We start from the raw sequence: 56,467 nt of genomic DNA, 5'->3' as shown, positions 1-56,467 counted from the left end.
CTTGGAGATGCACTGGTGGCATGCCGCGCACTTTGCGCTTTGGAACCGTGTGGAGCTGCTCTTGCCATCGCTACGGTGGTACTCGAGTGTCCTGGAAGTATCCCGCCAAACTGCAAAGGCCCAGGGATTCGACGGCGTCCGCTGGCCCAAGCAGATCGGACCGGACGGCAGGGAAAGCCCAAGTCCGATCGGGACATTCCTGATCTGGCAGCAGCCACACCCCATTCACTTGGCCGAGCTTGTGTACCGGGCAAATCCCCGGCGTGAGGTGTTGGAAGAATTTTCGGAGATCGTGTTTGAGTCAGCGGCCTTCATGGCCGACTTTGCACATCCCACGTCGCGTGGGTTCGAGTTGGGGCCGCCCTTGATTCCGGCACAGGAAAGCTACGGCTCGATCCGGGCCAAGGTCACCAATCCCACATTTGAGTTGGCCTACTGGCAGTGGGGCCTGCGGACAGCAGTTGCCTGGCGCGATCGGCTGGGTCTGGACCCTGTGCAGGCATGGTCCGACGTGGCAGATGGCATGGTGTCGCCACGCGTGATCGACGGCGTCTACGCTGCGATCGACGTGGAGCCTTTCACCATCCGCACGGACCACCCTTCAATGCTGTGCGCGCTTGGTGTCCTGCCTCGGACGGACTTGATTGATCCGGACATCATGCGCGCCACCCTGTCGGATGTCCTGGCGGACTGGGATTGGGGCAGCACCTGGGGTTGGGACTATCCAGTAATGGCAATGACGGCTGCCCGGCTCGAGGATCCTGAGGCCGCCGTTGACGCCTTACTGCTCAGTGCGGGCAAGAACACGTTCCTTCCCAATGGGCACAACCGCCAAACCGATTCCCTGCCGCTCTATTTGCCCGGGAACGGTGGGCTCCTCGCCGCCGTCGCGCTCATGGCAGCGGGCTGGGACAACGGACCGGATCGACACGCACCAGGTTTCCCGGCTGACTGGACCGTTACGTGGGAGGGGCTGGTCCGGTCGCCGTAGCCGGACTGTAGCAACCCGGGGTCACTTATGGCCCATGTTTCCATCCGGAATGGGCCATAAGTGACCCCGCGTTGTCCTATTCGAAGGGAATGATTACGTCTGGGGTGTTGCGCGGCGTGAACCGAGGACCTTCTTGCGCGGGGTCTCCCCCGCTTGCAGGTCAGCCTCGCGGACAGCGGCCCACGAAGCGGAAACGAGGTACACCTGGCTCACGAGGTTGAACCAGATCAGAAGGCCGATGATGATGGCAAACGAGGCGAGGACAGGGTTTTGTCCTGCCCGGGCGAGGAGTTCGGTGCTGAATAGCTGAAGCACGGTGGTCCCGATACCAGCCAGCGCGACGCCTTCGATGAATGCCCGACGCCCCAGCTTGAGGCCCCCTGCAATGCGGAACAGCACGGCCGCCGTCGCGCAGTTTAGCAGGAGGGGGACGACGACCTTGACGACGGCGGCCACGGGCGCCGCGACTGCTTCGTCCAAACGGAGGAGGTCGAAGATCCAGGCGGCAGCCGTGCCAAAGATGAGGGATGCACCGGCACTGACCACGAGGATCACACCAAGGAGCAGGAGGGTACCGGCGTCCACCAGTTTCTGCAGAATGGGGCTGCGCTGGAGCGGATCAGCAGCCGTCACACCCCGCAGGCCTTCCCTGACACTGGCTATCCAACCAAGGGACGTGAAGATGGTTACCGCTGCTGCGATGACGGCGGTCCATCCAAGACCTGAGGGATTGAGCAGCGTTTGCGGATCAACCAGTCCCTCACCGCCATTGACTTGGAGGAGTCCGGGAGCTGCGGAGGCCACGCTGCGAATCACGGCGTTTTCGAGGACCGGATTGCCGCCCAAAACGATTCCCGCGATGGCGAAACCCGTAGTGAGGAGGCCCGTGACGGAGAAGAACATGTTGAAGCCGATGCCGGCACTCAGAAGCGGCCCATGCTGGCGGGTGTAGTTCTGGAAGGAGCGCATGGCCCGGTTGGTGTTCAGCCTTGCGAGCAGGAGCGCGAGAAGGGCGCTGGCCCTCTTGGGCAGGCCTTCTCCGGCACGCTTGGCGTGGCCCCAGTCCTGCCGCTTGTGAAGAAGTTGAAGTTTTAGCTTTGCCAGCTCAGTTGGCAGCGGAGGACTTCCCGCCGGTGGATGTTGATTCCGCCTGCTGCGTTTCGTCAGTGTCGCCGCCAAAGTCGAGCTCTTCCCGTAGCTGCCAAATTCCATTGGTGTCGTGCTCGTAAAGTCCCATGCTAACCACTGGGAAGGTTGCCCGGTAATCTCTCAGAACCGTTTCGGCCTCGTCCAGATTTTCCTCGGCGACATCATGGGCCACGGTGACATGCGGGTGGTATGGGAAGGGAAGCAAACGCTCAAGCGGACCCGTCTGGAGCTTTTCGTGCAGCTGCACGCACTCTTCGAAGCCCTCTTCGACGTTGACGAAAACCACGGGCGAAACGGGCCGGAAGGAACCAGTGCCGGAAATGGTGATGGTGAACGGTTCCTGCGAGCGGGCCACCTCGCGCACGTGGTCCCGGGTGGCTGCCCAGTCCTGAGTGGGCGTGGTGGTGATGAGTGTGATGTGGGCGGGGATGACTTCGGCCATGGGATCGCCAAAGGATGCGCGCCAAGCCTGCAATTCCTGGGCGATCTCCGGCGGGAAGCCGAGGATCACGCCAACGCACATGGTGTCACCGGCACCGCAATCGGTGCCGGTGACAGCAGGCCGGCGCGATTCGTCCGGACCGACGCCTTGAGGGGTATCGGTCTTGACGTTGAGCTGGCCAGCTGCGCACATGAACTTAGCGGACTCCTTGCTCGGTGCGGTAGGCATCCCCGCGGTAAGGCAGGAAGCCAACCTTGGAGTAGACGTCGGCGAGCGTCGCGGAGGCGATCTCGCGGGCTTTGTCTGCACCGTGAGCCAGGAGACGGTCCAGCTCTGCCGGGTCCGCCAGAAGTTCGTTGGCCCGCTCACGGATGGGAGCAAGACGTCCGGAGACGAGTTCGGCGAGATCTACCTTGAGGTGGCCGTACATCTTGCCCTGGTAATCAGCCACGATCTTCTCAACTGGGGTACCACTGATAGCCGAGTAGATGGTGAGCAAGTTAGAGACGCCCGGCTTGTTTTCGCGGTCGTAGCGGATCTCAGTCTCAGTGTCAGTGACGGCGGATTTGATGCGCTTGGCCACGGTCTTGGGGTCATCCAACAGGTTGATAAGGCCCGCGGGTGATTCGGCAGACTTGGACATCTTGGCCGTGGGGTTCTGGAGATCGTAAATCTTTGCCGATTCCTTCTGAATGAAGGGCTCGGGCACTTGGAACGTCTCGCCGAAACGGCTGTTGAAGCGGTTGGCGAGGTCGCGGCTGAGCTCAACGTGCTGGCGCTGGTCTTCGCCGACGGGTACGCCGTGCGGCTGATAAAGCAGGATGTCTGCAGCCTGCAGGATGGGATAAGTGAACAGGCCGACGCTGGCGTGGTCCGAGCCCTGCTTCTGTGCCTTGTCCTTGAACTGGGTCATGCGGCCGGCTTCACCCATGCCCGTGATGCAGTTCAGTACCCACGCAAGCTGGGCGTGCTCGGGGACCTGCGATTGCACGAACAGTGTGCACTTCTCCACGTCTACTCCGCCAGCGATGTACTGGGCCGCCGTGACCCTGGTGCGGCGGGCGAGCTCGGCGGGATCCTGCGGAACGGTGATGGCGTGCAGATCCGGAATGAAGAAGACGGCGTCGTACTCGTCCTGCATGCGAACCCAGTTGACCAAAGCACCAAGGTAGTTGCCAAGGTGCAGCGAGTCAGCCGAGGGCTGCATGCCTGAAAGGACGCGCTGCTTGGCGCCAACGGCAAGCTTGGTGGAGGTCACGGTACTCCCGCTGGGCAGTGTGGCGGCTGGGGTGCCGGTTTCAGTCGTGATGGAGCTAGTCATTGAGCAATACTTTCGTGAAGCTTAGAGCCGGTAGTCCACTACCAGCGGTGCGTGGTCAGAGAAGCGGGTGTCCCACGAAGGCGCCCGATCCACGACAGCCGAGAACGCGGCCGCTGCAAGTCCGGGAGTCGCCAGGTGGTAGTCGATGCGCCAGCCTGTGTCAGTGTCAAAGGCCTTTCCGCGCTGGGACCACCAGGTGTAGGGGCCGGCGACATTTCCTGCCAGGCCCCTGTGGACATCCCTCCATCCGATTTCTTCACCCAGGAAGCGGTCAAAATACGCGCGCTCCTCTGGCAGGAAACCGGCACGCTTAACGTTGCCCTTCCAGTTCTTGATGTCCAGTTCGGTGTGTCCGACATTGAGGTCGCCAACTACCAGCGCGTGATCGCTGTGCTTGGCGAGCTCGGGGAGGCGCGTGGTCATGGCGTCCAGGAAGCGGTACTTGTCATCCTGCTTGGGCGTGCCTGCCTCACCGGAGTGAACGTAGGCGCTGACCACGGACAACGTGGAGGATTCGCCTGCAGTGTTCTTGACGGAGAAATCCGCTTCAACCCAGCGGCCCGCGGTGGCGAAGTAGTCATCGCCGATCCCGATCCTGGTTCCGGTGGGTTCCTCGCGTGATGCAATGGCAACTCCTGCGCGACCCTTTGCCTCAGCCTCAGCGTGGAGGATGTACCAGCCTTCGCCGATCAGAGTGTTCACAATCGCATCAGGAGCGCGGACTTCCTGCAGGCAGAGGATGTCAACCTCGCGTGGCTCCAGCCATTCCGCCATGCCGTTCTTGTAGGCAGCCCGAAGGCCATTGACGTTGACCGATGCGATGCGAAGGAAGTCCTTCTTCAATGCCATACTCACCCGGTCTACTCTAGTCGATGATGGTGCCGGCCACGGGCTCGTCCGAGCCACCTGAGGACTTGATCATGTCCCGGGCATTGGTGGCCGTGATCGCGATGGTTTCCAACGCGCGGTTGATGGTGTCCTGGTTTGCTGCTGCGCCTTTGGCACGTTCTTCGTCCACAACGCGGACCTGCACCTGGACAATCTTGAAGGAATGGTCCAGCTTGAGGTCCCGGACCTCATCGGCCTGGCTGCGTTCGGCGACCACGCGGGTGCCGCCGCTGTCAGCCGAGGACGACGACGGCGCGCGGCCGGTTGCCGAGTTGAAAGCGGCCTGCGCTTCGCTGAATTTTGCCCCGGCGCGCCGCGCGGCCCTTCGAATGCTGAATACCACGAAGGTGGCGAGCGCGAGCCAGCCGAAGGCGACCACCGCAACTACCCAACCCACAAAATCGTTCTGGTTGGCCGCGAAAATAACGGCCACCACGAAAGCGATGATGACTACGGTCATCCCCAGGCCGCCGATACGGAAGCCCTTGAAAAGGCCTCTACCGGACGAGGACGTGGACGGGTGCGGGTCGCCGAGAGATTGCATGAGTCAATTGTCGCAAACCCCCGAAGGTGCCTGCGCCGCTTCCACGGACGGCGAACATGGAGTCACTTCAAGAACAACTGGCGCAGCCGTCCGGTGGTGAGCATGATCCCGAGCGCGATCATCACCAGGTAGTAAGCAACGTGGATGGCTGTCGCAGGACTGAACGAGCCCACGCTGATTTGCCGCAGCAGTTCAACCCCATGCCACAAGGGCATGGCTTGGATGAACCACTGGATGACCTGCGGGTAGACGCTGAGCGGATAGAACGTGGCGCTGAACAGGAACATGGGCAACAGGAAGAAGTTGATCCAGTCCATCTGCTGGAACGTCTTCATGAAGCTGGTGATGCCCATGCCGAAGCTCGCGAAACCGAAGGCAATCAGCACCGACGCAGGGATGACCAGGATGGCCCACCAGGTCGTCAGCAAGCCCACGACCCCCATCACCGCGGTGAACCCGGTGGCATAGAGAAGGCCCCGCAACAGCGCCAGGAAGATTTCGCCCATGGCAACGTCCAACGGCCCGAGGGATGTGTAAAGCATCCCCTGGTACAGCTTGGCGAAGTTCATCTTGAAGAAGACGTTCCAGGTGGAATCGTAGATGGCGCCGTTCATGGCCGAGACTGCCAGGAGTGCGGGCGCTATATAGGCCGCGTAGCTGATGTCCTCGCCGCCAGGCCCCTGGACTGTCCCCACGATCGAGCCCATCCCTACCCCCATGGCCAACAGGAAGAGAACCGGCTCGAAGAACCCGGACAACAACACCAGCCAGGTACTGGACTTGGCCGCCATGAGGCCACGGGCAACCACGGCCTTGGCATTTCGTGAGTAGAGGGGGCCGAACTTCCGTTCCCGGGCGATATCCGTGGCGCTGTGGCCGCCGGTCAGGATACTCATGAGCCCATCCTCTTCACGAACTGGCGCCGGACCAGCAGCCAGCCGATCGTGGCCGTTCCCAGGAGGTACACCACGTGCGTAATGGTCAATACAGGGTTCTCGTCCATGCCATAAGTGAAGACCCGCCCCAGCTCCGTTCCGTGCCACACAGGCGATATCCAGCCGATCCAACGAACAGCCCACGGCAGCGTGTCCAGGGGAAAGAACGTCCCGGAGAACAGAAACAGTGGCATGACGATGAACCGCTGCACCAAAGCGAACTGTCCTTTGTCCTGTGTGATGCTGGCGGCATAGGCCATGAGTGGCAGGCCGAAGGACAAGGCTGCGACCGTAGCAACCAGCGCGGACACCCATCCCCACGGACTTGGCGAAGCCCCGAACATGGCCACCACCGCCAAGTAGACCACCGACTGCAGCAGGAACCTGAGCGTGCTTGCCATGATGTGGCCGCTCGCTATTTGTTGCGGTACCAAAGGCGAAGCGTGCGGCCCGTAGAACACCCGCCGCCATTTGAAGCCATCCATGATGGGGTAGGAAAATTCTCCGGAAGCAGTCATGACCGCCGCCCACACCAGCAGCGCAGGTGCAACAAATTCCAGGTAACTCACGCCGCCGAAGACGGATTCGCTGTTCGCGTCCACCAAGCTGGCCAGCCCGATTCCCATGGCGAACAAGTAGGCCACGGGTTGCCCCACGCTGTAGAGAACCACGGACCAGCCGTAATTTCGCATGACGCGTAGCACTTGTTCCGCATAGAAAAAGGAACCCCAACGCCGCGCCCTGGCCGCCGAGACGGCAGGCGAATGTGCCCGCAACGGCTGCTCCGCCGTCGTGATTGGCTTGTTCACCGACTCAGTCAACGAGGCTCCTGCCCGTAAGCCGCAGGAACACGTCCTCCAGTGAGGAACGGCGCACCAGTGACGTCATAGGGCGCAGGCCGCGCGCGGAAACCTGCTCCAGGGCGGCCTCGCCGTCGTGCGCGTAGATGAGCACGCGGTCAGGCAGTGTCTCAAGCCGCTCGCCAATGCCCTGAAGTTCGACGCCGATACTAGAGTTCCGCTCGGACCCGAACCTGAGCTCAAGTACTTCGCGGGAGGAGTGCTCGCGGATCAAGCTGGCCGGGGATCCCTCGGCCATGATCTTGCCCTTGTCTACCACGATCAGACGGTCGCAAAGCTGCTCAGCCTCGTCCATATAGTGGGTGGTCAGGATCAGTGTGACGCCGTTTTCCTTGAGCCGGAACAGGCGGTCCCAGAGGATGTGCCGGGCTTGCGGGTCAAGGCCGGTGGTGGGCTCATCGAGCAGGAGGATGCGGGGTTCGTTGATGAGCGACCGGGCGATGGTGAGCCGCCGCTTCATTCCCCCGGAAAGCGCATCCACCTTGGAATTGGCCTTGTCCGTGAGCTGCGCGAATTCCAGGAGCTCGTCCGCTTTGGGTCGCAGGTAGCTCAGCGGCAGGCCGAAGTAGCGGCCGTAGACGATCAGGTTCTCGCGGACCTTCAGTTCTTCGTCGAGGTTGTCCTGCTGCGGGACGACCCCCAGGTGTGCCCTGACCTCGGGACCGTGGGATTCCGGATCCAGGCCCATGATGTTCAGGGTTCCTGAAGTGCGCTGCGAGACGCCGCCGATCATTTTCATGGTGGTGGATTTGCCCGCGCCGTTGGGGCCGAGCAGCCCAAAGGACTCCCCCGCCGGAACATCGAAGGAGATGTTGTCCACGGCTGTGAGCTCGCCATAGGTCTTGGTGAGGTTCCGCGCGCTGATGACGGTGGGTGGGTTCATGTCGAAGCTGGTTTGCCACGATTCGGAGTGTGTTGCAGAGCCGGTTGCTTCATTGTGCACCCTCAGCAGACTAGTAGCGCCAACGAATATGTGAAAGGGCTCTTGCAGATATTTTTGCAAGAGCCCTCTCGGTTTTTCCCTCGTCCCGGTCAGGACGGCGGCTGCGAGCGCAGTACCTCCAGCCGCTGCCGGAACTCGGTCTCATCAATCTCGCCCCGAGCATAGCGTTCGCGCAGCACACCCTCAGCGCCCTGGGTTGCCGCCCAGTGATGGTTGCGGCGCCACGCCCGCCGGCCTACGAAAATGAACAGGAAGATCACGAGGATCCAGAACAGCGGGAACAGGAGGAAGAACGGCCAGAACGTGCCGTCACCCCAGGGACCGTGCGCGACGACGGTGGCCGGCAGTTGTGCCAGCGCTCCCCCGAGCGTGGTGGTCTCCCCGACGATTGAAGTCAATGCGGTGAACATGTCAGTGATCCAAACTCTCTCCGCCGATTCCCGGCGCGAACCGTCTTTCGGCTCTGGTTTGAGTCTGCCCGTGGACGGCAGCCTGGGCGTCCGCCGTCGGGAGTCACCTGCAGGTACCGCCATACTCCCTTGGGAGTCGCCGGCAGCCTGTCAGCTGCTCCAGCCTGGCCTTACGAGCCCTGATTCGTACGCAAGGACCACCAGTTGGGAGCGGTCGCGGACCATCAGTTTGGTCATGATGCGCGACACATGGGTCTTCGCGGTCAGCGGCGTGATGAACAGGCGTTCGGCGATCTCGGCATTGTTCAGGCCCTCCCCCACCAACGCCAGGACTTCGCGTTCGCGTTCCGTCACCTGCTCCAGGGGAATTACCTTTCCTGCCGCCCGGCTCTGGGACGCCAGCTGTGCCATGATCCGCCGAGTGACTGAGGGCGAGAGCAGCGCGTCGCCGTCGTGGACTACCCGGACGGCGCGGATGAGCTCTGCAGGTTCGGTGTCCTTGACCAGGAAACCAGCTGCGCCCGCACGGACGGCCTCGGCAATGTACTCGTCGAGTTCGAAGGTTGTCAGGATGATGATGCGCGTGCTGGACAGGGCCGGGTCCGCAAGAATTCTGCGGGTGGCGGTGAGGCCGTCGTCGTCCGGCATCCGGATGTCCATGAGGATGACGTCCGGTTTGTCGCGCGCCGCCAGCCTCACTGCGTCCCTGCCAGTGCCGGCTTCGGCCACTACTTCCATGTCCGGTTCAGCATCCAGGAGCGCGCGGAACCCTGCCCGGATGAGGGTCTGGTCATCGGCGAGGAGGATGCGGATCACTGAAGGGCTCCTTCTGATGGTTGGCTGGGCAGGACCGCTTCGACCCGGAGCCCTGGCTGGAGTTCATGCAGCGTGAGCGTCCCGCCCAAGGCGACCGCCCTCTCGCGCATCCCCGTGAGGCCGTTGCCCGGGGCCGCCCCGCCCATGCCCGCGCCGTCGTCGTCTATGCGGACAGTAAGCGCGTCTTGAGTCTGGGCGAGATGCACGACGGCGGATTGGGCACCTGAGTGCCTGCCGACGTTGGTCAACGCTTCCTGGATGATCCGGTACGCCGCCTCCTGCTGGGCCGGGCCGACGAGTTCATGGTTCGAGTGGTCCTCGAAGCGCACCTGCAAGCCGCCCAGCTCTGCGTTCTTCACGAGTTCGGGAATCCTGGCCAGCGTAGGCCGGGCCGCCGGGGCGAGCGGGACGTCCTCCCGCAACACGCCCAGGAGTTGCCGGACTTCCGTGAGGGATTCCTTGCTGGCCGCTTTGATGGCTTCCAGTGCGGGCCTGAGCTTCTGGGGATCATCCGAGCCCACGTGTAACGCCACGGATGCCTGAACGTTGATCATGGACAAGGAGTGAGCCACGACATCGTGGATGTCGCGGGCCAGCGTGAGGCGGTACTCATCGCGCTCGGCCTTCTGGGCGGCCTCACGGCGACGCCGGTATTCCGCGAACCGCTCGCTTCGGCGTCGAAATCCCTGTCCGATCAGCACCAAAATGGCTGCCCATCCCACCCCTGCCGAAGCGCGAAGCGGCCAGTTGGGATCGCCGCTGAATGTGGCCGCGAACACCACGGCGGCAGCGGCGATACCAGCCCCCGCCCACGCCTGCCACCGCAAACCCGCGGACGATGTCAGCACAATCGCCAACGCCAGTGAGAGCGCAATGGGACCCCACGCATACCCAAGGCCAACATAGGCGCCCGTTGCCACGAGGGCGACGGGAAGCATGACCGCCGGCGCCCGCCTCCGGAATGCCAATCCCGCAGGCCCGGCCAGCAGCAACAGGATCGCAAGCCCGTCCAAGGGCCGTGAAGCGTCCTGATGGCCCGCAGAAAAAAGCGTCCCCGCCACCTGGATGAGGGCCACCGTGATGACGATGAAGCTCGTGGGTGGGCCCGCGAAACGGCGCGGACCTGCGTATCTCTGAGGTCCAGGGAAATGGCCTTGGCCTGCGAAACGGCCTGGACTTGGAAGTCCCCGGGGTCCAGGAGAGCTCTCGGGTCCAGGGAATCGGGGCTGCATACTCCGAGCCTAGCTTTGCTCCGGGTGTTCGTCGTCGGGTTAACGGAGCAGGGCGCCTACTCCGGGAGGAGTACGCGAGGCCATTTCGAGGGTTCCCTGCCGAAGATGCCGTGCGCACGGCATCTTCGGCAGCTTAGCCCCGTAATGGGCCTTGCTGTGGTTGCAGGAACCTAGGCGATGCCCGCTGCGCGCTCGGCGCTCTCCACGACGTTGGCGAGCAGCATGGCGCGGGTCATCGGACCCACGCCGCCCGGGTTCGGGGAGAGCCAGGCGGCGACGTCGGCAGCTGCGGGGTCCACGTCTCCGGTGACCACAGCCTTGCCGTTAGCGTCCTCCACGCGGCTGACGCCGACGTCGAGCACTATTGCGCCCGGCTTGAGGTCTTCAGCCTTGATCATGTGCGGCACGCCTGCAGCGGCAATCACGACGTCGGCCTGCTTGAGTTCCGCGGGCAGATCAACGGTTCCGGTGTGGGCCAGGATGACCGTTGCGTTGACTTCCCTGCGGGTGAGCAGGAGGCCGATGGGGCGGCCGATGGTGACGCCGCGGCCTACTACGAGGACGCGCTTGCCGTTGAGCTGGATGCCGTGGCGGCGCATCAATTCCACACAGCCCTTGGGTGTGCAGGGAAGCGGGGACTTCATTTCGCCACTGACGTTGGCCACCAGGCGGCCGAGGTTCATGGGGTGCAGGCCATCGGCGTCCTTGTTCGGATCCATGGCTTCGAGGATGACGTCCTGGTCAATGTGCTTAGGCAGCGGCAACTGAACGATGTAGCCCGTGCATTCCGGGTTCTCGTTGAGCTCCCGGACAACCTTCAGGAGGTCTTCCTGGGTGATGTCCTCGGGCAGGTCCCGGCGGATGGACTGGATGCCTACCTCGGCGCAGTCCTTGTGCTTGCCGCCGACGTACCAGGTGCTGCCGGGGTCCGAACCCACCAGGATGGTGCCCAGGCCGGGGACGATGCCCTTTGCTGCGAGGACGGAAACGCGTTCGGTCAGTTCTGCCTTGATGGCTGCGGCGGTGGCCTTGCCGTCAAGGATCTGTGCGGTGGACTGTGTCATTCCATCTGCTCTTTCTGGAGGGTGACCTGTTGGCTCATGCCAACGGGATCCGCCGCCGAAGGTGTGGCGGCGGATCCCGTTAGCTCCGGGCCAGCGCCCGGGTGATGCTTATGTGCGGCGGGTTACCACTGCTCGTGCTGCGGGTACAGCGGGAAGTCGGCGGCGAGCTTGTCCACGCGGGCCTGGAGGGCCTCTGCATCAACGCTGCCGGTAGCGCCCTTTACGAGCGCAGTGGCGATGATCTCGGCAACCTCGGTGAACTCGGTGGCACCGAATCCGCGGGTAGCCAGGGCAGGCGTACCGATGCGGAGGCCGGAGGTGACCATCGGCGGGCGGGGGTCGAACGGAACGGCGTTGCGGTTCACGGTGATGCCCACCGAGTGCAGGAGGTCTTCAGCCTGCTGGCCATCCAGCTGCGAGTTACGCAGGTCAACCAGGACCAAGTGGACGTCGGTGCCGCCGGTGAGGACCGAGACGCCGGCTTCGGCGACGTCGGACTGGTTCAGGCGGTCGGCGATGATCTTGGCACCCTCGAGGACGCGCTCCTGGCGCTCCTTGAATTCTTCGCTGCCGGCGATCTTGAAGGCAACAGCCTTGGCGGCGATGACGTGCATGAGCGGGCCACCCTGCTGGCCCGGGAAGACGTTGGAGTTCAGCTTCTTGGCCCACTCCTGCTTGGCCAGAATGACACCGGAACGCGGACCTGCGAGGGTCTTGTGCACGGTGGAGGTGACGACGTCGGAGTACGGGACCGGGCTCGGGTGCAGGCCTGCTGCAACCAGTCCGGCGAAGTGTGCCATGTCGGTCCAGAGGAGTGCCCCGACCTCGTCGGCGATGGAGCGGAAGGCAGCGAAGTCGAGGTGGCGCGGGTAAGCGGACCAGCCGGCGATGATGACCTGCGGCTTCTCGGCGATGGCCTGCTCGCGAAGCTTGTCCATGTCCACGCGGAAGGTGTCTTCTTCAACCTGGTAAGCAGCTACGTTGTAGAGCTTGCCGGAGAAGTTCAGCTTCATGCCGTGGGTCAGGTGGCCACCGTGTGCCAGGGAGAGGCCGAGGATCTTGTCGCCCGGGGTGATCATGGCAGACAGTGCTGCGGCGTTTGCCTGGGCACCGGAGTGCGGCTGGACGTTGGCGTACTCGGCGCCGAAAAGTTCCTTGACGCGGTCGATCGCAAGCTGCTCCGCGACGTCGACGTATTCACAACCGCCGTAGTAGCGGCGGCCCGGGTAACCCTCGGCGTACTTGTTGGTCAGGACGGAGCCCTGGGCTTCCATGACGGCGCGCGGGGCGAAGTTTTCGGAAGCGATCATTTCCAGGGTGCCGCGCTGGCGGCCGAGTTCCTGGTCGAGGACTGCTGCGATCTCGGGGTCGAGCTCAGCGAGCGACTGGTTGCTGACAGACGCGGAAGTGGTGGTGGTAGGCACGGAGATCTCCTGGCTAGGCAACGGGTGGTGCTACAGGTCAGGCTACCGGCAGCAGCATTCCCGCGTCCCCTTGATGACGGAGGGATCGGTCACGTGCGTGCAGCGGTAAGACATGACCCTCGGCCCAGGCGTACGATCCGTGGTCTTCGTGATTGCCGCTCCCTGGTGGTAGTCCACCCAACGCCAGTTGCGACCCGTTAACAGTACAACAAGGCAGCACAGGTAGGCTTGATCGTGTGACTGACTCCACCGCTTTCGTTGTAACACTCTCCTGCCCGGACCGCCCCGGCATCGTCCATGCGGTAGCCGGCGCCCTCCTTGAGGCCGGCTGCAATATCGCCGACTCCCAGCAGTACGGAAGCCCCAGCACCGGCAACTTCTTCATGCGCGTGGAGGCAACCACAGCGTCCTCGCAGGACGAACTGGCCACTGCCCTGCGGCCTGTAGCCGAATCCTTCGGCATGACCTGGCAGATCAACCCTGTCGGCGAAAAGGTCCGCACCATCATCCTGTGCTCCAAGGACGCGCACTGCCTCAACGACCTCCTGTTTCAGCAGCGGACCGGCACCTTGCCCATTGACGTTCCGGCCATCGTGTCCAACCACCGCGACCTTGAGTCGCTGGCGGAGTTCTACGGCATCCCGTTCCACCACATTCCCGTGACACCTGAGACCAAGCAGCAGGCCGAGGCCGAACTCCTGAAACTTATTGCCGAGCACGACGTCGAGCTCACGGTCCTGGCCCGTTACATGCAGGTCCTTTCCAACGAGCTCTGCACGGAGTTGAACGGCAAGGCCATCAACATCCACCACTCATTCCTCCCCTCTTTCAAGGGCGCCAAGCCGTACCACCAGGCCCACGCCCGTGGCGTGAAGATCATCGGCGCCACGGCGCACTATGTGACGGCCGACCTCGATGAGGGGCCGATCATCGAACAGGAAGTCATCCGCGTGGACCACGCCCGCACTGCCGCCCAGTTCGTCCAGATGGGCCGCGACGTGGAGGGGCGCACCCTGGCCCAGGCGGTGCAGTGGCATGCTGAACACCGCGTTCTTTTGGACGGCACCCGCACCGTGGTATTCAACTAGCGCCACTCCTAAGCTGGGGGTATGCAGGGCATCCCCGAAGCTGACCACGAAGCTGACCTCGCAGTTTTCTACGACCGCCAAGCACCCGTCCGGAACACGCGGGCCCTCACCCCGCACAGGGTCGAGTGCCGGGATTGGTTCATCCGCCTCCTGAAGGATGAGCACCGGCATTCCGTGTTCGAGCTGGGCAGCGGGACCGGCGTGGAAGGCTTGGAGTTTGTCCGTGCAGGCCTGCATTACACCGGTGTGGACCTGTCCTCGGAGAGTGTTCACGTGGCGCGCTCGGCCGGGTTGGACTGCTCGGTTGCGAGTGGTCGTGAGCTACCGTTTCCCGGTTCAGTCTTCTCCGCCGTGTGGACCATGAGCACCCTTCTACACGTCCCCAACAACAGGATTCACGACGTCGTCAGCGAACTTGTGCGGGTCAGCGCGGCTGGTGCGCCAATCGCCGTCGGGCTTTGGTCAGGTGAGGATGAAGAGGTCCTCAACCCGGAGGACGTGGAAGAACCCCGACGTTTCTTCAGTCGCCGCAGCGACGACACCCTTCGGCGGATCTTCGGCGAGCACGGCTCGATTGAGCATTTCCGGACCTGGCCGGAGGGTATCGGTGTCGAGTCCGGGCCGGGCGCGGGCAACTGGACGCAGCACTACCAGTTCCTGGTCCTGCGCACCCCCGCACCCAACTAGGCTGGGCTCATGGCTCCCTCTTACACTTTCGCCGGGGACACCCCGGCCATCCATGAATCTGCGTTCGTCGCGCCCACCGCTTCCATCATCGGCAAAGCGACTTTGGCCGAGGACTCCAGCGCCTTTTACGGGGTTTCGGTCCGTGCCGATACGGCTGCCATCAGCGTCGGCGCCGGCTCCAACCTGCAGGACAACGTGGTCCTGCACGCCGACCCCGGATTCCCCTGCACCGTTGGCGAGCGTGTCTCCATTGGACACAGTGCAGTGGTCCACGGCTGCACTGTGGAGGACGACTGCCTTATCGGTATGAGCGCCACCATCCTTAACGGGGCAGTGATTGGAACGGGCTCGCTCATTGCAGCTGGCGCCGTGGTCCTTGAAGGCACAGTCATTCCGCCGCGCTCACTCGTAGCGGGCGTCCCCGCAAAGGTGCGCCGCGAATTGACCGACGAGGAGTTCGAAGGCGTCAAACACAACGCCGCCCACTACAAGGAACTCGCCGCGGCACACAGGGAAATGCACGCGTCTTAAAAATGCGAGGCCTGCTCTGCATCCCCACCGCCTCCCTGACTTCGCAAGCTCAGCGAGGGAACCCGGGCGGTGTGGGCCCTGCGATTGGTTTAGGACGCAGAGCAGGCCCCGCAACGCAACTAGTCCAGGGAAATTGGCCCGAACTCGTCCAGCAGATCCCCCGGACCCGGATTGCCGGCAACGGAGGATCCGCCCAAGTGGTTCACTACGCCCCACACGGCGTTCAGGCCTGTGGTCACGGCGCCCTCGGCCCAGCCTGCGGTGAAGGACACGTCGTCACCGGCGAGGAAGATGCCGCGCTGGCTTTCCGGTAGCTGATCCTGCTTGAAGTGGGTGAAGAGCCGCTGCTGGTACCGGTAATGGCCCGGCAGGTTGGCTTTGAAAGCACCCATGAAGTTGGGGTCTGCTTCCCAGGACACAGTGATCGGCTGCCCGACGATGTGGCTGGCGATGTCCACGCCCGGGTAGATCTGTTCCAGCGAGTGCAGCATCAGCTTGACGCGTTCTTCGGCAGTCAGGGCAAGCCACTTCAGGGCGTCATCGTTCCATGTGTAGGACAAGAGGATGACAGCGGGCTTGTCAGGGCCGTCGTCGAGCAAGTATGTGGCCCGGTTGAGGCGGTCGGTGAGCGTCATGGACAAGACTTCGCGCCCGGTTTCCGGATCGATGTCCTTCCAGAAGGGCCGGTCCACCATCACGAATGTCTTGGACGACTGCATGTAGTGCGAGCGCTCGATCGCCGTCCACAGCTCGGCCGGGAACAGCGCCTCTTCGGTGTGGATGCGCGTGGACAGCAGCCATGACTGGCAGGTGGTCACCACCGCTGGGTACGTGGCTTCGCGTCCCCAGTTTTCGCGGACTACCAGGTCCCCGTTGTCCGCGCGGCGGATGTTGTCCACGGCTCCGCGCGGTGAGCCGGAGTGCAGCGACGACAGTGACGTGCCTTGGGGCCAGTATTTAAGGTTCGACGGCGCGTGGTTCCAGAGCGCCTCGGGGAGCCTTTGCGCTCCTCCCGAAATGAGCCGGTGCTGGTCGTCTGCATCGGTGTAGACCACCCGGAGGATCTCCAGGATGGAGTTGGGGAAATCGGTGTCCCAGCCTCCGGTGCCGAAGCCCACTTGGCCGAAAGCTTCGCGGTGCGCGAAGCCGGCTTCCTTGAAGGACTTGCTGGCTGCGATGAATCCGTAGAACGTTTGCTCGTCCAATTCGGGCAGGAGTACGTTCCAGAGTTCCTTGATCCGCTTGGTATCGCGGGCTTTGATAGCTTCCTGCATTTCAGCAAACGCAGCGCCATCGTTGACGGCAGCCTTCCAGGCATCGGCCACTTCACGGAAAAATTCCGGTAGCTCGTCGGCCGTGGTGGCGTAGTGCTTCTTGCCCGCGAGTTCGATCACGGTGCTGGACGTCGCCGGGGCCATCGGGTTGGGGAAGTCCTGCGTTTCCAAGCCAAGAAGGTCCACGTAGTGATAGAAAGCCTTGCCGGAGACTGGAAAGCGCATGCCGCCAAGATCTGCCACGACGCCGGGCGCCGAGGGGAAGCTCGCCGTGCGAAGACGACCACCGATCTGGTCGGCCTCGTACATCACGGGCTTGAGGCCGAGCTTCATGAGCTCATAGGCGGTGACCAGCCCTGACAGGCCAGCGCCGATGACGGCTACTTCCGTGCCGTACAGCTCTTCCGGAATGCTTCCGAGTCCGTCCGGGTGCGCCAGGTAATGGTCATAGCTGAAGGGAAAGTCCGGGTTCAGCATGGTGATGGGGGCTTCGCCTGCCTCCGCCGCGGAAGCGTCGACGTCGGCTGTGGGAAGTTCGGTAGCGATTGTCATCAGTTTGCGGCTTTCACAGTTTCCGGGCTCACGGCCCTGGTTGTCAGTTCACGGTAGTCCTCATCGCTAAGCGCGGCTACCTTGGAATTCCGGCGTCCATAGCCGAAGTAGATGGCGATGCCCACCAGCATCCAAACCCCGAAGGTGATCCAGGTGTCAGCGCCGAGGTTGAGCATCAGGAAGGCACACATCAGCGTGCCCAGGATCGGAGTGATCGGGTACAGCGGAACCCGGAAACTGCGGTCAAGGTCCGGGCGGTTGCGCCGGAGATAGATCACGGCGACGTTGACCAGCGCGAAGGCAAAGAGCGTACCGATACTCGTTGCATCGGCCAGGGCACCCAGCGGGACCAAGCCTGCGGTAAGCGCGACGGCGGTTCCTACTATCAGGGTTCCGGCGACTGGCGTGCCGGTGCGGCGGGAGACGCGGCCGAAGACCTTGGGCACCATGCCGTCGCGGGACATCGAGAGCAGAATGCGGGTCTGGCCGTAAAGGACAGTCAGCACGATGCTGGCGATGGCAAGCACTGCACCGGCCGAGAAGACCAGGGCGATCCACGGCTGCCCGGTGATCTCGTGCAGGATCTGGACCAGGGCAGCTTCCGTGCCGTCGAACCAGCCCCACGGACGGGCGCCGATCGCGGCAATGGATACGAGGACATAGATGCTGGTGACAATCACCATGGAGAGCAAGATGGCGCGTGGCAGGTCCCGCTTGGGGTTCCTGGCTTCCTCGCCGGCAGTGGAGGCGGCATCGAATCCAATGTAGGAGAAGAACACGCTTGACGCTGCGGCGGAGACACCGGCTGCACCCATCGGCATGAGGGGCTCGAAGTTACCGGCGTTGAAAGCGGTGAAAGCTACTGCGCAGAAGAAGATCAGGATGGCTACTTTGATGATGACGATCGCGGTGTTGATCCATGCGCTTTCACGGGCGCCCCGAACCAGGAGGGCCATGGCAAGGACCACGATCACCACGGCGGGAACATTTACTACCCCACCGTCGCCCGGCGGCTGGCTCATGGCATCGGGCAGGACCTGTCCAAACGCAGCCAGGGTCTCGTTCACGTACTGGCCCGCGCCCACTGCAACAGCTGCCACGGAGACCGCATACTCCAGCACCAGGCACCAACCGCAGATCCAGGCCATGCCCTCGCCCATGGTGGCGTAGGAGTACGAGTAGCTGGAGCCTGCCACCGGGACGAGCCCGGCCATCTCCGCGTAGGACACTGCCGAGAAGAGAGCAGCCAAACCAGCGATCACGAAGGAGATCCAGATGGCCGGGCCTGCCAGCGGCACAGACTCGCCAAGGATCACCAGGATCCCGGTACCCAGCGTTGCACCGACGCTGATCATGGTCAGCTGGAGTACCCCGAAGCTGCGCACCAGCGGGGTGCCGCCTTCGCCGGTTCCGGCCTCGTCAGCCATCTGCCCGATCGGCTTGCGGCGCAGGAGTTGGGCACCGAGGCTTGGCCTGGCCATGCTCGCTGCCGTTGATGTTTGAGTGTTCACAGGCACAGTCACCCTTGACGTCCCTTCAAAGTAGTTTCGATTTCCCCTCCACAAGACTGGCATGTGAGCCACCTCTCACCACGGTGCAAAATGACCTATAGTGTTCAACCATGAGACGTATTGCACAGTACCAAGAGGGCGGCTCGCTGGCCCTCTCCGGTCAGGTCAGAGTGGACCTGTCCGCTATTTCAGACAACATCAATGCCCTGAAGAACCGCACCGACGCACCGTTCTTCATGGCCGTGGTCAAGGGCAACGCCTACGGTCACGGGCTCGTGGAAGTAGCCCGCACGGCCGTTGAATCCGGCGCTGACTGGCTCGGAACCGCGCAGCTCACCGAGGCCATCGCCCTGCGTAAAGCCGGCATCACAGAACCGATCCTTTCGTGGCTGTATCTGGCATCCCAGACGAGCGCCACCATCCTGGAAGCACTGGAAAACAACATCGATGTCTCCCTCGGAAGCGTCCACCAACTCCAGGTGCTGGCAGGCATCGCCGAACGCCTTGGCCGTCCCGCCGTCGTACATCTTGAACTGGACAGCGGGCTAAGCCGCGGCGGGGCGCGCAAGGAGGATTGGGCCGAACTTGTAGCTCATGCCCGGCAAGCGGAAGTGGACGGCACGGTGCTGGTCCGCGGCATCTGGACGCATCTGGCGTGGGCCGATGTGCCCGCGCATCCTGGGAACGCCAGCGCTGTTGTGGAGTTCGAGGACGCCGTCCGCGAGGCACGCGCCGCCGGACTCAAACCCGAACTGAGGCACGTTTCCAGCTCAGCCAACATCCTGGACCGCCCGGAATTCCACTTCGACATGGTCCGGGCTGGACTCGCAATCTACGGCCTCGCTCCCGCAGACCACCTCAACCCGACCGACTTCGGATTGCGGCCGGCCCTCAGCGTCACCGCCCCCTTGGTGATGGTCAAAAAGGTCCCCGCAGGCACGGGCGTCAGCTACGAGCACCAGGCCATCACCTACGAACCCCGCTATCTGGGCCTCATTCCCCTTGGCTACGCGGACGGCATCCCGAAAGGCATCAGCGGCCGCTCAGTGGTGAACATCGGAGGCCGCAGCGTCCCGGTTATCGGCAAGGTCTGCATGGACCAGTTCATGGTGGACCTCGGACCTGACGCGACCGGGATCGACGTCGGCGATACTGCGGTGTTGTTTGGCGATCCGGCCACCGGTGCGGCGAGCGCCGACGATTGGGGCGCTGCAATCGGCAGCCACGGGGATGAAATCATCAACAGGATTGCGCCGCGATTGCCGCGCGTATACACCTCCGCGACAGAAGCAGACGCCGCCTACGACTGCCCCGACTACCAGGAGCCGGCAGCCGCCGGGCAGGACAATGTTGCCTGAGCCCGCCACCGCCCGCCTCAGCTTCGTCACGCTTGAGCAGTTCCTGGAGCAGCTGCCGCCCGATTTGAAAATGCTTCACGACGGCGGCAGCGGCGCCTCGCTGCTGCGATGGGTGGAACCCAGCGAGCTGGAGGACCCGACCCCATATCTTCCGGAGGGCGAGTTCCTGCTGACCGCCGGGCTGCCTTTCCTTGGGAAGGGCGGCTCGGCGGCCAGCGTGGACGCCTATGTGCGGCGGCTGGTGGGTGCGAAGGTAGCGGCGCTCGGATTCGGCATCAGGCCCTATTTCGACGCCGTCCCCGACGTCCTCCTCGACGCCTGTCGCAGGCACAACCTCACCCTGTTTGAGGTCCCGGAGTCCGTGCCGTTCGCCGCGATTGGCTTGGAGTTCTCCCAGCTCCTGGAATCGGACAACGCCCGCGTATTCCGGCAATTGGCCGAAACCAACCGCCAACTCATGCGGGCAGTCCTTTCCCCCAGGCCGGAGCACGAACTGCTGGCAGCCCTCGTCCAGCGGGTGCCCGTGTGGGCGCTGCTGGTTGGGGCCGACGGACGGGTGCGGGCGCGCGGCCACAATGCCGGCGGAAGCACCGGCGTCGAGCATTCCTTGTTGGCGCCACTGCTGGAACGGTTGCTGACCGGCAGCGGACCGCGCGTGGAGATGGACGGTTTCGAGCAGCCTGGATCTGCTCTAGTGTTCGGTCATCCGCTGCGCAGTACCAAGGACGCGAACCTCGGGGCGCTGATTCTTGGCTCGGACGCTCCCCTGACGCCCGCGCAGAACAATGTTGTGCAGTCGGCGGTGGGTTTGCTGGAGCTGCTGGTCCGTCAACGAACCAGCGGGTCCCTTGCTCCGAGCCAGCTTGCCACGGCCCTGCTCCTGCATCCGGACACCTTGGCCACAGGCGGCACCAAACACGTCAATGGTCTCAAGGACCTGCTGGCGCAAAGCCTCTCCTCCACCCGCTCGGGCCAAATGCGCGTGGTGCAGGGCATCAAGGCGGACTCGCCTGACTGGCCTGCCGGTGACGGCCCAGTCCGTGAGCTGTTGCAGTGGCGGAGGCTGTTCGATACGAAGCTCGTGGAAATTACCGACTACGGTTTCGCTGCCATCACCCGGCTGAAGGTGGATGACGCGCTGCTTGCCGACGTCGAGAAGCTTGGGTGGAGGCTGGCGATCGGCGAGCCGACCGAACTCACCGGGCTTGCCGCGGCTTATCAGCGGGTGGGTTCGCTGCGGAGCCGGGTGTTGTCCAGCGGGAAAAGTGTCCGCGTGGAGGAAGTGCAGTGGTCGGTCACTGGTCTTCTGGGACGTGAGGCAGGGACCATGCTGGCCGAGCGACTCCTTGCCCCGGTGTTGTCCTTGGAACCTGATCGCCGCGACCCACTGCTGTCAGTACTGCGCGGCTGGCTCAGCGAAAACGGCAGCTGGGACGGTTCCGCCAAGCTCCTGGGCCTGCACCGCAACAGCGTCCGACGGCAAATAGGCGTCCTCGGCGAGCTGCTCGACATGGACCTGAACCAGGCGCAGGTCCGGGCCGAACTGTGGATCGCCCTGCAGTATGCGGACGAGCTTGTTGCCGGGTTGTCCGGAGCCGACGGGGCCTAGGCGCTCTCTTCCCATTTCCGGTAGAGCTCAGGTCGCCGTTCGCGCAGATACGGGACTTCGTCTCGTGCCGCTTTCACCGTCTCCGTGCCCACCTCCGCGAAAAGGAGCGCCGCCGACTCCCCCGCCGCAGCGAGCAGCGAGCCATCGGGGCCGGCAACAACGCTGCCGCCGAGGAAGTTGTAGATGTCCTCGTGTCCACTGTGGTTGGCGTACGCCACATTGAGCTGGCTCTCCACCGCGCGGGCACGGATAAGGACCTGCGGCACGTTGTCGAACCCCACTGACAACGCCGTGGGGACCAGCAGGAGTTCGGCCCCGCGGGTCGCCGCTGCCCGGACTGCCTCCGGGAACTCAACGTCATAGCAAATCAGCATCGACGTGCGGATCCCGTTGAAATCCACGACGGCGGGAGGTTCTTGGGCGCCCACGAACGCTTTGCGCTCCTCCCCGCCAAAGAGGTGGACCTTGGCATAGTGGAGGAGTTCCTCGCCGTTGGCGTTCACGAGGGTGGCGGTGATGTGCCAGCCGTTGTCTTCGGGAGCTGGCGCCGGAAGGCTGTAGACGAGGCCGATGTTGTGCTGGCGGGCGATGCCGGAAAGGCGTTCGCGGATGCCCGGGAGCGTTGCCGGATCCAATTCGGCGTGAAGCCGCAGCGGGGCGTAGCCCACCGGAAAGAGCTCCGGGGTCAGGAGCAACCCGGCCCCCGCCTGTGAGGCGCGCCGGGCGGCGTCGTCGATCGTGCGCAGGTTGGCCTCAACGTCCAGGACGGAAGCGTTGGCCTGCAGGACGGATAGCAGCATCATTACCACCTTGGTTGCACCGGGTACCGGACCGCAGAGGGCCGGAAGTCTTCTTGTTTCCAGAGTAGGCCTGTGGTCTGACACGTGGAGCGGGGCATTTGGACCCGGAGCCCCGGAAAGTGGGACGCATTGCACGCACACCAGGCCCCACAACGGAGGAGCGGGTGCACATTGCGTTGGAGTATGTCGGGAAAGCTTGATTCCTTGTGTTCACTTCTTGACTACAAGGTTGCTTTTGGGGCAATCTTCTTGTCATGCCCGCTATGCAGCGCTCAACGAAGAGCCAACCACGAAAACCCGGCTCGCAATCCGCGCTCCGGCACCTGAACCAGCAACGCATTATCGAGTGCTTGTTGAGCGGGCCGTCGACGCAAGCCGAGCTGTCCAGGCAGACCGGGCTCTCCACCGCCACGGTGTCCAACATCGTGAAAATCATGCAGGACGCAGGCCTCGTTTCCACGGAGCCAACCACCAGCTCCGGACGCCGGGCAACCAACGTGAGGTTGAACAGCAACGGTGCGGTCGCCGTCGGAATTGATTTCGGCCGGCGCCATCTAAGGGTGGTCCTGGCATCGCTCGGATACCACGTCATCGCCGAGGATTTCATTGAACTTCCACTGGGCCATCATGCGGAGGAAGGCATCGCGGCCGCTGTCCGGTTGCTGGGGCGATTGCTCGCAGAAAATGGCATCGATCCGAGCGCGGTGGTGGGCGCAGGCGCCGGTATTCCCGGGCCGATTGACCGCCGAACAGGGACTGTTGCCCAAGGCGCCATCCTGCCCGAATGGGTGGGAATCGACATCCTTCACAGGCTCGAAGAAGCCCTGAATTGCCCCGTATTTGTTGACAACGACGCCAATCTTGGGGCCTTGTCAGAGGTGACGTGGGGACCCCACAGCGGCGTATCCAACCTGATGTTCCTGAAGATCGGATCCGGTATCGGTTCCGGCCTGATTCTCAACGGCGTGCCCTACTACGGGAATGTGGGTATCACGGGCGAAATCGGCCACGCGACCATCCATGAGCACGGGCTGGTGTGCCGATGTGGGAACCGCGGCTGCCTGGAAACCATCGCCTCCACCACCACCATGATTGAGTTGCTGGGCCGCGGCAAGGAGACATCACTAACGCCCCAGGACATCGTCCGGAATTGCCTCGCAGGTGACTCCGCAACCCAGCGCGTCGTGGATGACGCAGGCCTTGCCGTGGGGCGCGCACTGGGCAACGTCGCCAACTTGATCAACCCTGAAGTGATCGTCGTGGGTGGCCCCCTGGCGGGACTGGGCAGCCTCCTCTTGGACCCCATTCGACGGGGGCTCGTTCGTCACGCTGTGCCCGTTGTAGGCGAAACAACCCACCTCGCAATGTCGTCCTTGGGAGCGCGTGCGGAAGCACTTGGAGCGGCTGCTTTAGTGTTCCAACACGCTGGAATTACTGGTAGGTAACGAAATCGTTAGCTGGATCTTGTGTTCAAGTCTTGACGACAAGATAGGTGATCCAGTTTACTTTTTCATCAGACAGCTCCGCCGTTTGGGGAGCGACAACGAAGTCATGCATTGGAGGCGTAAGGGCTAATGACAACAACCCCTGACACGCAAGACGAACCCATCCTCTTGGAGATGCGCTCGATCACGAAGGAATTTCCCGGCGTGAAGGCTTTGTCGAATGTGAGCCTGCGCGTAAAGGCCGGCGAGATCCACGCTATCTGTGGAGAAAACGGCGCCGGAAAATCCACGCTGATGAAGGTTCTTTCCGGGGTCTACCCCTATGGCAGCTACACGGGAGACATCGTGTACATGGCCGAAAAGCAGCAATTCAAAGACATCCGCGCAAGCGAAGCTGCAGGCATCGTCATCATCCATCAGGAGCTGGCGTTGATCCCTGAACTGTCCATCATGGAAAACATCTTCCTGGGCAACGAGCCGACCAAGTGGGGTGTTATCGACTGGGCGGAGGCCCGGAAACGCTCCACGGAACTGCTGGCCAGAGTTGGTCTCCGTGAGGACCCGGACACTCCCATCAAGGAAATTGGCGTCGGCAAGCAGCAGTTGGTGGAAATCGCCAAGGCGCTGAACAAGTCCGTCCGCCTGCTGATCCTGGACGAGCCCACAGCAGCCCTGAACGAATCCGACTCCCAGCACCTGCTGGACCTGATCCTGGGCCTGAAGGGCAAGGGCATCACCTCGATCATCATTTCCCACAAGCTCAACGAGATCGAACAGATTGCCGACGAGATCACCATCATTCGCGATGGCAAGTCGATCGAAACGTTGAACGTCAAGCGGGACGGCGTTGACGAAGACCGCATCATCAAGGGCATGGTGGGCCGGACACTCGAGTCCCGATTCCCGGATCATGAGCCGAAAATCGGTGAGGTCTTCTTCGAGGTCAAAGACTGGACCGTGGCGCACCCGCAGATCCAGGATCGCCTGATCTGCAAGGGCTCCAACTTCTATGTACGACGCGGTGAAATCGTGGGATTCGCGGGACTGATGGGAGCCGGCCGCACGGAACTTGCCCGCTCGCTCTTCGGTCACTCCTATGGCCGCTTCATCAAAGGACAGGTTTACAAGGACGGCAAGCCGGTCAACCTTCGCAGCGTCCGTGCGGCCATCGACGCCGGACTGGGCTACGTCACTGAAGACCGGAAATCCCTCGGCCTGAACCTGCTGGATGACATCAAGGCCACCACGGTTGCAGCAAACCTCCGCGCGATCAGCAAGTACACGGTGGTGGACGAGCGCAAGGAGTTCTCGGTTGCCGAGGAGTACCGAAAATCCCTGCGCACCAAGACCCCGTCGGTGGAGGAAGGCGTGGCCAAGCTCTCCGGGGGAAACCAGCAGAAAGTGGTGCTGGCCAAATGGATGTTCACCGATCCGGATCTCCTTATTTTGGATGAGCCCACCCGAGGGATCGACGTGGGCGCCAAGTACGAGATCTACGGCATCATCCAGAGGCTGGCGAACCAGGGCAAGGGAGTGATTGTCATTTCCTCGGAGCTCCCCGAACTCCTGGGCCTGTCCGACCGCATCTACACCATCTTCGAGGGCGCCATCACAGGTGTCCTGGACAAAAACGAAGCAAGCCAGGAAAGCCTCATGAAACTCATGACGTCCTCCCGCAAGGCCGCCTGACCTGTTGGCCCAGACTCACCCCTTCCTGACACAAGGACCAAAACAATGAACGCGCTCAAGAAGCTATTTGGTGGCAATACCCGCCAGTTCGGCATGATCTTCGCCCTGGTGGCACTTATCGTCTTCTTCCAGATCTTCACCGAGGGCCGGACGCTGACCCCGGGCAACGTGATCAACCTGTTCAACGGCAACTCCTACATCCTGATCCTGGCCATCGGCATGGTCCTGGTCATCATTGCCGGCCACATCGACCTCTCTGTGGGCTCGGTAGCCGCATTTGTGGGTGTCTCCGTGGCCCTCGCAATCCGGGACTGGGGTATTCCCTGGTACATGGGCGTGCTGTTCGGGCTTGTACTCGGAGCGATCATCGGGGCTTGGCAAGGATTCTGGACAGCGTATGTGGGCATCCCTGCCTTCATCGTGACGCTGGCAGGCATGCTCCTGTTCCGCGGTTTCAACCAGTTCGTAGGCAAATCCAACACCATCCCCGTCCCCAGCGACTTCCAGTACCTGGGTTCTGGCTACCTGCCTGAAATTGGCCCGAACACGGGCTTCAACAATCTCACCTTGTTGCTGGGCATCCTGGCTGCGGCATTCGTTGTCCTCATGTCCCTGCGGGCTCGCGCCACCAACAAGGCCCTGGGCGCAGATGTCCCCGAGCTCTGGGTTGAGGTCACCAAGCTGGTCCTGATCTGCGGTGCCATCCTCTACGCCACGTACCTGTTCGCTACCGGCCGCCCCGGAACGTCCTTCCCCATCCCCGGTTTGATCCTGGCCGTGCTGGTCCTGATCTACGGTTTCATCGCTGACAAGACCGTCCTGGGCCGCCACGTCTACGCCGTGGGTGGTAACCGGCACGCAGCAGAACTGTCCGGCGTGCAGTCCAAGAAGGTCAACTTCATGGTCATGCTCAACATGTCCGTCCTTGCAGGCCTCGCCGGCATGATCTTCGTTGGCCGCTCCACCGCATCCGGTCCCTTTGACGGCGTCGGTTGGGAACTGGACGCAATCGCAGCCGTGTTCATCGGTGGCGCCGCAGTTACCGGCGGCGTTGGTACCGTGATCGGCTCGATCGTCGGTGGCCTGGTGATGGCTGTGCTGAACAACGGCCTCCAACTCCTGGGCGTAGGCGCCGACCTCACCCAGATCATCAAGGGCCTGGTACTGCTGATCGCTGTTGCCTTCGACGTCTACAACAAGACCCAGGGCAAGCGCTCCATCACTGGCCTGCTGCTGAAGAACTTCCAGCGCAACAACGAAATCAAGCCGGACGAAACCACGTCCACCAAAGAGGTCATCTCCAAGGAAGCCTGACCGGTTTCCGCCTGACTCGCTCCACCCCACCACACAGAAAGTGAACCAAGATATGCGAATGTTTGGTAAAGCAGGAAAGGCAGCAGCAGTAGCTGCCATCGCGGCACTGGCGCTGACAGCCTGCGGCCGCTCTGACAGCGGCTCAAGCAGCAGCACTGCTGGCGGGGAAGCGTTCCCCAAGGACTCGCTGATCGGCGTCGCCCTTCCGCAGAAGACCAGTGAGAACTGGGTCCTCGCGGAGAAGCTGTTCAACGACGGCCTCAAGGGTGCCGGCTTCAAGGCCGACGTCCAGTTCGCCAACGGCGGCGTGTCCGAGCAGCAGAACCAGATCAGCGCCATGGTCACCAAGGGTGCCAAGGTCATCATCGTTGGCGCAATCGACGGCGCGCAGCTGGGTACGCAGCTCAAGCAGGCCAAGGACTCCGGCGCGACGGTCATTGCTTACGACCGTCTGCTCCTGAACACGGAGAACGTGGACTACTACGTGGCGTACGACAACTTCAAGGTCGGCGTGCTGCAGGGCCAGGCCCTGCTGGACGGATTGAAGGCCAAGAAGCCCTCCGGTCCGTACAACATCGAGCTCTTCGCGGGTTCCCCGGATGATGCCAACGCCAAGGTGTTCTTCGACGGCGCCATGAGCGTGCTGAAGCCGAAGATCGACGACGGAACGCTCAAGGTCCTCTCCGGCCAGACTGCTTTCGAGCAGGCTGTTACCCAGGGCTGGAAGGCTGAAAACGCCCAGCGTCGTGCTGACACCCTGCTGACCGGCAGCTACGGCACCGCATCCCTGGATGGCGTTCTCTCCCCGAACGACACCCTGGCCCGTGCAGTGCTGACGTCCGTCAAGGCCGCCGGCAAGCCGCTCCCCGTGGTAACAGGCCAGGACTCCGAGGTTGAGTCCGTCAAGTCGATCATGGCTGGCGAGCAGTACTCCACCATCAACAAGGACACCCGCAAGCTGGTTGAGCACGCCATCACCATGGTGAAGGACCTGCAGGCTGGCAAGCAGCTGGAAATCAACGACAAGGATTCCTACAAGAACGGTGTCAAGACTGTTCCGGCTTACCTGCTCCCGCCGCAGATCGTGACGGCAGCCAACGTCAAGACGGCTTACGTGGACGATCCGGTACTCGGGCCGATCACCAAGTAACACCGCTTAGCACCAAGCAGTAGCAAGCAACAGCAAGCCCCGGTCCGCCAGCATTCAGCCGGCGGGCCGGGGCTTTCGCTTGCCCGAACCGTTTTCCGCGATGCTTCTGTGTCCGTCGATCCCGGAGTTTGCGGACGCGGCCACATACAACCAATTAACTTGTCAAGCCCTTGACCGGGGCGGATCGCACCCTTAGAGTTCTGATATATGAGTCATATGTCACATGTGGCCGACCCGAAATCATCTCGCAAGTCCTGCGCGGCCATATCGGCTGGCATCAAGCCAGTCGGCATCGTCCACCGGTCGCTAAGGGCTTCGGCTGTCCGTGCATCCATGAAACGGCGCTCTGGTGCCGTCAACGGTTTGCGCTGAAGCCAGAAGGGAACAAATCTCAATGATCCATCCGACCAGGACGACGGACTCCGTCGACACCTCCACATCAAAAGAGACCAGCTCCAAGTTCAAACGCCGCTTTATGGTGCGGCTCGTCGCTGTCTTCATCGGTGGGATGTTCCTCGACGGTTACATCCTCGGAATTATCGGCCCCGTCACCGGACTCATGCGGTCAGAGCTCCAGCTCGACGCACTATCTCTGGGCATGATCGCCGCGGGCCCGCTGGTCGGTATCTTCGTCGGCTCCCCGCTGGCCGGCTGGGCTACTGACAAGTTCGGACGCAAGCCCATGTTCCTCGTGGACATGGGACTGTTCCTGGTCGCTTCAGGGGCCCAGTTCTTCGTAACCTCCGGAGACGGGGCCGTGATCCAGCTGGCCGCCATCCGGTTCCTCATGGGCGTCGCGATCGGCGGCGAGTACTCAATCGGTGGGCCATTGCTATCAGAGTTCTCCCCTCCGAAGCTGCGCGGGCGATTGCTCGGGCTGACTCTGATCGCCTGGTACGTCGGTTTCATGATGGCATTCATCATCGGCACGCTCCTCCACGACGCCGGCACCCCCTGGCGCCTGGTCATCGGCACCAGCACGATACTCGCATTGGTCCTGTTCCTCGCCCGCATTGGCCTCCCCGAATCGCCGAGCTGGCTCATTACGAAGGGACGGCACAAGGAAGCACTCGCGATCGCACACAGATATGTCGAATCGCCCCAAATGCACGACAGCATCACCGGTGAGATCGATCTGAGGATGATCCAGGAGGCCCAAGCCGCGAAGAGCAGGACCAAAATCAAGGGCGCCTCCTTCGGAATGCTGTTCTCGAAGCAGAACTGGCGCGCCACCCTCTTCACCTCAGGCTTTTGGTTCTGCGCGGTCACTCCGTACTTCGCGATCGCGACCTTCGCCGACGACGTGCTCGACCAATTCGGCTTCGGCGGCTGGACCGGTGGAGTCGGCCTGTCCGCCCTTGCGGCCGCAGGTGTTGTCATCACCGTACTTCTGATTGATAAGCTCGGCCGCCGAATCCTCACTGTGCCCGGGCAGTGGCTCTGCGCAGGCATCCTGCTGATCATCGGAGTCTGGGCGGACGCACCAGCGATCATCGTGCTCGTACTGTTTCTCGCCTTCTCCTTCTTCAATGCCGGCTACACCACGATGACCCAGGTCTATCCGGCCGAGGTATTCCCCGGCCACCTGCGCGGCATCGGCATGGGCTTCGCCGCGGCCTTCAGCCGCATCGGAGCCGCACTCGGCACCTTCGCCCTGCCATGGGCGATCGCCAACATCGGCCTGGGCCCAAGCATGGTCGTAGCCGCCGCCGTCGCATTGCTTGGCGCAGTCCTCTCGCAATGGCTCGCGCCTGAGACCAAGGGACGCACCCTCGCCGAAATCTCAGCAAACTTCTCCCACTGACACCAGGACTGCACGGTGAACCCGTGCCGGGCTCAGGATTCTGAGCCCGGCACGGGTTTTTGGCTCCTTAACGAGCCCGCCACTTTTCACAGCCCACGCATAGCTTCGGCTGGCTTCCCGCACAGCAGCGCTCAGCAGTGTTGGACCTGTAGCCCGCGCGCCAGCGGTCTGCGGAACTCAGCAGGTCCAAAGGAGAAACGTGAGCGTCCTTGCCCGAAGCGTAGGCAATGCCTTCCGCAACAAAATCAGAACGGCCGCGGTAGTCGCCGTGCTTGCCGTAGCGATCGGCCTGGCATTGGCCATGCTTGTGGCCAACCAGGCCGTGGGTGCCAAGGTCCAGGAGCTGAACGCTTCCGTGGGCACCACCCTGACGGTGAATCCGGCTGGCGGGCAGGGCTTCGAAGGTGGTGGCGAACCGCTCACCGCTGCTCAAGCTCAGACGGCCGCCGCCGTCAGTAACGTTACGTCCGTGGTCGGCACTAAGGCTCTGCGTTTGCAGACAGCGACCGCAGAAACAAGCACCACCCAGGCCGCTCAAGGCGGTTTCGGTCCCGGTGGGCAGCAACCTTCGGTCACCACCAACCTCACGGCAGCCATCGACGCCGGCACCCTCGGCAACCGCAACGGCTCCGCGGGTAACACTGGGGGTACAGGCACCGCCCAACGAGTTCGCACCCTTCCCATTACGGCCACGGGTATCGGCGCCGAGGTTGACAGCGCTGGCAAGGCCCTGGACATCACCAGCGGCACCGGCCTGGGCGACTACACCACGGCGGCGGCCAAGGCTCTGGTGGGAACGACGCTGGCGCAAAAGAACAACCTCACCGCGGGTTCCACCTTCACCATCCAGGACAAGACGTTCACCGTCGCGGGCATCTTCGACGCCGGAACCGCCTTCGGAAACAACGCCGTCTACGTCACCCTTCCGGAAGCCCAAACCCTGGCGGGAACTCCCGACGAACTCTCCACCATGATCGTCACGGTCAACAGCATGGAGAACGTCGACAGCACCAAGACGGCAGTCCAGTCCGCCTTGGGAACCGGGAAGGCCGACGTCACCCAAGGCCAGCGCAACCTCGAAACCGCGGTCAGCTCGCTGGACAGCGTGAAGAACATCTCCCTGGTCGCGTTCATTGCAGCACTGGCTACAGCCGGACTGATCATCCTGCTGATCATGGTGATGTTGGTCCGCGAGCGCCGCCGCGAAATTGGCGTGTTGAAGGCCATCGGTGCCCGGAACCGCACTATCGGCCTGCAGTTTGTCCTTGAATCGCTGGTCCTCGTGGCCTTGGGCAGCGTGGTGGGTGCGGCTATTGCGTCGCTCGCCAGCGGCGGTATCGCGTCAGCGCTGATCAGTTCAAACACCACCACGACGGCGGCCCCAACCACCCAGCGCGGAGCCGGCTTTGGCGGGGGTGGCTTTGCCGGCGGCGGCTTCGCCGGTGGGCAGGGCGGTCCATTTGGCGGGGCCTCCCAACTGCTCACGTCCGTCACGGCGAGCGCCTCCCCCGGCGTCATTGCTGCAGGCATCGCCGCGGTCTTCACCGTGGCCATCATCGGCGCATTGGTCCCGGCCTTGCTGACCGCGCGCATCCGTCCCATCGAAGTACTCCGAGGAGAATAGCCGTGATTGAAGTCAAGGACCTGGTCCGTCAGTTCAAGTCCGGTGACAGGACCATCAAGCCTGTCAATGGTGTGAGTTTCCAGCTGGAGAAGGGATCTCTGGCGTCGATCGTGGGCAAGAGCGGAAGCGGCAAAAGCACACTGTTGTCCCTCCTGGGTGCGCTGGACAAACCAACCAGTGGCGACGTCGTCGTGGATGGCGTGAGCTTGGCGGGGCTGCCGGAGAGCAAGCTGACCGAGTACCGCCGCCGCGATATCGGTTTCGTGTTCCAACAGTTCAACCTGATCCCGAACCTCAGCGCCGTGGACAACGTCATGCTGCCTATGGAGTTCGCCGGTGTCCGCAAGGCTGCACGGCTGAAACGGGCCAAGGAACTGCTGGAGCAGGTGCAGTTGGATCCGGAGAAGCAGTCCCGCCGGATCAATCGCCTGTCCGGTGGCGAGCAGCAGCGCGTCGCGATCGCGAGGGCGCTGGCCAACGAGCCCAAGCTGATCCTTGCCGATGAGCCCACGGGAAACCTGGATGAGCAGACCGGCGAGCACATCATCGAACTGCTGAGCTCACTGAGCCGCGACCACAACACCACCATCCTGGTAGTCACCCACGACCGCAGCCTGGCGCAGAAAGCGGACCGCTGCTTCCGGCTTCAGCAGGGCCGGCTTACAGAGGAGGTCAAAAGCGGATTGCATCGATGACCTTGACGCGCACCGCCACGAGCGCAGGAATGGCTCCGGCGAGTGCGCCCACAAGGACAGCCGCGCCAAAGCCCAGGAGCGCGGCATCGACGGGGAAGGACGGGTATTCGGTCAATCCCGGCGCTACCTTTGATTCGATCCAGGGGTTCTTCACCACTGCTACCGCCAGCATGACGCCCACCAGGCCGGCGACCGCGGTGGCTACTACGGATTCCATCATGACGCCGAAGAAGATGCGGCCGGACGTCGCGCCGAAGCTTCGCCGGATACCGATTTCCCTTACCCTGTAGCGCACGGTGACCATGGAGATGTTGAGCATTCCCACGGCTCCGAGCAGGAGCACCAGTCCGGCTACGCCGCCCACGATCCATTGGGCCGGTCCGAGTGGGTCACCGTAGGCGGCGAAGTCCATTCGGCTGGCTTGCGCGTAGTACCCGGGAAATTGACCTTGAAGGTCCGCGGAGATAGCGGCGGCCAGGGAATCGGCCTGGTCCTCCCCCACCCACACCTTGAACTCGGACATTTGGGATTCCATTCCGCTCATCGCGGCACCGGCGGTGAGGATGAAAGCGGCTGGCGGTTGCTGCGGATAGGCATCAGGCACGACGCCGATAATCACCGCAGTGGCAGGGTGATCCCCCGGGATGGTCACCGTTGGGCTGGTGGTCAGGTTGGGCGTTCCCGCCTGGTTGTAGAACGCTTCGGAGACGACGACGGCGGGTGCGAGCCGTTGGTCGTCGTCGGCGGCGAACCAGGTTCCCTGGGTGAGCGGTACGCGGTGGATGATGCCGTATCCAATGTCCACGATGGTCACGTCCACGTTGGTCACCCCACGCGGAAACTGGAAGCCCGCCTGGGTCCTGCCCACATGGGTGGACGTGGTGATGCCAAAGCGCTGTTGAATGCCTTCATAGACCTTCTCCAGTTTCGCAGGATCAGGCGAAGATGGGCCGTTCACACTCAGTGCCAGGGTGGCCACGCGGCCACCGTTGCGTTCGGACTGCACCTTGATCCCTTCACGGACCAGGCTGCCGATTCCTACCACCGACGTCAACGCTGCCACGGAAAGTGCCACGCCGAGGAGGGCCAAGAGGATGCGGACCTTGTTGATCCTGAGTTCCTGCCATGCTTCCACCATCGTGGACATGAAGCCGGTCATGCGCTGACTCCTGCTGTTTCGGCAACTGTCAGCGGCGTGAGCACTCCGGCGTCCAATCGATAGCAGGCGCGTGCCAGGGCGGCCACATTGGTATCGTGCGTGATGGTCACAAGTGCGGCCGCGGTTTCCGTGGCCACGGTGTCCAACAATGCCATGACAGCCTGTCCGGTTTCCACGTCCAAGGCGCCTGTTGGTTCATCCGCCAGAATTAGCCGTGGCCTGCGGACCAACGCCCGGGCGATCGCCACACGCTGCTGCTCCCCACCGGAAAGCATGTTCGGCATGGTGTTGGCCCGCGCTGCCAGGCCCACGCGGTCCAGCATGTCCATGGCCAGTTCACGCCGGCGCCAGAACTCGCGGCCTTTGGCGTAAAAGAGCGGCGTGATGACATTGTCCAGGGCATTGCGGCCCGGCAACAGGTTGAATTGCTGGAACACGAAACCCACCGTTGATCCACGCAGGCGGGCACGGGCGTTGCTGCTCAGCCGCTCGGCAGGGTTGCCGAGGAATTCCAGCTCACCGGACGTGGGGACATCCAGGAGGCCCAAGAGGTTGAGCAGCGTCGATTTTCCGCATCCTGAACGGCCAACAATGGCGGTGTGATCACCGCTCTGGACCTCAAGATCGATGCCGCGGAGAATGTGCAGTTGCTGCTCATCCGGCAGCGTCACCGAACGGGTGACTGAACGGAGACTGACGAGGGTTTCCTTGTTGCTTTCTACTACCTCTGCTGTTCCTGTCATGCGCTTCAGCCTGCCGGTCCGTAGACGGCTTGTCCCGGCCCCATCATGGGACCTGGGACAGCTGGAGCCCCGGGCACGAACTCAAGCACTTGCTCGCCCTCGGCCAGCCCTGAAACCACTTCAACCAACGCACCATCATTCAGGCCCAGCTGGACCGTGCGCTGCTCGGGGGCTGCGCCGCTCCCGGCTGCGCCCGCTATCCAGACAATGCCGTCCTTCACGCTGCCCTTCACCGAGGTCAAAGGAACAGTCACCACATCAGCGGCGACTCCAGCACTCACGGTCATGGTCGCTCCAAGGCCTGCGAAGACCTCATGCCCAGCCGGGATTGCGCAACTAAGCGTTCCCGTGGGCGTGCCACCTTCCTGCGACTGGCCACCGCCTCCGCCGGGGATTGCCACTGCCCCGCCGACGCCCATCCCAGCACCTCCGCCTGTGGACGACAAACCACCCGAGCCGCCTCCGCCGTCGTCGGAAGCGTTGTTCTTCAGTGTCACTTCGGTGCACTGGAACGGCGCCGGTCCACCCACCAAAGCGATCTCCGCCGGGCCCGGCTTGCCGAGCAGGCGGTACTGCTGGGCGGCGGTTACTGAGCCGGCCACGGTGTAGGTGCCGGGGTCGATCTTGCCGACGCTTTCCCCGACGCTCACTTGTTGGTCGATCAGCGTGGTCAAGGACTGCAGGGTCCCGCCGCTGGGGGCAAGGATGTCGAAGTAGTCAAAGACGGGCTTCGGCGTCGAGGACATTCCATCCTTGGACGGCTGCGTAGCTGTCACTGCGCGCTCGGCCTTAACCTGGAACAGGGCATCGCCCTTGGCCACCGCAGCGCCTTGTTCGACAAAAACCTTGATGACCTTGCCCGCGGACGTGCTCCGGACCGGATCGCCTGCGTCGCTCTGGACGGTGCCCTTGATTTCCACAGTATTGGTGACCGTAGCTCGCGTGGCCGGGACCACCGGGATGTCCACTTGCGCCAAGGGCGCCGGCCCGGAATCAGACGGCTTAAGGCCATCTACGAAAGCGATCTTGACCAAAGCCACCGCAATAATTGCGAAAACCACCAGCCAGGTAACCGGCAAAATGACACGCCGAAAAATACCCATCCCTGCTCCATTTCGGTAACTCCCCACAGAACCTCTGCGAGGGATGATTACCTCAGCCTAGGCGAGGATCTTTAGTGCGCCTGCCATTCGTATGACTTGACACGTTCGGGAACTGAGTGCCAACGCGGGTTGACGCGCTTCTGGACGCGGAGCATTCTGTGAGCAGGCGTAGGAGGTGGTGTGCGTGCCCCAACACCGTGAACCGGGCAGAGTCACTCCCTGGTACCGAAGCGGCAAGGCACTCGTCATTACGGCGGGAGCATTGGCGGCGGCCCTCATCAGTATCTTCGCCCTGTGGGACCGGCTGTTCCCGCCCAACATCGAAGACGTGGCAAACATCGAGTCCGTCACCATCGTCAAGCAGACCTCTTTGGCTGCTTTTGCCCCGGCGGACCTCGGCAAGGACCTCAACCTGAGTCCTGCGGCCGCGGTTGGTCTGAACCTACCCGCCTACAGCGCGAATTTGGCTGGCTCTTCGGGAACTACCAAGCCCACTCCGACCACAGCCCATCCAACCACCAGTCCGCCCACAACCCCGACGGTTACCCCGACTACTTCCACCACGTCCGCCACGACCACCGCCACCTCAACCGGTTCCCCCACCATGGCGAACAAGAATATCCCCCGCCCTCCGTCGCAGGCGTATCGCACCGCTGTGAAGGAACAAAAAGTACTCGAGGGCTATGTCCCCGATGCCCTGATCATCCTCCCGGCCCTCCTTCCCCCAGTGACGGTCAACCAGAATGGCGAACTGCTTCCAGCCGACCAAGCGGCCGCGGAACTCGTGAAGGCAATGGAGGAAGTAATCATCATCGACAGCACCCAGGGTAAGGATCCCCGTGGTTGGACGATAGCCGTCAGGGTTGACTTGGTGGGGCTTGCCCGGGTCCCCATGCTGCTGACGTGGTCCTTGGACGGCGTTGACGTCTCCGATAGTTGGAAGGCGGATAACCTCGCCTACAGAATCCAGGCGACAACAGAGCATGACGCCGGGGTTGCTGAAATCTGGGTGCCCGACCTCAAGAAAGCCGGCGCCTATGTGGTCAACGTGAAGCTCACTTTTGAATCCAACGGAACCATCGCAGACTTGGAGCAGCTGCAACTCCCCAGCTAGCTGGGCCGCGAATGAGAGGATGGCAGTCATGACGCTTCCTATCGCCAAACCGTGGCTGTCCAGCCAGACCAACCAGGATCCCCGGGCTGCCACCGGCCGCCGTTTGCGCTGGGGAGTGGTGTCCACGGGCAACATCGCCAACAGCGTTTCCCAGGACCTCTCCCTGCTGGAGGATGCAGAACTCTACGCGGTGAGCTCCAGGACCCAGGCAGCCGCGGACGCTTTTGCGCACACCCTTGGTTTCGCCAAGGCCTACGGGAACGACGCCGGCGTCCCCGGCTACCAGCGGCTGTTCGACGATCCGGCCGTGGACGTGGTTTACGTGGCCACACCCCACGCCCAGCACTTCCAGATTGCGGCAGCCGCACTCCGGGCCGGCAAGCATGTCCTCTGCGAGAAAGCCCTCACCATCAACGCCCGCGAAGCCACCGAGCTGGTGAAGTTGGCCCGCGAGCACAAGGTGTTCTTCATGGAGGCCGTCTGGAGCCGGTTCCTGCCCAGCATGCAGCGCGCCTTTTCCATCGCCGCATCAGGGGAAATCGGGCACACCCAGTGGGTCAGCGCGGACCTCGGATTCCCTGCGCCCTACGATCCCTCCGCCCGCATCTGGGCACTCAATGACGGTGGCGGCGCGCTATTGGACATCACCGTCTACCCGCTGCTCTGGGCCCTGGGAACATTGGGCTTCCCACAGTCTGTTGCCGCGATCGGCACCCTGAACGAGGACGGCGTTGACACCCAGAATGCGTTGACACTCGGTTACGCCAGCGGCGCCCAGGCGCAGCTGACGTCGTCCCTGACCGCCCATGGACCCAGGACTGCAACGGTAGCCGGCGGGCTCGGATATCTGCAGACCGTAGGTTCCGTGAACAATCCACGCGAACTGCTGATACGTGTTGGTTGGGACGAGCCGCGGCACGAACGGTTCGATGTGGTGGGCGTGGGCTACACCTACGAACTCCGCGAAGTGACCCGCTGCATTCAGCAGGGCCTGACGGAGAGCCCCGTGATGCCGTTGGAGGACTCCATCAACGTCATGCGCTTGTTCGACGGCGTGCGGTCACAGTTGGGCATCCGGTACCCGAACGACGCGCGGTGAGATTGGCCGGTCGGTGAGGTTGGCCCGCCGGTGAGTGCCGCCGTCGGGAGTTAACCCGGCTGTATTAACGCCTCTGGCCCATCGGCTGCCTGGCCAGCTTCCGATCCAGTGACCACGCGCCGGGACCCAGGAACACAAACGCCACGGAAATGGCAACGTAGATGATCAAAAGCTCCGCCGTGACCCCGGACTTGTCCGTGAGCAGCGGTTTGCCTGCTTCCGTCACGAACCAAATGCCGGCGAACATGATTGCCGCAAGGAAGCCGGCCACCCTGGTCAAAGCGCCGAGGACCAGGAGCAGTCCCAATCCGATTTCGCCTGCGATAACCAGCCAGGCGACGATCTCGGGCTTCTGCACCCCCATGGCAGCAACCGAGGCAGCAAAGGCGGCGTGTCCGGCCATGAACTTTTGGATGCCGTGCACCATGATCAGTGCGCCAAACACCACGCGCAGGATCGTGACACCGCGGGCAGAGGACTTGGGAGACGGGTGAAGGAATTTCACCCGTCCCAATCTTCCATGCCTTCCCACCAAGTGCCAACCCAACCAGGGGGCAGAATGGAACCTGATAGTGGGCCAAGGTGGATGGAGCAGGCATGGTGGACGTCGTAGTTGTTGGCGGAGGAGCAATGGGATCGGCCGCCGCGTGGCAGTTGGCCCGGAGCGGTAAGTCCGTGGTCCTGTTGGAGCAGTTCGAGGCCGGTCACCACATCGGGGCTTCCCACGGCGCCACCCGCAACTTCAACACCGCCTACGCCGAGGCCGACTACCTGGACCTTCTCGCCGAAGCCAAGACCCTCTGGGATGAGCTTGCTGCGGAAACCGGGGCGCCGCTGCTGGACTTGGTGGGGCTGGCGAACCACGGCAACGTCGAGCGACTCCTGACCGTCCGGGCAGCCCACCAGGAGCGCGGAATAGAGAGCTACTTCATCTCAGCGGACGAGGCGATGGACCGGTGGCAAGGCATGAACTTCGCCACCGATGTGCTTTTCGTTCCGGGCTCTGGACGCATCCGTTCGGCCAACGCGCTGGTGGCACTTCGAAAGGCAGCCGAGTCCCATGGCGCCATCTTCAAATACTCGACGCCGGTCCACGACATCCGCATCGACGGCGCCGAAACCGTGGTGGTGGTGACGGAGGAGACCGAGTACACAGCCAACCGCGTGGTAGTCGCCGCCGGCGCGTGGACCAACAAGCTGCTCGGTGAACACGCGAAGCTACCTCCGTTGGTCGTCACGCAGGAGCAGCCCGCGCACTTCACCCCCGTGGACAACACGCTGGTGTGGCCAAGCTTCAACCACAGCCCGGACGTGGATGATCCGGCGTATGAGTACTGGTACAGCCCCGTTTACGGGATGCTCACACCAGGCGAAGGCGTGAAAGCTGGCTGGCATGGGGTCGGCCCCGTCATGGACCCGGACGAGCGCACCTTCCAGCCCATACCCGAGCAGCTCGATGCCTTGGTGCGATACGCGCAGGAGTGGCTTCCCGGCGTCGACCCTTCAACCGCGGTTCCCATCAGCTGCACCTACACCACCACGCCCACGGAGGACTTCGTGCTGGATCGCTTTGGACCGCTGGTGGTGGGCGCAGGCTTCTCCGGGCATGGATTCAAGTTCACACCCGCAATTGGCCGGGTGCTGAAAGACATCGTCGACGGCGGCGTGGCACCTCAGCGGTTCCTGGCCGACCGTTAAACAGCAACTGACCCGCAGTTGTGGTTGTTATGAGCTCTCAAAACAACCACAACTGCGAGTCAGTTGGGAACTAGCTCAGGGTCGCGACGACCTTGTTGAACGTAGCCGACGGGCGCATGATTTCAGCGGCCTTGGCAGCATCCGGACGGTAGTAGCCGCCCAGATCGACGCCGGGACCCTGGACTGCGTTCAGCTCGCCGACGATGACTTCCTCGTTGGAGGTCAGGGCGTCAGCGATGGCAGCGAAGTCCTTGGCAAGCTCTGCATCCTCAGTCTGCTTGGCCAGTTCCTGTGCCCAGTACATGGCCAGGTAGAAGTGGCTTCCACGGTTGTCCAGCTCGCCAACACTGCGGCGCGGGGACTTGTTTTCGAGCAGGAACGTACCCGTGGCGCGGTCCAGTGTGTCGGCAAGGACCTGGGCGCGGGCGTTGCCAGTGGTGGTGGCGAGGTGCTCGAAGCTAACTGCCAGGGCAAGGAATTCACCCAGGCTGTCCCAGCGGAGATGGTTTTCCTTGATCAGCTGCTGGACGTGCTTGGGAGCGGATCCGCCGGCGCCGGTCTCGAAGAGGCCACCACCGTTGATCAACGGAACGATCGAAAGCATCTTGGCGCTGGTGCCGAGCTCAAGAATCGGGAACAGGTCCGTGAGGTAGTCGCGGAGGACGTTACCGGTGACGGATATGGTGTCCTCGCCCTTGCGGATGCGATCCAGGGTGAAGGCTGTGGCCTCCTCCGGGGACATGATCTCGATCTGCAGGCCCTCGGTGTCGTGGTCCTTGAGGTACTCGTTGACCTTGGCGATGAGGTTGGCGTCATGCGCGCGGCCCTTGTCCAGCCAGAAAACGGTCGGGGTCTGGGAAGCGCGGGCGCGGTTGACGGCAAGCTTGACCCAGTCGCGGACGGGGACATCCTTGGTCTGGCATGCCCGCCAGATGTCGCCCGGGGAAACCTGGTGCTCAGTGAGGACGTTGCCCTTGCTGTCCACCAGTTGCATGGTGCCGGCTGCCTGGACTTCGAAGGTTTTGTCGTGGCTGCCGTATTCCTCGGCTGCCTGTGCCATGAGGCCCACGTTGGGAACGGTGCCCATGGTGGTGGGATCGAACGCGCCGTTCGCACGGCAGTCGTCCAGGACAACCTGGTAGACGCCGGCGTAGGAGCTGTCCGGGATGACAGCGAGGGTGTCTGCTTCCTTGCCGTCCGGGCCCCACATGTGGCCGGAGGAGCGGATCATGGCCGGCATGGAGGCGTCGACGATGATGTCCGACGGAACGTGCAGGCTCGTGATGCCCTTGTCCGAGTCAACCATTGCCAATGCAGGACCGTCTTCGAGGCCCTTGGTGATGGCTGCCTTAACGCCTTCGCGGACGTCTTCCGGCAGGTCTTCAAGGCCGCTGAGGATGGCTGCGAGGCCGTTGTTCGGGCTGATGCCTGCGGCTGCGAGCTGCTTGCCATAAGTATCGAACAGCTCGGAGAAGTAAGCCTTGACCACGTGGCCGAAGATGATGGGGTCCGAGACCTTCATCATGGTGGCCTTCAGGTGTGCGGAGAAGAGGATGCCCTCTTCCTTGGCACGGGCAACCTGGGCCTTGAGGAACTCGTCCAGGGCGTCTGCGCGCAGGACGGTAGCGTCCACAACTTCGCCGGCCAGGACGGGGAAATCCTTCTTGAGGACCTTGGTGGTGCCGTCTTCGCGGACCAGCTGGATGGTGAGGGAATCGTCACCCTTGAGCACAACGGACTTCTCATTGGAGCGGAAATCGTTCTGGCCCATGGTGGCAACGTTGGTCTTGGAATCGGCAGACCAGGCACCCATGGAGTGCGGGTTCTGACGGGCGTAATTCTTTACCGACAGGGGTGCGCGGCGGTCAGAGTTGCCTTCGCGCAGCACCGGGTTCACAGCGGAACCCTTGATCTTGTCGTAGCGCGAGCGGATATCCGTCTCGGTGTCCGAGGAGGGGTTGTCCGGGTAGTCCGGGAGCGCGAAGCCCTGGGACTGGAGCTCAGCGATGGCAGCCTTGAGCTGCGGCACGGAGGCGCTGATGTTGGGCAGCTTGATGATGTTGGCTTCCGGCTGCTTTGCCAGGTCGCCAAGTTCAGCCAGGGCGTTGCCCGTGCGCTGCTCTTCAGTCAGGAAATCGCCGAAAACGGCGATGATGCGGCCTGCCAGCGAAATATCGCGGGTCTCGACCTCCACACCTGCGGTCGAGGCATACGCTTCCACAATCGGCAGGAATGAGTAGGTAGCCAGCATCGGCGCTTCGTCTGTGTGGGTATAGATAATCTTGGCCATTGGCGGGGTTCTCCCTGAAAGTCTGCAGATTTCAACATCTCTAAACTTACCCGAGTAGGCTCGATTGGCCGCCCTTCGTGTCCGGGATCACGTGTTCGTTACCTGTTCAAGAAAGCGATTCACGCCCGACGGCGGCCTTGCCGCCGAAGCTGCCGACCGGCGTCGAGCATTGCTCCTTGGCGTGTGACAAGAAGTGAAAGCAAAATATCACAAAATGTGAAACAAGTCTTTACAAACTTGTCACACGTTGGGTAGCTTCGATTCCGTCAGTCGGCGGTCGCCATCACTGGCCGCCCCACTCCCTCGATAGGTTGGAACAACGTGACAAAAACCAAGACCCTGGCCACAAGCCTGCTGAGTCTGTCCGCTGCCGCAATCCTTGCCCTGGTTGGAACCACCAGCGCCAATGCGGCTCCGGTTAACACCACAGACCCCAGCGGCGTTGCGGTCAGCAGCCATGTAGCGTCGGACAACGGCGCCGCAGACTACTGGACCCCGGAACGCATGAAGAACGCCAAGTCCGGCGACATCCTCGCCACCAAGGCACTGGACCGCGGCCGGCTCCTCAACCTCGGAAAAGCCCCGGTCATCGAAGCCCCGGGCGTCCTTAAGAGCGTCGAAGGCCAGCAGGCGTCCACCGACTCCAAGGCCATCAACCTCAAGGTCAACCAGAGCGAAACGCCCGTCAAGCATATCGGCAAGATCTTCTTCACACTGGGCGGCTCAAATTACGTTTGCTCCGGCAACTCCGTCACGGCAGCCAACAAGAGCACCGTCTCCACTGCAGGCCACTGCGTCAACGAAGGACCAGGCGCCTACGCCACCAACTTCGTCTTCGTACCCGCCTACCTCAACGGGTCCGCACCCTACGGCAAGTGGACAGCAAGGGCGCTGTACTCCCCCACCCAATGGGCATCCAACGGCAACATGCAGTACGACACCGCCTTCGCCGTCATGAACACCCTCAATGGCCAGCGACTTGCGGATGTCGTAGGCTCCTCCGGTGTCCAGTTCAACGCCGCCCGAGGCCTAAGCTACAAGTCCTTCGGCTACCCGGCAGCCCCTCCGTTCAACGGCGAATCGCTCAAGAGCTGCTCCGGCACCGCCACCAACGATCCCTACAACCCGCAGTTCGCCACCCAGGGCATCCCCTGCAACATGACCGGTGGATCCTCAGGTGGTCCGTGGTTCATCGGTAACAGCTCCGCCGGCTACCAGAACTCGATCAACAGCTACGGCTACGGCAGCAACTCCAACACCATGTACGGCCCGTACTGGGGCTCCGTCATCCAGTCCACCTACACCACGGCGGCGGCTTCGTAACGGTCCTGATTTTTCTGGCACGTCCCTGTTAAGTGCGTGCTAACGACGACGGCGGCCGCTCCCTACCGGGGGCGGCCGCCGTTGTGTTCCTACTGCGGATGGGCCCACGCCGCCCGGGTTCCCTGGCCGAAGCGCAGCGAGGTTAGGGCGGCGGTGGGGACTAGTGGAAGAAGTGGCGTGCGCCCGTGAAGTACATTGTGATGCCGGCAGCGTTGGCTGCGGCAATGACTTCCTCGTCGCGGACAGAGCCGCCGGGCTGGACAACGGCCCGGACACCGGCGTCGATCAGGATCTGCAGGCCATCAGCGAACGGGAAGAAAGCGTCCGATGCTGCCACGGCGCCGCGTGCACGCTCAGGTGCGTCGCCGCCGCTGGCGTTGGAGGCACCGCCGGCACCTTCGACGTCGGACTCCACCTGCACGCCAAGCGTGTTGGCGCGCTCGACGGCAAGGCGGCAGGAGTCCAGGCGGTTGACCTGACCCATACCGATGCCGACTGCGGCGCCGTGATCTGCGATCAGGATGGCGTTGGACTTGGCGGCGCGGCAAGCGGTCCAGGCGAAGGCGAGGTCCGCGAGCGTCTTATCGTCGGCAGCTTTACCTGCGGCGAGGGTCCAGTTGGCGGGGTTGTCGCCGTCGGCGTCCACCTTGTCGCTCATCTGGACCAGGACGCCGCCGGAGACCTGGCGCATCTCGGAGGGGTAGCGGCCGTAGCCTTCCGGGAGCGCGAGGAGGCGGATGTTCTTCTTCTTGGAGAGGATCTCTACGGCTTCGGGCTCGAAGTCCGGAGCGATGACAACCTCGGTGAAGATGTCGGCAACCGTTCGGGCCATGCCGGCAGTCACCGTGCGGTTGGCGGCGATCACGCCACCGAATGCGGAAACGGGGTCGCAAGCATGGGCTTTGGCGTGAGCATCTGCGATCGGGTCAGCAGACTCGGCGGAACCGACAGCAACGCCACACGGGTTGGCGTGCTTGATGATGGCGACGGCAGGCTCGGAGAAGTCGAACGCGGCGCGGAGGGCGGCATCGGCGTCGACGAAGTTGTTGTAGCTCATGGCCTTGCCGTGCAGCTGGTCAGCCTGGGCGATGCCGGCCGGAGCAGCCTTGTCCACGTACAGCGCCGCCTGCTGGTGCGGGTTTTCGCCGTAGCGAAGGACCTCGGAACGCTCAAGCGACAGGCCGGCGTACGCAGGCCAGTCGATGATGCCGTCGCCGTCTTCATCCAGGAACTGGCTGGCGGTCCAGGTTGCCACGGCATTGTCGTAGCTGGCCGTGTGTGCGAAGGCCTTGGCGGCCAGGCGGCGACGGGTGTTGAGGTCGAAGCCGCCTTGTTGTGCGGCGGCAACTACTGCGCCGTAGAAGTTGGGGTCCGTGACGATGGCGACGGCGGCGTGGTTCTTCGCAGCCGAACGCACCATGGCGGGGCCTCCGATGTCGATCTGCTCAACCACATCGTCCTGTGCTGCGCCGGACTTCACCGTCTCGACGAACGGGTACAGGTTCACCACGACGAGGTCGAACGTCTCGATTTCCATACCGGCGAGGGTGTCCATGTGCGCCGGGACGCGACGGTCGGCCAGGATGCCGCCGTGCACGCGGGGGTGCAGGGTCTTGACGCGGCCGTCCAACATTTCCGGGGAGCCGGTGACTTCTTCGACTTCCTTGACCGGGATGCCTGCGGCGGCGATCTTCTTGGCGGTGGAGCCGGTGGAAACGATTGCGACGCCGGCTGCGTGCAGGCCCTTCGCGAGCTCCTCCAGTCCCGTCTTGTCGTAAACCGAGATCAGTGCACGGCGGATGGGAACACGGTCAAGCTGCGTCAAGCTCACAAAAGTCTCCGTCTTAGTTCGCGTAGATGTCGCGGGTGGTGTCGCGGGCGTGGGGATACGGAGAGTTTATCGTGTTTCGCTGGCGCGCTGGTTTCGGCCCCACAACATAGGGTTGATCCATGGAAGCCACCGATGTCGTTCTCGCCGCCGATCTAGGGAAGAGCCGTTGCCGAGTGGAACTGCGCAGGGGCACCGAACTATTGGGCTCAGCCGACCAGCACGGGTTTCCCGGAGTACACATGGACAACGGCCCCACCATCGCTTTCGACCTCCTGCTTGAGACGGTCTCGATGCTCCCCCAGGGCCTCCCTGTCAGCACGCTGACGGGGATCGGCGCAGCAGTTGCCGGCGTTGAGGCTTCTGCGGAGAAGTCCCGCGAGCTCGCCACCATGTTGGCCCAACGTTTCGGCGTCCCCGCAGCAGTGCTTTCGGACGCTACCGCAGCCCAACTCGGAGCCCTCCAGGGCGCGCCGGGCACCACGCTGATCGTGGGCACGGGTGCAGTTGCCTTCCGTTTCGACGAAGCCGGGATCCTTCATCGTGCCGACGGTTGGGGACCCTATCTTGGCGATCGTGGCAGCGGCCGATGGATCGGCCAGCGAGGGCTTCAGGCAGTTTTGGAAGCGCACGACGGCGGCCCGGCCACGTCGCTTTCGGCTGCGGCAGGGGCTCTGGTTGACTCCCCCGAAATGCTCCCGGGCTGGCTCGCATCCGTCGAAAACCCTTACCGGGCAATGGCCCGATTCGCGCCGCTGGTTCTGCACGTAGCGGAGGCGGGTGACGCCGTCGCGAATGTCATTGTGGACGAGGCCTGCCGCATCCTGACCAAGACGGTGCAGCTGGCTGCGGGTGACGATTCGTCCGGCTCACGCCGTGTTGCTTTGCTGGGTGGAGTGGTCAGCTCCGGGTTCTTCGCGGAGCTCTTGCGGAAGTCCCTTGCTTCGGCTGGGATTGAGGTGGTGGCCCCGTTGGGCGATGGCTTGGACGGTGCTGCCCTCGCTGCGACGCGCCGCGGGCTCATCCAGGAAAGGTACATCCACCGTGACGGAACAAACTGGCCCGACTAGCCCCACTGACGCGGACAGGCTCGCGGGCCTGCGCACGGAACTCGCCGGGCTGGAGACCGAAGCCGCGGCTGAGAACCTGAGCGAGCTGGACATCCTGGGCACGGAGGAACTCGTCGCGGCAATGCTTGCCCACAGTGCAGGAGTCCACGCTGCGGTTAAGGCGGCGTGCCCTGCGATTGTGCAAACGGTCGACGCCGTTGCGGAGCGACTCCAGCGCGGGGGTCGCCTTCTTTATGTGGGGGCTGGAACGGCCGGGCGTCTGGGTGTGCTCGACGCGAGCGAGTGCCCGCCGACGTTCGGCACCCCGCCGGGACTCGTCGTCGGACTTATCGCAGGGGGCGTCCAGGCGATCCAGAAGCCGGTGGAATATGCCGAGGATAACGCGACCGCGGGCGCGCGCGACCTGCACGATATTAACGTGACGGAAGCGGACGCCGTCGTGGGTATTACTGCGTCCGGCCGAACGCCTTACGTGATCGGCGCGCTGGAAGAGGCCCGGAAGAAAGGGGCGTTCACGGCGTCGCTGGCGTGTAATAAGGGCTCGGCCGTCAGCCATCTGGCGGACGTGGCGATTGAGGTGGTTGTGGGACCGGAGTTCATTGCGGGCTCCACCAGGCTGAACTCCGGGACTGCGCAGAAACTTGTCCTCAACATGATCAGCACCCTCGTGATGGTGAAGCTCGGCAAGACGTACGGGAACCTGATGGTTGACCTGCGCGCGACCAACGAGAAACTCCTGGCCCGCTCGCAACGAACAGTGCAGCACGCGACTGGCGTGGACGCGCATCAAGCCGTAGCCGCATTGGACTCGGTCAACGGCTCTGTAAAAGCGGCCATCCTGGTGCTGCTGACCGGCATCGAACCAGCTCAGGCCAAGAGTGCTTTGGAAGAAGCCGGCGGTTTCCTGCGGAGGGCGATCGAAAACCAGAAGTAATCCGAACGGCGGTGTTGGCCCGAGCGCATAAAGTTGCATGCAGGAGGGCAGATGAATACATACACAGCCGTGCCCAGCGGCGAGCAAGTTGTGCAGGAACTGCCGTGGCGGTGGAAGGTCCAAGGCAGGATCTTCGTGATCGGTGGCCTGGGGTTCATGTTCGATGCGTGGGACGTGACGCTCAACGGCATCCTCATTCCGCTGCTGTCCAAGCATTGGTCACTGCAGCCGGCTGACGCTGCGTGGATCGGCACGGCCAACCTGATCGGCATGGCCGTGGGCGCCTTCGCGTGGGGAACCATCGCCGACACCATCGGGCGCAAGAAGGCATTCACGGCCACCCTCCTGATCTTCAGCATCTTCACCGTGCTGGGCGCCTTCGCCCCTGACATCGTGTGGTTCTGCATCTTCCGCTTCATGGCAGGGTTCGGGCTGGGCGGTTGCATCCCGGTGGACTACGCGTTGGTGGGTGAATTCACGCCGCGCAAGCAGCGGGGCAGGGTCCTCACGGCGATGGATGGCTGGTGGCCCGTGGGCGCGGCGCTTTGTGGCTTCATCTCGGCTGGACTCGTTGCTGCCTTCGGCGACTGGCGGCTCACCATGCTGATTATGGTGTTGCCTGCGCTCCTCGTTTTCTGGGTGCGCCGCAGTGTTCCCGAGTCTCCGTTGTTCCTGATTCGGGCCGGCCGGCGGACTGAGGCAGCAGCCGTGATTGATTCTTTGGTGGAGGCCACCGGCGCTTCACCCCGGGCGTACAGCCTGCCCGAACCCCAAGCCGCACCCAGGCTCTCCCCCGGCAGCGCGTGGGAACAGCTGCGCAGGATCTGGACGTTCAACTGGAAAATCACGACCGCCGCCTGGGCCCTGTTCTTCAGCATCCTGTTGGTCTACTACGTGTCTCTCACCTGGATGCCCCGGATCCTCATTGGTGCCGGTTTCGAGGAATACAAGGCCTTCGTCACCACAGCCGGGATGGCCGCCGTCGGGCTTTTGGGCGTGGTGGCCGCCGCGCTGCTGGTGGAGCGGGTGGGCCGTAAGTGGATCCTCGCCGTCACCGGCCCGCTTTCCGCGCTGACGTTGGTGATCGTCGCGTTTGTAGTGGACGTGCCGCAAGCCGCCGTGTTCTGGCTGCTGGTCTTCGGCTTCGTGGTCCAGGTGGCGATCCCTGTCCTCTACGCCTACGTGTCCGAGCTGTATCCCACGGAACTCCGTGGCTCGGGCTTCGGCTGGGCATCGACATTCTCGCGGGTTGGTGCAGGCTTCGGGCCTTTGGTGTTCGCCTCGTTCTTCTGGCCGGAATTCGGCTTGGCGCAGTCGTTCGCGATGGCCGGCGGGCTGGTCCTGCTCTCGGTTTTGTGGATGGCGTTCTTCGCCCCCGAGACGAAGCAGCGCGTGTTGCAGTAGCGTGCCCCGCTCTCCCCAACTAGGGGACAGCACACGTTGCACTGGGCCCTCAGTGCGACAGGTGCTGTCCCCTACTTGGGCGACCAGCCGCAGGCTTCGAGCGCCCTCCGGACCTTGGCCACAGCGGACCTCGCGTCGTTGGTCATGTGACGCTTGGATATCCTGACCAGGATCCACCCTGCCCGAGTGAAGTCCTCCTCGCGGGCAATATCCCGCACGACCTGCTCCGGATCGGAATGGCCCACGCCCTCGTACTCGACGGCAACGCGCTGCTCGCGATAGGCCAAATCCGGTTGACGCACGACGCCGGCACTCAACTCAGTGGGCACGTTGACTTCAGCTGTGGGCAGGCCAGCCCACTTGAGCGCCAGCCTCAGCCTCGTTTCGGGGGCAGAGTCGGCACCCACGCAGGCTTGTTCCAAAGCGAGGCGGGCCTTGCGAATACCCGGTGTCCCCCAGTGCCGGTCCAGCATTTCTTCAAGCTCATCCATGGTGCAGTACGGCGAACTGCGTCCTTCGAATTTCGGCCTCGGTATACGCAGCAAATGATCCGCAACGACAGTGATCTCGTTGATGTCCATCTTGCGGGCGCAATCGAGCCATGTCCGGGCACGGCTGGTGATGTACATGCCGTCGAGGACTACGATTTCGTCCTCAAAGAACTGGCCCTTATGCCCAACTACACCTCTTCGTCGCGGTCTACCCATGGTGTCCGGTCTTGAAATGTGCACTGCTGGCTCGTGGCTACCCGGCAGGAATCCCGGGAACTCCCACAACAGGAAGGCCGTCGCGTGGGATGCGGCCGAAAATGGTGTTACGAGAGTCAGAGGCCGGACGCGATCCGTCAGACCGGGTCCTTCGATCGAATGGGGAACAAGGATTTGGCGGCTTGGTGAGTCCAAATCTCTGTAGCGTAAACGCCCAACGGTTACGCCGGCGTCGAGGGCTTCCTGCCGGGTGAACGGCTTCGAGGTCAAAGGCTCAGGCAACGGCCGCGGGATCTTCATGAACCCATGCTGGCAAATCTGACGAGGGCGTGTGGAGTTATCCACAACCCATCATGTGCGTCAGGAAACTGAGGGACAGCACTTGTTCCTATGAGTGCTCATTGCGACGTTTGCTGTCCCCTAGTTGGGTGCCGTCCCCTACTTGGGAGCAGCGGCGAGGTTCGCCAGCGTTTGGACCAGCAGGCGGCGCTCCACTACCTTGATGCGCTCGTGGAGGGTTTCCTCGGAATCGTCCGGCAGGACGGACACGGCTTCCTGGGCAATGATGGGTCCTGTGTCCACACCGGCGTCGGCCCAATGAACCGTGCAGCCGGTGACCTTCACGCCGTAAGCCATGGCGTCGCGGACACCGTGGGCGCCAGGGAAGGATGGCAACAGCGCCGGGTGTGTGTTGACGTACTTGCCGTTGAAGGCCTCGATGAACTCGGCGCTCACGATCCGCATGAAACCGGAGGACACCACCACGTCCGGGTTATAAGAAAGGACCTTGTCACGGAGGGCTGCGTCCCATTCGGCGCGGGTTTCGAACGAGTTGAAGTTCACCACGAAGGTCTCAATGCCGGCCTCGTCGGAGCGTTCCACACCGTAGGTATCGGGGCGGTCCGCACCCACAGCGGCGATCTCGACATCCAGTTCACCCGACTTCACGGCGTCGATGACAGCCTGAAGATTGGAACCAGTACCGGACACGAGGACAACAATGCGCATTGCACTAGCTTATGGGCGGCTCGCGTAGGCTGGAAAACATGAATCCCGACGTCCGTCCCAGGCCGAGCCAGCAACCCCGCACCGCCGCGGAAAAGTCCGCTTTCGGCGTGACACAGATCCTGTTCCGCGCTTTCCTTTTGTCGGCTTTGGGATCGTTTTTCGTGTTCTCCCTGAACGTGAACTACGTGTGGTTGAGTGCCATCCTGACGATCGCAGGTTTGGTGCTGGGGATTGTCGTCCTGGTGCGTTCGGTGAAGTACAAGCATCCCCGGCTGGTGTTGTTCGGCACCATCTCAGGACTCGTGGTTTCGGCGGTCATGTGCCTGCTGATTCTGACGTCTGTGCTCTTCTTCAAACAAGTCACCACGTATCAGGATTGCGCTCGCTCAGCCCTGACGGAATCGGCCAAAACGCAGTGCCTCACGCAGCTTGAGGACTCGATGCCGGGTCCGGTCCGCTAACCAACCCGCTCAGGCGTGTTCGTCGTCGAACGCTACTTCGTCAAGGTTCGCCTCGCGCAGCTTTTGGCGGCGTTCCAGCCAGGGCCCCACTGCGTAACCGATCACGACGCCGATGCCCACCTCGGCGGCCAGCCAGACTGCCGTCCACAGCGGGTGGGGTCCGATTTCCGTGAGCCGGCCGATACCGGCAGAACCCCGTGCAACCCATGCGAGTGCACCGCTCAAGACCCCGGCGACAGCGCCGATGAACGCGCCCAGGAACAAGGTGGACGCCGCGGCTGTGAACCAGCGGGCCTTGATTTTGATGGAGAGCCACTCATCGAAGTGGTTTTCGCCTTCGCGGAGGAACCACCAGCCGGCCATGATCCCCGCAACCACGGGGAGGGCGAGAGCCATGGGCCCGGCGTCGAGTTGTCCGGAGGGAAGCCCACCAAAAATGGGGACGGCAGGCAGGGGCCCGACGGCGGTGCCCAGCGGCCCGGCGTGCGAGCCGACGCCAAGCGAGAAGCCAGCCCCGGAAGACCATGCCAAAGCAAAGACCACGAGGTTGGGAAGGAATCCGAGCTGCGCGATCGTGAGGACGGCCCCGCCTAAAGCGCCGGCCTGGAGACCTTCGTAAACCGCGATGATGTCCGTCCAGTGCCAGACGATGTCCACGGCCAACAGCACTGCAGCGAGACAAACAGCGGCCATGGTCGCAACGAATCCGGCTTTCAGCGCTGAGCCGACGTAGGAGCCTGCCCACCGCGAGTGCTGGCTTGTCTTGGCGATCCAGGCGACGGCGTCCACGCCGATGAGCCTGCTCCAGGAGCCGGCCTCGCGTCGGGCGCCGACCACCAGGCCCAGTGCGAACGAGATCAACGGGATGGTCATGGCGAACCACAGGTTAATGACCACTTCGGGTGTGCGACATACGAATCCTGTGGCCGTCCCGAACGCGGCGTATACAACGCAGGCGCCCATGAAGGCCTGCCACAGCTGGTCCGTATAGGAAGCGCGTGCAAGTCGTCGCCCCGCCCGCCATGCAAGGAGGAACGGAATGAGCGTCAGGCCCAGGGGAATCAACGAAAGAAGACCCGTTCCGGGCTGGCCGGCTGTGCCTATGTTGACCTGTGCCAAGGTCAGCGGAACACCGTGGATCAGCAGCCACGCCTGCCCAGCCAGACGCGCCAGGAAGTCCACGTTCCGGTTCTGGAACCCGTCGGTGGCCCACACACCCACCAGCGGAAGCACAACAACGATGGCCGAAATGAAGGCTGCCTGTGCCGCTTCCAAACCACCCTGTAGCCAAAGGGGCATCGGGAGGCCACGGTTTCCGGTCTGATCAGCGCGCAGTTTCATCGTGTCCTATCGTGCCACGGTAGGCGGCGCTCCTTCGGCAGGCGCCCTGTAATACCGCCAATTCCAGCGCTTTTTGCGTGAACCGGTCGTAAAATGGGAGATGTTCGCAAAGGGGTGACTGGAGGAGCACATGAGTACGTCTGCTTCACATGCACGCGGTGTCCACTTTGGACGGCAAGACATCCAGGTTGTTGGCATAGGTGTGGGTGCCGTGCTCGCGCTGGTTGGCGTCCTGGGATTCATTCCGGGCATCACCATGCAGTATTCGGAGCTGCAATTCTTCGGCCCGAACTCTCACGCGATGCTCTTTGGCGTGTTCCAGGTATCCATGCTGCTCAACCTTGTGCAACTGGCCATAGGCGCTACGGGTTGGGCAATGTCCCGCACAGCACACGGTGCACGAAACTTCCTGATGGGCTTCGGCGCCCTGTACATCGTGCTGAGCATCTACGGACTGAGCGTCGGCGTGGACTCGGCAGCCAACTTCCTGTCCCTGAACTCCGTGGACAACTGGTCCCACATGGTGCTGGGCATCCTGATGATCGCCGCCGGTTGGATGTTCGCCCAGTACTTCACAGACGATAAAAAGGCCCGGAAACAATAGAAGCCGGGAACTAGGAGCGGCCAATGAACAGGTGTCACAACTAATAACAGAAAGTCGTACTAGCAGCTGGTGCAGCCACCTACGGATTCTCTCCAAAGGTTGCACCAGCCTTCTTTTGTTAATGCTCGACGGCGGGTGGCTGGGTGGGGTGGGACGGCTCCCGCGGCTTGGCTCGGCGTCGTGGCACAAATGACGCACAAATGTGCTGGACTTCCCTGCTGCAGCCCAACGAGACTGTGTACACGAACAGGCACATGGCCTATGGGGGTCAACGGATGAAGCCGGTTCACATCGTCTGAAGGGACAAGGTCAATGAACGACCTCTCGGCATTTTTCCCCTTGATCGCCGGCATTCTTGGCGTGATCGTTGTCATCGGCTTCGTATGGCTGGCAACAAAGGCGATGTGGAAAGTGGCGGAACCGAACGAGGCCCTGATCATCTCGGGGCTGACCCGCGGCACGCTCGAAAATACCGACGGCATGGATTTCAAGATCGTCACGGGCAAGGGCGCTCTAGTAGTTCCCGGGCTGCAAACAGTCCGGACCCTTGCGCTGACGCTGAATGAAACAGAACTCAAAGTTTCATGTGTGACGTCCCAGGGCATTCAGGTGATTGTGGACGGCGTGGTGATTTACAAGATCGGCGACGCTCCCCCGTTCATCGCGAACGCTGCGCGAAGGTTCCTGGGACAGCAGCCGAAGATGGAGAGCCAGGTCTACAACGTCTTTGAAGGGCATCTCCGTTCGATCATCGGCAGCATGACTGTTGAGGAGATCATCCGCGAGCGCGACAAGCTCGCCTCCCTGGTCCGCAGCGCCAGTGGCGTGGAGATGGAGAAGCTTGGCCTCGTGGTGGATTCCCTGCAGATCAAGGACCTGCAGGACCCGACGGGCTACATCCAGAACCTGGCCAAACCGCACATTGCCCAGGTCAAGATGGAGGCCCGCATCGCCGAGGCAACCCGCAACCGTGAGGCGGCTGAGAAGGAAGCGGAAGCTGCGGCGCTGATTGCTGATGCCCAAAGCCTGTCCGCCATTAAGCAATCTGCAGCGCAGGCGAATGCTGAGCAGGCCCGCGCCAACGCTGCCCAGGCTGGGCCGCTGGCCGATGCCACTGCCCGGCAGCAAGTGGTGGTCCAGGAGACCGAGGTAGCCAAGCTTGAGGCCGACCGCGAAGAGCAAAAGCTGCAAACCACCATCCGCAAGCCTGCCGACGCCAAGGCCTACGCACAGAGGACCGAAGCTGAAGCGAAGAAGGCCGCTGATATCAGTGCTGCTGAGGCCCTCGCGAAGCGGATCGAACTCGACGCTCAGGCAAACGCCCGGCGCGTTGAACTCGAGGCCCAAGCCAATGCGGGAGCTGCGGCGGCAATGGCCGGCGCAACGCGTGTGACCGGTGAGGCCGAGGCAGCTGCAACGACTGCCCGCGGTAATGCGGCAGCATCTGCAGTGAAGGCCAAGGCGTTGGCTGAGGCCGAAGGTATCAAAGCCCGTGGTGAAGCACTGGAGACAAACCAGGAAGCTGTCATCAACCAGCAGATCGCGGAAAACATGCCCGCCATCGTTTCGGCCGCCGCAGAACCTTTCTCGCGCATCGGGCAGCTGACAGTCCTCAATGGCGGCGACGGACTAAACAGCATGGTGGGTGGGATCCTGTCCCAGGTTGGCAGCTTCCTGCCCTCCCTGGCTTCCGCATTGAAGGGGAACGGAGTTAGCCGACCGCCTGCACAGCCAACCCGGCCCACTGCCGTGAAGTCGCCGCCGGCTAAGTCGTCAGATGCGGCCTCAGATGCATAGAGAGGTCAATCGGAGCCTCACGGGAAAGATCGGAAGGGTCACCGGGACCATCGCGCCAGGCACCATTGGCGAGGTCATGCTCCCCTTCCATGGCGGTACCAGCGCGTTTTTTGCCTACCCGTTCGACAAGACGAGCATCTTTCCTGTGGGTGAAAGGGTGCTGGTGATCTATTTCGAACCGCCGCAGACCGTCTACGTGGACGAACTCCCGGATGTGCTGCGGGAATTCTGACCTCGGGCTGGCCCGCAGCGGGTAAGGACCCCTAAGGCTGCGGCCCGTAGATGAATTCCTTCGCGTGATGGACTGCCTTCTTGAAGGCGTCGTTCCGCAGGGAGACCTGCTCTTTGCTCCCGCCCTTGCCAGGTTCGACAAACATCGTGGGCCCTGGACGGAGGATCCAAATATCCCCGGCCGGGGGAAGGTAGAAGACGCCAAAGGACCGGTGTTCGGGATCGTCCGTCCAAATAGGGACCACTGCCACAGCCGCACCAGTGTCGACATTGATCCATTGAGCGCGCGGCATGGGCTGCTCGTGAACTTCCGGATCCAGGAACGGCGCCGTGCCCTTTCCCCAGCGACTCTCGAATCGCTCGTAGAACGCGGGCATCAGATGGCTGTCGTACGAGCGCCAGGCACTCATAGGTATCTCCTTCGGACTTTGGGCGAGGTGAATCCGGGGGTTGTCCTGGGCAGCGGTTCCCAGTGGACCGGGCCGAAGACGAGAGGCTGCTGCTCCTTTTGACTGTCAGCAGCTGGGGACTGCGTTTTATGGATGCGGACCTTTACCGGCTTACCTGTGGAACCAGTCGACCCTGACGAAGCTCTCGACGACGTACCCATACGCCGGCTTCGGTTGTACGCACTGCGCTTCGCCGGATCCGAGAGCACAACATACGCCTGCATGATGGCGTGCAGTTTCTGGAGGTCGGCCGCTTTGGTGGTGTCGCCGTCGTCGGACTTTTTGCGGGTATCCGGGTGGTGGGTACGGAGCAGCGAGCGGTAGGCGTGGGTGATTTCACGGGCTGTCGCGCTGGGAGCCACGTTCAGGATCGCGTAGTGGTCGGGTTGGTTGTTGCTCACTGCTGGTTCCGGATAAGTGCAACGGATTTGGCGATGGCCCCCGGCACGGGCCGGGAGCCATCAATCGGGAGACAACGTCAGGGGCCGCGTTTTCCTCTGCGCAACAAGCGCTGTGGCGTGGCACGAAGCCTGCGCCCTCTTTTCCGATGCTGCGGCCGATCCGAAGCTCCCGGTCTGACGCTCCGCTGGGTTGGCCACCCCCGGGTGGAGCTCCAGCGGAGCAGCTGTGGTTAGGCGTTGATCTCCTGCCGTTGGCTGTTGGACGAGATCTCGATGCGCCGTGGCTTTGCCTTTTCGGCGACGGGGATGCGGAGTGTCAGCACACCTGCGTCGTAGCTTGCCTGGACGCCATCGGTATCCAGGGTGTCACCCAAGATCAACTGCCGGCTAAAGACGCCCTGGGGGCGCTCAGCAGCAATCATCTCGGTATCCTCACCTGCAGGCGACTTCCGTTCTGCCTTGACCGTCAAGACGTTACGCTCGACATCCAGCTCCACCGAGTCAGGGCTTACACCGGGGAGATCAAGTGCAACGATGAATTCCTCGCCCTCCTGCCAAGCATCCATCGGCATGCCTGCAGGGCGTGCTGTTGTGCCAAAAACCTGTTGGGCGAGCCTGTCGAATTCGCGGAACGGGTCTGTGCGCATCAGCATTTGGTTCTCACTCCTTCAGATCTTGATGCGGTTTTGTTGTCGTGCCAGCCTTCCAGTTCTGTGTTGGCTGGTATAGATTTTTTATAGCACCGGTGAGAGAGTGATGCAAGAGGATTTTTCAGAGATTTTTTGAGAGGTTTGCATGGCTGGTGATCGCGACACCGAGCGGCTGGATCACGACGGCGGTGCGCCCCCAGAGGCGGACGGCGCTGGCACCCGTGACACAGCCGACCGGGACGGTCTTGGCCTCTACGCCATCTCCGTCGCGGCCGAACTGGTGGGTACAGGCCAGCAAAACCTCCGCCTGTACGAACGCAAAGGGCTGCTCACCCCGAAAAGGACCGACGGCGGCACCCGCCGCTACAGCGAAACGGACCTCGCGACGCTGCGCAGGATTGGCGCGCTCCTGGACGACGGGCTGAACCTCGCCGGCGTGAAACTGGTGCTCGAGTTGGAAGCCGCGAACCGGGGGCTCACGGAGGACAACCGGGAGCTGACCGAGGACAACCGGGAGCTGACCGAGGACAATCGTGGGCTGAAGGAAGACAACCGCGGACTCAAGGAAGACAACCGCGGGTTGCGGAAGGATCTGAAGCGGGCGCGGGGTGACGCATAAGGCCACTGCTCCAAGGACGGAGCAGCGGCGAACTCTTTGAGTGGTGCGCCGCTGTATCTCGCGGTACACCGATATCCAGGGCAAACGAGTTGCAGTAATCCACCCGCCATTGTGCATTTCACCGTGCGGGTCATACTGCGGTCGTATGGTTTTGTGAGACAGCTTGATGGGAGCTTCAGTTCAGATGACCACGCCCAGAAGAAAATACGATGCGGCTTTCCGTGAGGATGCTGTGCGGCTTGTTTTGTCCACGAACCGGCCGGTGAAACAGGTCGCCGAGGAGA

At 62.8% G+C, this 56,467-nt stretch carries 53 protein-coding genes and 1 riboswitch (1 of these 54 cut by a window edge); of the genes, 25 read left to right on the top strand and 28 right to left on the bottom strand.

The features are described from left to right. Nucleotides 1–991 carry the end of a hypothetical protein gene (locus tag AB4Z15_RS07080; RefSeq protein WP_442016708.1) on the top strand. Its footprint begins 1,232 nt before the window's first position, so the window shows 991 of its 2,223 coding nt (coding positions 1,233–2,223); the start codon falls outside the window, past its left edge; it ends in the stop codon at nt 989–991. A 93-nt stretch (nt 992–1,084) separates the two neighbouring features. Here AB4Z15_RS07080 and AB4Z15_RS07075 read toward each other — a convergent pair whose 3' ends face one another. From AB4Z15_RS07075 to glyA, 13 genes are all read right to left on the bottom strand, one after another. Continuing rightward, nucleotides 1,085–2,170 carry a YihY/virulence factor BrkB family protein gene (locus AB4Z15_RS07075; RefSeq protein WP_442016707.1) on the bottom strand — a complete coding sequence of 362 codons (1,086 nt, stop codon included), beginning with the start codon at nt 2,168–2,170 and terminating at the stop codon, nt 1,085–1,087. Continuing rightward, on the bottom strand, nt 2,097–2,774 hold the full coding sequence (locus AB4Z15_RS07070) for a 2'-5' RNA ligase family protein (protein ID WP_442002615.1): 678 nt from the start codon (nt 2,772–2,774) through the stop codon (nt 2,097–2,099). The genes AB4Z15_RS07075 and AB4Z15_RS07070 overlap by 74 nt, the downstream gene beginning before the upstream one ends. A gap of 4 nt (nt 2,775–2,778) precedes the next feature. Continuing rightward, nucleotides 2,779–3,903 carry a tryptophan--tRNA ligase gene (gene trpS / locus AB4Z15_RS07065; RefSeq protein ID WP_442002614.1) on the bottom strand — a complete coding sequence of 375 codons (1,125 nt, stop codon included), beginning with the start codon at nt 3,901–3,903 and terminating at the stop codon, nt 2,779–2,781. 21 nt (nt 3,904–3,924) lie between these two features. Further along, on the bottom strand, nt 3,925–4,758 hold the full coding sequence (locus AB4Z15_RS07060) for an exodeoxyribonuclease III (protein WP_442016706.1): 834 nt from the start codon (nt 4,756–4,758) through the stop codon (nt 3,925–3,927). A gap of 10 nt (nt 4,759–4,768) precedes the next feature. Next, nucleotides 4,769–5,335: a hypothetical protein gene (locus AB4Z15_RS07055; protein WP_442016705.1), complete on the bottom strand. Its 567-nt coding sequence runs from the start codon at nt 5,333–5,335 to the stop codon at nt 4,769–4,771. A gap of 62 nt (nt 5,336–5,397) precedes the next feature. After that, nucleotides 5,398–6,231, bottom strand: a complete 834-nt coding sequence (locus AB4Z15_RS07050; RefSeq protein ID WP_442016704.1) for an ABC transporter permease — start codon at nt 6,229–6,231, stop codon at nt 5,398–5,400. After that, nucleotides 6,228–7,079, bottom strand: a complete 852-nt coding sequence (locus AB4Z15_RS07045) for an ABC transporter permease (RefSeq protein WP_442016703.1) — start codon at nt 7,077–7,079, stop codon at nt 6,228–6,230. Before AB4Z15_RS07045 ends, AB4Z15_RS07050 begins: the two co-directional genes overlap by 4 nt. 4 nt (nt 7,080–7,083) lie before the next feature. After that, entirely contained in the window at nt 7,084–8,013 is a 930-nt protein-coding gene (locus tag AB4Z15_RS07040) for an ABC transporter ATP-binding protein (protein WP_442016818.1), read from the bottom strand. A gap of 149 nt (nt 8,014–8,162) precedes the next feature. Continuing rightward, a complete protein-coding gene (locus tag AB4Z15_RS07035) occupies nt 8,163–8,483 on the bottom strand; it encodes an SHOCT domain-containing protein (RefSeq protein ID WP_223948337.1) in 321 nt (106 codons plus the stop codon). Nucleotides 8,484–8,633: 150 nt separating this feature from the next. Beyond that, nucleotides 8,634–9,299, bottom strand: coding sequence for a response regulator (locus AB4Z15_RS07030; protein WP_442016702.1), 666 nt, complete (start codon nt 9,297–9,299; stop codon nt 8,634–8,636). Further along, nucleotides 9,296–10,375, bottom strand: coding sequence for a sensor histidine kinase (locus AB4Z15_RS07025; RefSeq protein ID WP_442016701.1), 1,080 nt, complete (start codon nt 10,373–10,375; stop codon nt 9,296–9,298). The genes AB4Z15_RS07030 and AB4Z15_RS07025 overlap by 4 nt, the downstream gene beginning before the upstream one ends. A 326-nt stretch (nt 10,376–10,701) precedes the next feature. Further along, complete coding sequence (locus AB4Z15_RS07020; protein WP_442002607.1) at nt 10,702–11,595, bottom strand: bifunctional methylenetetrahydrofolate dehydrogenase/methenyltetrahydrofolate cyclohydrolase; 894 nt, start codon at nt 11,593–11,595, stop codon at nt 10,702–10,704. Nucleotides 11,596–11,717: 122 nt separating this feature from the next. Beyond that, nucleotides 11,718–13,019: a serine hydroxymethyltransferase gene (gene glyA / locus AB4Z15_RS07015; protein WP_442016700.1), complete on the bottom strand. Its 1,302-nt coding sequence runs from the start codon at nt 13,017–13,019 to the stop codon at nt 11,718–11,720. A gap of 115 nt (nt 13,020–13,134) precedes the next feature. After that, nucleotides 13,135–13,220, bottom strand: a riboswitch (ZMP/ZTP riboswitch). 35 nt (nt 13,221–13,255) lie between these two features. On the opposite strand from glyA, the gene purU reads away from it, so the two are divergent. From purU to AB4Z15_RS07000, 3 genes are read left to right on the top strand one after another with little or no spacing between them, the layout of a single operon-like run. Beyond that, nucleotides 13,256–14,107 (top strand): formyltetrahydrofolate deformylase, encoded by an 852-nt coding sequence (gene purU, locus AB4Z15_RS07010; protein ID WP_442016699.1) that lies wholly within the window; start codon nt 13,256–13,258, stop codon nt 14,105–14,107. A 21-nt stretch (nt 14,108–14,128) separates the two neighbouring features. Beyond that, on the top strand, nt 14,129–14,794 hold the full coding sequence (locus AB4Z15_RS07005; protein WP_442016698.1) for a class I SAM-dependent methyltransferase: 666 nt from the start codon (nt 14,129–14,131) through the stop codon (nt 14,792–14,794). A gap of 9 nt (nt 14,795–14,803) precedes the next feature. Continuing rightward, a complete protein-coding gene (locus tag AB4Z15_RS07000; protein WP_442016697.1) occupies nt 14,804–15,325 on the top strand; it encodes a gamma carbonic anhydrase family protein in 522 nt (173 codons plus the stop codon). Between the two features lie 119 nt (nt 15,326–15,444). Here the strand turns inward: AB4Z15_RS07000 and AB4Z15_RS06995 are convergent, their stop codons facing one another. Both AB4Z15_RS06995 and AB4Z15_RS06990 read right to left on the bottom strand, forming a co-directional pair. Next, on the bottom strand, nt 15,445–17,151 hold the full coding sequence (locus AB4Z15_RS06995) for a flavin monoamine oxidase family protein (RefSeq protein WP_442016696.1): 1,707 nt from the start codon (nt 17,149–17,151) through the stop codon (nt 15,445–15,447). Beyond that, nucleotides 17,151–18,632 carry an amino acid permease gene (locus AB4Z15_RS06990; protein ID WP_442016817.1) on the bottom strand — a complete coding sequence of 494 codons (1,482 nt, stop codon included), beginning with the start codon at nt 18,630–18,632 and terminating at the stop codon, nt 17,151–17,153. The genes AB4Z15_RS06995 and AB4Z15_RS06990 overlap by 1 nt, the downstream gene beginning before the upstream one ends. Nucleotides 18,633–18,772: 140 nt before the next feature. Between AB4Z15_RS06990 and alr the strand changes: the two genes are divergently transcribed. Beyond that, on the top strand, nt 18,773–20,020 hold the full coding sequence (gene alr / locus AB4Z15_RS06985) for an alanine racemase (RefSeq protein ID WP_442016695.1): 1,248 nt from the start codon (nt 18,773–18,775) through the stop codon (nt 20,018–20,020). Beyond that, nucleotides 20,010–21,629, top strand: coding sequence for a PucR family transcriptional regulator (locus AB4Z15_RS06980; protein WP_442016694.1), 1,620 nt, complete (start codon nt 20,010–20,012; stop codon nt 21,627–21,629). Before alr ends, AB4Z15_RS06980 begins: the two co-directional genes overlap by 11 nt. On the opposite strand, the gene AB4Z15_RS06975 is transcribed toward AB4Z15_RS06980, so the two are convergent. Further along, the gene (locus tag AB4Z15_RS06975; RefSeq protein WP_442016693.1) at nt 21,626–22,432 is read right to left on the bottom strand and encodes a carbon-nitrogen hydrolase family protein; all 807 of its coding nucleotides are present in this window, start codon (nt 22,430–22,432) and stop codon (nt 21,626–21,628) included. The genes AB4Z15_RS06980 and AB4Z15_RS06975 overlap by 4 nt on opposite strands. A gap of 251 nt (nt 22,433–22,683) precedes the next feature. Here AB4Z15_RS06975 and AB4Z15_RS06970 point away from each other — a divergent pair, with 251 nt between their 5' ends. The 7 genes from AB4Z15_RS06970 (at nt 22,684) to AB4Z15_RS06940 (ending at nt 32,150) form a co-directional block, all read left to right on the top strand. Then, on the top strand, nt 22,684–23,874 hold the full coding sequence (locus AB4Z15_RS06970) for an ROK family transcriptional regulator (RefSeq protein WP_442016692.1): 1,191 nt from the start codon (nt 22,684–22,686) through the stop codon (nt 23,872–23,874). A 129-nt stretch (nt 23,875–24,003) separates the two neighbouring features. Further along, entirely contained in the window at nt 24,004–25,563 is a 1,560-nt protein-coding gene (gene mmsA / locus AB4Z15_RS06965; protein ID WP_442016691.1) for a multiple monosaccharide ABC transporter ATP-binding protein, read from the top strand. Nucleotides 25,564–25,608: 45 nt separating this feature from the next. Next, nucleotides 25,609–26,877 carry a multiple monosaccharide ABC transporter permease gene (gene mmsB / locus AB4Z15_RS06960; RefSeq protein ID WP_442016690.1) on the top strand — a complete coding sequence of 423 codons (1,269 nt, stop codon included), beginning with the start codon at nt 25,609–25,611 and terminating at the stop codon, nt 26,875–26,877. A gap of 52 nt (nt 26,878–26,929) precedes the next feature. Beyond that, entirely contained in the window at nt 26,930–28,027 is a 1,098-nt protein-coding gene (locus AB4Z15_RS06955; protein WP_442002705.1) for a substrate-binding domain-containing protein, read from the top strand. Nucleotides 28,028–28,421: 394 nt separating this feature from the next. Further along, nucleotides 28,422–29,831: an MFS transporter gene (locus AB4Z15_RS06950; protein ID WP_442016689.1), complete on the top strand. Its 1,410-nt coding sequence runs from the start codon at nt 28,422–28,424 to the stop codon at nt 29,829–29,831. A 199-nt stretch (nt 29,832–30,030) separates the two neighbouring features. Then, the gene (locus tag AB4Z15_RS06945; protein ID WP_442016688.1) at nt 30,031–31,455 is read left to right on the top strand and encodes an ABC transporter permease; all 1,425 of its coding nucleotides are present in this window, start codon (nt 30,031–30,033) and stop codon (nt 31,453–31,455) included. 2 nt (nt 31,456–31,457) lie between these two features. Next, nucleotides 31,458–32,150 (top strand): ABC transporter ATP-binding protein, encoded by a 693-nt coding sequence (locus AB4Z15_RS06940; RefSeq protein WP_442016687.1) that lies wholly within the window; start codon nt 31,458–31,460, stop codon nt 32,148–32,150. Here AB4Z15_RS06940 and AB4Z15_RS06935 read toward each other — a convergent pair. Genes AB4Z15_RS06935 through AB4Z15_RS06925 form a run of 3 tightly spaced genes read right to left on the bottom strand, consistent with a single transcriptional unit; the run spans nt 32,128 to nt 35,155 of the window. Further along, nucleotides 32,128–33,309: an ABC transporter permease gene (locus tag AB4Z15_RS06935; protein ID WP_442016686.1), complete on the bottom strand. Its 1,182-nt coding sequence runs from the start codon at nt 33,307–33,309 to the stop codon at nt 32,128–32,130. The genes AB4Z15_RS06940 and AB4Z15_RS06935 overlap by 23 nt on opposite strands. Further along, nucleotides 33,306–34,052 carry an ABC transporter ATP-binding protein gene (locus AB4Z15_RS06930; protein ID WP_442002591.1) on the bottom strand — a complete coding sequence of 249 codons (747 nt, stop codon included), beginning with the start codon at nt 34,050–34,052 and terminating at the stop codon, nt 33,306–33,308. The genes AB4Z15_RS06935 and AB4Z15_RS06930 overlap by 4 nt, the downstream gene beginning before the upstream one ends. Before the next feature lie 5 nt (nt 34,053–34,057). After that, nucleotides 34,058–35,155, bottom strand: coding sequence for a hypothetical protein (locus AB4Z15_RS06925; RefSeq protein WP_442016685.1), 1,098 nt, complete (start codon nt 35,153–35,155; stop codon nt 34,058–34,060). A gap of 184 nt (nt 35,156–35,339) precedes the next feature. On the opposite strand from AB4Z15_RS06925, the gene AB4Z15_RS06920 reads away from it, so the two are divergent. Beyond that, on the top strand, nt 35,340–36,269 hold the full coding sequence (locus AB4Z15_RS06920) for a hypothetical protein (protein ID WP_442016684.1): 930 nt from the start codon (nt 35,340–35,342) through the stop codon (nt 36,267–36,269). A gap of 28 nt (nt 36,270–36,297) precedes the next feature. Next, nucleotides 36,298–37,368, top strand: coding sequence for a Gfo/Idh/MocA family protein (locus AB4Z15_RS06915; RefSeq protein WP_442016683.1), 1,071 nt, complete (start codon nt 36,298–36,300; stop codon nt 37,366–37,368). A 64-nt stretch (nt 37,369–37,432) separates the two neighbouring features. Here the strand turns inward: AB4Z15_RS06915 and AB4Z15_RS06910 are convergent, their stop codons facing one another. Further along, the gene (locus AB4Z15_RS06910) at nt 37,433–37,873 is read right to left on the bottom strand and encodes a DoxX family protein (RefSeq protein ID WP_442016682.1); all 441 of its coding nucleotides are present in this window, start codon (nt 37,871–37,873) and stop codon (nt 37,433–37,435) included. Nucleotides 37,874–37,965: 92 nt separating this feature from the next. Between AB4Z15_RS06910 and AB4Z15_RS06905 the strand changes: the two genes are divergently transcribed. Beyond that, entirely contained in the window at nt 37,966–39,066 is a 1,101-nt protein-coding gene (locus AB4Z15_RS06905; protein ID WP_442016681.1) for an FAD-dependent oxidoreductase, read from the top strand. Between the two features lie 70 nt (nt 39,067–39,136). On the opposite strand, the gene AB4Z15_RS06900 is transcribed toward AB4Z15_RS06905, so the two are convergent. Beyond that, nucleotides 39,137–41,356 (bottom strand): NADP-dependent isocitrate dehydrogenase, encoded by a 2,220-nt coding sequence (locus AB4Z15_RS06900; RefSeq protein WP_442016680.1) that lies wholly within the window; start codon nt 41,354–41,356, stop codon nt 39,137–39,139. A gap of 321 nt (nt 41,357–41,677) precedes the next feature. Between AB4Z15_RS06900 and AB4Z15_RS06895 the strand changes: the two genes are divergently transcribed. Then, entirely contained in the window at nt 41,678–42,679 is a 1,002-nt protein-coding gene (locus AB4Z15_RS06895; protein WP_442016679.1) for a trypsin-like serine peptidase, read from the top strand. A 160-nt stretch (nt 42,680–42,839) separates the two neighbouring features. Here the strand turns inward: AB4Z15_RS06895 and purH are convergent, their stop codons facing one another. Continuing rightward, complete coding sequence (gene purH, locus AB4Z15_RS06890) at nt 42,840–44,510, bottom strand: bifunctional phosphoribosylaminoimidazolecarboxamide formyltransferase/IMP cyclohydrolase (RefSeq protein WP_442016678.1); 1,671 nt, start codon at nt 44,508–44,510, stop codon at nt 42,840–42,842. A 119-nt stretch (nt 44,511–44,629) separates the two neighbouring features. Between purH and AB4Z15_RS06885 the strand changes: the two genes are divergently transcribed. From AB4Z15_RS06885 to AB4Z15_RS06875, 3 genes are read left to right on the top strand one after another with little or no spacing between them, the layout of a single operon-like run. Further along, on the top strand, nt 44,630–45,577 hold the full coding sequence (locus tag AB4Z15_RS06885) for an N-acetylglucosamine kinase (protein WP_442016677.1): 948 nt from the start codon (nt 44,630–44,632) through the stop codon (nt 45,575–45,577). Continuing rightward, nucleotides 45,552–46,511 carry an N-acetylmuramic acid 6-phosphate etherase gene (gene murQ / locus AB4Z15_RS06880; protein WP_442016676.1) on the top strand — a complete coding sequence of 320 codons (960 nt, stop codon included), beginning with the start codon at nt 45,552–45,554 and terminating at the stop codon, nt 46,509–46,511. The genes AB4Z15_RS06885 and murQ overlap by 26 nt, the downstream gene beginning before the upstream one ends. Before the next feature lie 51 nt (nt 46,512–46,562). Next, nucleotides 46,563–47,915 carry an MFS transporter gene (locus AB4Z15_RS06875; RefSeq protein ID WP_442016675.1) on the top strand — a complete coding sequence of 451 codons (1,353 nt, stop codon included), beginning with the start codon at nt 46,563–46,565 and terminating at the stop codon, nt 47,913–47,915. Nucleotides 47,916–47,986: 71 nt separating this feature from the next. On the opposite strand, the gene AB4Z15_RS06870 is transcribed toward AB4Z15_RS06875, so the two are convergent. Together AB4Z15_RS06870 and purN are read right to left on the bottom strand one after the other, a co-directional pair. Continuing rightward, nucleotides 47,987–48,922, bottom strand: a complete 936-nt coding sequence (locus AB4Z15_RS06870; RefSeq protein WP_442016674.1) for a hypothetical protein — start codon at nt 48,920–48,922, stop codon at nt 47,987–47,989. 138 nt (nt 48,923–49,060) lie between these two features. Beyond that, nucleotides 49,061–49,630: a phosphoribosylglycinamide formyltransferase gene (gene purN / locus AB4Z15_RS06865; RefSeq protein ID WP_442016673.1), complete on the bottom strand. Its 570-nt coding sequence runs from the start codon at nt 49,628–49,630 to the stop codon at nt 49,061–49,063. Between the two features lie 11 nt (nt 49,631–49,641). Here purN and AB4Z15_RS06860 point away from each other — a divergent pair, with 11 nt between their 5' ends. Continuing rightward, nucleotides 49,642–50,091 carry a hypothetical protein gene (locus tag AB4Z15_RS06860; protein ID WP_442002578.1) on the top strand — a complete coding sequence of 150 codons (450 nt, stop codon included), beginning with the start codon at nt 49,642–49,644 and terminating at the stop codon, nt 50,089–50,091. A gap of 9 nt (nt 50,092–50,100) precedes the next feature. Here the strand turns inward: AB4Z15_RS06860 and AB4Z15_RS06855 are convergent, their stop codons facing one another. Further along, entirely contained in the window at nt 50,101–51,432 is a 1,332-nt protein-coding gene (locus tag AB4Z15_RS06855) for a cell division protein PerM (protein WP_442016672.1), read from the bottom strand. Between the two features lie 130 nt (nt 51,433–51,562). Between AB4Z15_RS06855 and AB4Z15_RS06850 the strand changes: the two genes are divergently transcribed. The 3 genes from AB4Z15_RS06850 to AB4Z15_RS06840 all read left to right on the top strand — a co-directional run bounded on the left by AB4Z15_RS06850 (nt 51,563) and on the right by AB4Z15_RS06840 (nt 54,065). Then, entirely contained in the window at nt 51,563–52,036 is a 474-nt protein-coding gene (locus AB4Z15_RS06850; protein WP_442016671.1) for a DUF4383 domain-containing protein, read from the top strand. A 312-nt stretch (nt 52,037–52,348) separates the two neighbouring features. After that, nucleotides 52,349–53,833: a flotillin family protein gene (locus AB4Z15_RS06845; RefSeq protein ID WP_442016670.1), complete on the top strand. Its 1,485-nt coding sequence runs from the start codon at nt 52,349–52,351 to the stop codon at nt 53,831–53,833. Beyond that, entirely contained in the window at nt 53,826–54,065 is a 240-nt protein-coding gene (locus AB4Z15_RS06840; RefSeq protein WP_442016669.1) for a hypothetical protein, read from the top strand. The genes AB4Z15_RS06845 and AB4Z15_RS06840 overlap by 8 nt, the downstream gene beginning before the upstream one ends. A 31-nt stretch (nt 54,066–54,096) precedes the next feature. Here AB4Z15_RS06840 and AB4Z15_RS06835 read toward each other — a convergent pair whose 3' ends face one another. The 3 genes from AB4Z15_RS06835 to AB4Z15_RS06825 all read right to left on the bottom strand — a co-directional run bounded on the left by AB4Z15_RS06835 (nt 54,097) and on the right by AB4Z15_RS06825 (nt 55,567). Next, complete coding sequence (locus AB4Z15_RS06835; protein ID WP_442016668.1) at nt 54,097–54,474, bottom strand: hypothetical protein; 378 nt, start codon at nt 54,472–54,474, stop codon at nt 54,097–54,099. Next, nucleotides 54,471–54,914, bottom strand: a complete 444-nt coding sequence (locus AB4Z15_RS06830; protein ID WP_442016667.1) for a J domain-containing protein — start codon at nt 54,912–54,914, stop codon at nt 54,471–54,473. Before AB4Z15_RS06830 ends, AB4Z15_RS06835 begins: the two co-directional genes overlap by 4 nt. 230 nt (nt 54,915–55,144) lie before the next feature. After that, complete coding sequence (locus tag AB4Z15_RS06825) at nt 55,145–55,567, bottom strand: Hsp20/alpha crystallin family protein (RefSeq protein WP_431118929.1); 423 nt, start codon at nt 55,565–55,567, stop codon at nt 55,145–55,147. A gap of 142 nt (nt 55,568–55,709) precedes the next feature. Here AB4Z15_RS06825 and AB4Z15_RS06820 point away from each other — a divergent pair, with 142 nt between their 5' ends. Continuing rightward, complete coding sequence (locus AB4Z15_RS06820) at nt 55,710–56,183, top strand: MerR family transcriptional regulator (RefSeq protein ID WP_442016666.1); 474 nt, start codon at nt 55,710–55,712, stop codon at nt 56,181–56,183. The last annotated feature ends 284 nt before the right edge of the window (nt 56,184–56,467 follow it).

This window comes from Paenarthrobacter sp. 2TAF44, from assembly GCF_052114885.1.
In the GTDB taxonomy this organism is placed as follows: Bacteria; Actinomycetota; Actinomycetes; order Actinomycetales; family Micrococcaceae; genus Arthrobacter.
This window is presented reverse-complemented; position numbering and strand designations above follow the sequence as displayed.

Coding starts and splice junctions, on each gene's coding strand:
- AB4Z15_RS07070 (WP_442002615.1), bottom strand. CDS start 2,774: ATGTGCGCAGCTGGCCAGCTCAACGTCAAGACCGATACCCCTCAAGGC.
- trpS (WP_442002614.1), bottom strand. CDS start 3,903: ATGACTAGCTCCATCACGACTGAAACCGGCACCCCAGCCGCCACACTG.
- AB4Z15_RS07055 (WP_442016705.1), bottom strand. CDS start 5,335: ATGCAATCTCTCGGCGACCCGCACCCGTCCACGTCCTCGTCCGGTAGA.
- AB4Z15_RS07050 (WP_442016704.1), bottom strand. CDS start 6,231: ATGAGTATCCTGACCGGCGGCCACAGCGCCACGGATATCGCCCGGGAA.
- AB4Z15_RS07040 (WP_442016818.1), bottom strand. CDS start 8,013: ATGAACCCACCCACCGTCATCAGCGCGCGGAACCTCACCAAGACCTAT.
- AB4Z15_RS07035 (WP_223948337.1), bottom strand. CDS start 8,483: ATGTTCACCGCATTGACTTCAATCGTCGGGGAGACCACCACGCTCGGG.
- AB4Z15_RS07020 (WP_442002607.1), bottom strand. CDS start 11,595: ATGACACAGTCCACCGCACAGATCCTTGACGGCAAGGCCACCGCCGCA.
- AB4Z15_RS07005 (WP_442016698.1), top strand. CDS start 14,129: ATGCAGGGCATCCCCGAAGCTGACCACGAAGCTGACCTCGCAGTTTTC.
- AB4Z15_RS07000 (WP_442016697.1), top strand. CDS start 14,804: ATGGCTCCCTCTTACACTTTCGCCGGGGACACCCCGGCCATCCATGAA.
- AB4Z15_RS06995 (WP_442016696.1), bottom strand. CDS start 17,151: ATGACAATCGCTACCGAACTTCCCACAGCCGACGTCGACGCTTCCGCG.
- AB4Z15_RS06990 (WP_442016817.1), bottom strand. CDS start 18,632: ATGGCCAGGCCAAGCCTCGGTGCCCAACTCCTGCGCCGCAAGCCGATC.
- alr (WP_442016695.1), top strand. CDS start 18,773: ATGAGACGTATTGCACAGTACCAAGAGGGCGGCTCGCTGGCCCTCTCC.
- AB4Z15_RS06980 (WP_442016694.1), top strand. CDS start 20,010: ATGTTGCCTGAGCCCGCCACCGCCCGCCTCAGCTTCGTCACGCTTGAG.
- AB4Z15_RS06975 (WP_442016693.1), bottom strand. CDS start 22,432: ATGATGCTGCTATCCGTCCTGCAGGCCAACGCTTCCGTCCTGGACGTT.
- AB4Z15_RS06970 (WP_442016692.1), top strand. CDS start 22,684: ATGCCCGCTATGCAGCGCTCAACGAAGAGCCAACCACGAAAACCCGGC.
- mmsA (WP_442016691.1), top strand. CDS start 24,004: ATGACAACAACCCCTGACACGCAAGACGAACCCATCCTCTTGGAGATG.
- mmsB (WP_442016690.1), top strand. CDS start 25,609: ATGAACGCGCTCAAGAAGCTATTTGGTGGCAATACCCGCCAGTTCGGC.
- AB4Z15_RS06955 (WP_442002705.1), top strand. CDS start 26,930: ATGCGAATGTTTGGTAAAGCAGGAAAGGCAGCAGCAGTAGCTGCCATC.
- AB4Z15_RS06950 (WP_442016689.1), top strand. CDS start 28,422: ATGATCCATCCGACCAGGACGACGGACTCCGTCGACACCTCCACATCA.
- AB4Z15_RS06935 (WP_442016686.1), bottom strand. CDS start 33,309: ATGACCGGCTTCATGTCCACGATGGTGGAAGCATGGCAGGAACTCAGG.
- AB4Z15_RS06930 (WP_442002591.1), bottom strand. CDS start 34,052: ATGACAGGAACAGCAGAGGTAGTAGAAAGCAACAAGGAAACCCTCGTC.
- AB4Z15_RS06925 (WP_442016685.1), bottom strand. CDS start 35,155: ATGGGTATTTTTCGGCGTGTCATTTTGCCGGTTACCTGGCTGGTGGTT.
- AB4Z15_RS06915 (WP_442016683.1), top strand. CDS start 36,298: ATGACGCTTCCTATCGCCAAACCGTGGCTGTCCAGCCAGACCAACCAG.
- AB4Z15_RS06905 (WP_442016681.1), top strand. CDS start 37,966: ATGGTGGACGTCGTAGTTGTTGGCGGAGGAGCAATGGGATCGGCCGCC.
- AB4Z15_RS06900 (WP_442016680.1), bottom strand. CDS start 41,356: ATGGCCAAGATTATCTATACCCACACAGACGAAGCGCCGATGCTGGCT.
- AB4Z15_RS06885 (WP_442016677.1), top strand. CDS start 44,630: ATGGAAGCCACCGATGTCGTTCTCGCCGCCGATCTAGGGAAGAGCCGT.
- AB4Z15_RS06875 (WP_442016675.1), top strand. CDS start 46,563: ATGAATACATACACAGCCGTGCCCAGCGGCGAGCAAGTTGTGCAGGAA.
- AB4Z15_RS06870 (WP_442016674.1), bottom strand. CDS start 48,922: ATGAAGATCCCGCGGCCGTTGCCTGAGCCTTTGACCTCGAAGCCGTTC.
- purN (WP_442016673.1), bottom strand. CDS start 49,630: ATGCGCATTGTTGTCCTCGTGTCCGGTACTGGTTCCAATCTTCAGGCT.
- AB4Z15_RS06860 (WP_442002578.1), top strand. CDS start 49,642: ATGGGCGGCTCGCGTAGGCTGGAAAACATGAATCCCGACGTCCGTCCC.
- AB4Z15_RS06855 (WP_442016672.1), bottom strand. CDS start 51,432: ATGAAACTGCGCGCTGATCAGACCGGAAACCGTGGCCTCCCGATGCCC.
- AB4Z15_RS06850 (WP_442016671.1), top strand. CDS start 51,563: ATGAGTACGTCTGCTTCACATGCACGCGGTGTCCACTTTGGACGGCAA.
- AB4Z15_RS06845 (WP_442016670.1), top strand. CDS start 52,349: ATGAACGACCTCTCGGCATTTTTCCCCTTGATCGCCGGCATTCTTGGC.
- AB4Z15_RS06840 (WP_442016669.1), top strand. CDS start 53,826: ATGCATAGAGAGGTCAATCGGAGCCTCACGGGAAAGATCGGAAGGGTC.
- AB4Z15_RS06835 (WP_442016668.1), bottom strand. CDS start 54,474: ATGAGTGCCTGGCGCTCGTACGACAGCCATCTGATGCCCGCGTTCTAC.
- AB4Z15_RS06825 (WP_431118929.1), bottom strand. CDS start 55,567: ATGCTGATGCGCACAGACCCGTTCCGCGAATTCGACAGGCTCGCCCAA.
- AB4Z15_RS06820 (WP_442016666.1), top strand. CDS start 55,710: ATGGCTGGTGATCGCGACACCGAGCGGCTGGATCACGACGGCGGTGCG.